Source organism: Leptospira yanagawae serovar Saopaulo str. Sao Paulo = ATCC 700523 (assembly GCF_000332475.2).
GTDB lineage: Bacteria > Spirochaetota > Leptospiria > Leptospirales > Leptospiraceae > Leptospira_A > Leptospira_A yanagawae.
In genome coordinates, this window is sequence record NZ_AOGX02000015.1 from 286,721 (window position 1) to 344,391 (window position 57,671).

Genomic DNA, 57,671 nt, shown 5'->3' on the forward strand with positions numbered 1-57,671 from the left:
TTAGAAACAAGTTCCAAAGCGTAATTATCTTGGCAAGCTCCTCCACTCAAATGAAAAATCTCACTTACCTTTACAGGTTCTTTCCAAACGCAACTGAGATGTGTTTCTACTTTCTCCTGAAGTTCTTTGATGTCCATATTGAGTTAAAAGTCCCACTTCTCTGAAACATAGTTCCTACCAATGACCATCTTGTGTACTTCAGAAGGTCCATCAGCAATCCTTGCGGCTCTTGCATCGCGATAAAACAATTCAAGTGGTAGGTCTCTGGAATACCCTTTCCCTCCACAAATTTGAATGGCCATATCAATGGTATTACATAATGACTCACTCACTTTCCACTTTGCCATGGATGTTTCTTGCCTTGCATCTTTTCCTGTTTTTAAGAGCCAAGCCGCTTTGAGTGTTAGTAAAAATGCCATCTCAATTTCTGTGGCACGTTCAGCAAACATCCATTGGATGCCTTGGTGGTCAGCAATCCTTGCACTAAACACTTCTCTTTCTTTCGCATAACTGCGAGCAATTGAAAGAGCACGCCTTGCCATCCCCGTCCAACGCATACAGTGTGTAAGGCGAGCAGGGCCCAATCTTTCTTGTGATAAACGAAAACCTTCCCCCACCCTTCCGAGAACCATATCCTCAGGAACTTCCACATTCTCAAAATTAAGTTCACAATGACCACCGGGCCCGTGAGAACCCATAAGTTCGATTTCCCGAACCATTGTATACCCATGGGAATCGGTAGGTACAAGGAACATCGTGGTTTTTCGAAAACTTCCATTCACCTTTGCCATAACGATCAAATACTTGGCCCCATTGGCACCTGTACAATACCACTTTCGCCCATTTAAGATGTATTTATCCCCATGTTTTTCTGCATTGGTTTGGAGTGATGTAGGGTCAGATCCGGCACCGGGAGATGGTTCTGTCATGGCAAATCCTGTGCGAAGTTCCCCTTTGATCAGTGGGTGTAATATTAATTCTTTTTGTTTTTCAGTTGCAGCTAACGAAAGTAAGTGCATGTTCCCTTCATCCGGTGCATCACAATTGAAAATATATGGTGCAATTGGAGAACGACCAAGTTCACTGAAAATGATACAAGTCCCAATTAAATCCAATCCCAAACCACCTTCTGATTTCGGAAGGTGAGGTGTCCAAAAACCAGCCGCTTTTACTTTAGCGCGCGCTTGTTGGTTAATGGCTTCTGGCATTCGACCTTTTTCATAGTCATAATGTTTTTCCAGAGGAATGATTTCTTCTGTGATAAAGGATTGGATATTTTTACGAAGTGATTCTACTTCTTGGGGAATTTCAAAGTCCATTGATTCCAAGAAGTAACACAATCAAGAACGGTCGTAAAATCTTTTTTTAGTGTGATTGAAAAATAGGTCTTTGTCTTTTTGAATTTCTTCTAATTTCAAAATGTAAATGTGGACCGGTCGCTCTACCTGTTTGTCCGACTTCCCCAATTTTTTCACCCTTTTTAACTTTTTGGCCTTGTTTTACAAAGTAGTTTAATAAATGTCCATACCTTGTTTCGTATCCCAAACTATGTTTGATGATGATTAAATTTCCATAACCACCCTGGTTTCCAACAAAACTCACTACACCGTCCATTGAAGAATAGACATCTGATCCTTGTTTGGCGGCCATATCAAGTCCACCGTGGAACGTCTCTTTTTTTGTGAAAGGATCCAATCTTTTTCCGAAATTGGATGATATTCTAGCAGTTGTTAGTGGAAACTGAAACCCAAATCCATAAAAAAATGACTTCTCAGATTTTCCCATCGAAATCCCAGGCATAAACCATTTCCCTCGTTCTGCATCAAATTGTAATTTGTTCGGATTGATTTGGTATTGGTTTGCCAATCGAAGTTTTGTTTTTTCATCAGCTTCTGTTTCTTCTGGATGGAACGTTCCACGCATATTGGGAATTTCCAAAACCATACCTGGTGACAAATCATGGGGGGAACTTAACTCATTCACAGAAGATAATGTTTCCAAATCCATTCCCGTACGAGCCATGATTTTGAAGAAATTGTCTTCCTTTTGGACTTTGTATTCGTAGTATTTAAGGGGAATTAGGTTTTCATTTTTGGTTCCCGACTTCGAGATTCTTAAATTTTCTTTGATTTCGGAACGAAGATTTTTGAGTAGAGGGTTGCTATAGTCTAAATTGGCAAGAGTGAGAGGGCCTGAAAACAATTCGGATGTGACTCCCAAACTGATCCAAATCACAGTCCATTTGAGAAAAACGACGATTTTAGACATAATCTTCTAAACTGATTATCGACCATTTCCTAAAAAAACGGTGACGATTCTTGCCGAAATTGAGGAACTGTAAGGCAGATGCAGAATCGATTTTTTGAGATCTTTCGGCTCACAGCCTATTCATTTGGTCTCGTTTACGTTTGTTCTTTTTTTTATTCCGTATTCTTTTTGGCCTTTGTGAACCATTCGGTTTTGAACCACAGGATTCCTGAAGAACAAGTCCAACCGTTATATGAGGAATATTCTGAAGGTAAGTTGGACTTTTCAGGTCTACTTGCAGAATACCAAAAAGTGATTGGTCCCATCAAAGACAAATTCCAAAAAGAAATCACTGAAAATCCGAATGTCCTCTTTAGTGAATTTTACGATCTCGTATTTTCAGACAAACCACATTACTTACTCGGTATTTCCATACCATGGTTTTTATGTTATGTGGGACTTGGGTATTTATTATACAAAAAAGTTTTACAAATCCCTGTTACAGATTTACAAGACGAACTTTCAATTCCAATTTTATTTCGTGGAATTGCCAATGGTCTCATTTGTTTTTTCGTTGTGATCATTTTTGGATCAATATTGGAAAAATTATCAGTACCTTTAGATTCTGGAGTGTTTGCGAAAAAATTATATCTTTCCCTGCACGGAAATGGTTATTTATTAGCCTGGGGAATTTATGTAGTCGGAATCATCACCGGAATTTTGGAAGAAATCTTTTTTAGAGGATTTTTGCTAAAATCGTTTATCGATAAAGGTTTAACCCAAGAAGGCCTTTTGATCGTCTCACTTTTGTTTGGTTGGCTACACTATGGAGATGGAACTTCAGTTGCCATTCCATTCATCATTTGTGGTGTAGGAATGTTTTTCGGTTATTTATATATCAAAACAGGAAATCTTTGGATTGCCATGGCTTGTCATGCAACATACAATTCATTAGGTTTAATCAATGCATATCTTCAATTACCAGTGGTCCAATCATGAAAATTTTTAAAAAGGGAATTCAAAGTCACCTTATTAACGCTATATTCTTCCTTGGTTTACTTATTTTTTCAACAAATTCATTATTTGCTGGAGAAACATTAGAAATCTTGGGAGGCCCAGAAGATGTTAATATTCGTTTGTTGGCAGTTTTAAACAAACTCGATCCGGATTTTTATGCTGACGAAAAAACACAAGGTTTTGTTTATCGGTATCGTAACAAATGGAACAATCCATATGATTTTAATATTTATGTAGGTAAAGTTGGCAAAACATCACCAGATTCAATCATTCGGATTGAATCGCCTCGCCGGGGGCAAGAAAAAATGTGGAAACAAATCATGGAACAGGAACTATTACAAAAACCTCCGCATGAGTCTGCTGTTCCCTTATCTGAAAAATACCATATCGTTTCTCAAGGTTTAAATTTAATCACACCAATGGCTTCCGTTGGATACAATTCTTGGAATTCACCACTTTTTACGAACCGTGATACATTTGTTAGTATGAGTATCTACCTTTTGTGTGACCTAATATTGGCGGGTGGCGCTTATTTATATGCTCAGGAAAATTTACCTAAAAAGAATATTTATGATAATATGTTGAATGTGAAAGGACCAGGAAGTGTTTGGGAATCACCAAATGCAGTGGGTATTTTTGCAGCGCTCGCAGTGACTCGCGCGGTACGAGTTTTTGATGCTTGGGAAGACACTGCCGCTCATAACAAAACGGCCCAATTTGGTTGGTCTTTTAAATTTTAGTATTTGAATTTGATTTAAGATTTAAAAAGATCTCGTGCTGCATCGGATGCACTTGATCTTTCAAAATCTTCTCTTTCAATTAAAGTGAGATCCAATCCTTCTTTATCGATCCTACTTAATATCTTTCCAATGTCCGCCACCTTACTCAATTTAGTTGCAAGGTATTTGAACGTAATACCGCAGTCTGGGCATTTTTTGTCTTTGAGATAATTGAGTCCAAGTTTTTTGCAGTTTCCACACGTTCCGTAAAGATCATCGATATACAATAGTTGTTTTTTTATCTCTTCAACATTGAGTTGTCGCCAAACTCTTACAAATTTAGTATTCTTTCCGGATGCATCTGAAGTCATAGGCAATAGGAAGTATTCAATATGAAACTTGTCAAGAAGCAATCCGATTTAGTTTTAATTCTACTCATATGTTTCTCTGGATTTTTGGCAGTTGCCATCGGAGCATTTGGTGCACATGGCTTAAAAAAAATCATCACCCCAGAACTTATGGTGATATTTGAAACCGGAAACAAATATCATTTTTATCATAATATTGTTTCACTGATTACTTTTTTCATTTTGTTATTTGCGGAAATTAATGATGGATCTCCAAAAAGCCAAACGTTTCTCAGAATTTCATGTTGGATGTTTTTAATAGGAATTTTGATCTTTTCTTTTAGTTTGTATGCACTTGCCGTCACTGGAATCAGGATACTCGGTGCCATCACTCCTTTTGGAGGAGTGAGTTTCCTTTTAGGTTGGTTGTTTTTAGGAATTGGTTTGTTTTATTTTTTAGTACCGAAAAAATAATGACCTTGTTTGCTGATTAAATTCCTTGAAATCAGGCCGTCAGCAATTAGGAGTAATCCCTCTGCTGCGGCTTTTTTTGATTCCTCTGTAGAATCTTTTTGTAAAGCCATCATCTCGTGTACATACTTTCGACGTTGCACATCCAAAACACCTAACATTGATCCTGCGATTTTTTCATCCATTTGTAAAAAAGCCAAAGCTAATGTTTGCGGTGGAGTTTCATTACACAAATAGTACAATGCTAAATTATCAAAATAGGAAAGTTGACTGAGTTTTTCTAATACTTGTTCTGATCCTGACATTGTGATTCCTTTTTAGTTTCAATTAATTGGAAACTGAAACTTCTTTTACTTTATCCTCTAAATAAGAAATGAGATATTTTGCGTTCGCCGGTTCCCCTGTGGCATCCTGAACCAAATTTTCGATGGTATCAATCTTTCCTTTTGAATGGATGTGTTTTCGTAACCAATTTAATAAATCTGAAAAATCTCCGTTCGCCGAAAATTTGTTATGCGAATCTGGATATTCTTCTGTAAATTTTCTGAAAAATTGAGCACTAAAAATATTACCCAATGTATAAGTAGGAAAATAACCAAATGCTCCCATTGACCAATGGATGTCTTGTAAAACACCTTCCGCATCATTTTCAACGGTCAATCCAAAACTTTCTTTCATTTTTCCATTCCAAATTTCTGGTAAATCATTTACTTTAATTTTGCCATTAATCAAATCCCTTTCGATTTCAAATCGTAATATGATATGAAGGTTGTAAGTTACTTGGTCCGCCTCAACACGAATTTTTGATTTTTCAGTGCTATTGATATACTTGAATAATTTTTGAAATGGAAGTTCAACTTCAGTCAGCTCAAAATCTTCCAGTAAAATAGGATACATAAATTCCCAAAATGGTAAAGACCTTCCGACTTGGTTTTCCCACAATCGACTTTGTGATTCATGAATTCCTAAACTTAAATATTCTGTTAATGGGGTTGGCCAATTTGGCATTTTTGACAATCCAGATTCATACAATGAATGTCCGGTTTCATGTAACACACCAAAGATGGAAGAAAGTGGATCTGTTTCCGAATACCTAGTTGTAATTCGTTTATCACCCTTCCCTAAACTTGTCGAAAACGGATGATTGCTTATGTCTAAACGGGATTCTTTTGTCGTAAGTCCCAAAATTGCTGGAAGTCGATTGCAAAATTTGGTTTGTTTTGCGATGGAAATTGGTTTTTTAAATGGAGTTTCAAAATTAGGTGCTTTGGCAACAATCGGGATCAGAGAGTTCTTTAGATCCAAAAATAAATTTTGAATTTGATTTGCCTTGGCTCCTTTTTCATAAGAATCTAAAAGTGCATCGTAAGGTTCTGTCGTATAACCAAGGTAATCTGCTTGTTTTTTAGATAATTGAACAAGTTCTTCCAATCGTTTCGAAAAGAGTTTAAAGTTTTTTTCTTTTTTTGCTTCTGCCCATTCTGCGTGTGCAAGATTTGTGAGTTTAGCAAATTCGGATACAAACTCAGAAGGTAATTTATCTGCTTTTTCCTTTTCCTCCATAAGGATTTCCAACTCACGATTCCAAACTTCCCTTTCTGGTACCGGAAGGTCATTCACCGCTTGTTTTGCGTTTTGAATTTGTTCCAAAAAAGATTTGTCCGTCATCCATTCATGTGTGAGTTCCGCAACAGCAGCAATCTGGCTGGATCTATATTCACGCCCTTCTTCTGGCATCATCACTTCCGAGTCCCAATGCAGAACTGAGGAAATGTCTTGGAAAAGTTTGATTTTTCGATACTGTTTTCGGTAATTTTCGAGCGCTTGCGGGAGGGCCATGGACTCATTTTCTTCCTGCCTCACATTCTGGAACCAAAAATCATTGACCCTTAACCCTCAGCCAAAACTATGTATATACGTCGCGGGTGTGGTGTAACGGTAGCACAGCAGCCTTCCAAGCTTCTGGCGAGGGTTCGAGTCCCTTCGCCCGCATGACATCCTTTTCAAAATCCAAACATACGATTAAAACCGATTGACTCGAACAGTGGCGCGAGCTGGAACATGAGTGACCCATAGGGAACGAGTGTTACAGTAAGAAAGCCTGGATGGCTTTCGCCTTAGCGACGCCGTGCCTCGGAGCGATGTGAGGACAGGATGTCCGAACAGCGGAGAGGTCTTTGTCCCTTCGCCCGCATGACATCCTTTTCAAAATCCAAAGTTTCAAAACCAAAAGTAAAAATACCGAAGGACCAGAGTTTCAGACCCAATGGTATCTTTCATTGATTGTTTCGCTTCCCTACTTTTTTCGTTTCCTTTTTTTTTCTTTCACAGAAGTTTCTTTGATTCTAAATTTTACAATCTTTCGGATCAAATCTAAGGGAATCGGTTGGTCAAAAGGAAATTGAATGGAACCTTTCCCAATTTTATAGTTTGCCAATTCTTTTTGAAATTTTGCATTTCCAGATGGCAATGCATAAAATCCAATATGTTGGCGAAACGCCGCAAAATGGACTAAATTTCCATTTTGGATAAATGTTGGGATTGCATATCGGATCGCCTCACTTGCATTTGGTGCTACCTCTCGAATGGTTTTTCTCACTTCGTTTAATATTGATTGAACTTCCTTGGGGAACGATTGGATATATTCATCAATTGTCGCTGGTGATTTTTTTTCCATACTTGGCAACAGTTACACCTTTGTTTCTTTCCATTTCCCTTTCGTAAATAACCACAATGTATAAATTCCGACTGAAGTTTCAGATACCATCATTGCCCAAAAAACGCCTCGATATCCAAAATCAAAAAATTTACCAAGGGTATATGCCAATGGGATTTGAATGATCCAAAAAAAGATGATATTGATTTTAGTAGGTGTAATCGTATCACCTGCTCCATTAAACGCTTGGCTTGCTGCCATCCACCAAGCATAAACAAAATAAGAATAGGATACTATACGTAACCACTCTGAGCCAATATTGATAACCGTTTGGTCATTTGTGAAAATACCAATGATGCTTTCACTACAGAAAAAATAAACGATGGAAACAAGGATTAGATAACCCATATTACAATAACCTGTAAACCATACAGATTGTTCTGCACGATCAGGTTTACCTGCTCCAAGATTTTGCCCCACTAGTGTTGCAACAGCATTTGACATACCCCAAGATGGCATCATCGTAAACATCATGGTACGAAGTGCAATCGTTGCACCAGCGACAGTTTGACTTCCAAATTCGGATAAAATTCTCATGATAAAAATCCAAGAAGTCATACCTACAATCATTTGGCCAATCCCACCAAGTGAGGTTTTAAGAATTCCGAAAATGGTATCCCATTCAATTTGTAAGTGGCGAAAGAATATCCTTATGTGTTTTCCACCTTGAAATAATAACCAGAACTGAAATAAGACACCAATCCCACGGCCGATCGTTGTGGCAATGGCAGCACCAGTGATTCCATACGCAGGTATTGGTCCCCATCCAAAAATAAAAATAGGATCTAAGATAATGTTTAAACCATTAGCAAGCCATAATACTTTCATTGAGATTGCCGCGTCACCAGCTCCGCGGAATACTGCATTAATCAAAAAAAGGAGTATGATAACGATATTTCCTCCCAACATCCATTGCATGTAACGGAAACCTTCGTTTAGTACCCAGTCATCAGCTCCCATAAGAGCCAATAATTCTTTAGAATAAAAAATACCTGCAATTGTGAACGGAAGTGATGCTATGATGGCAATCCAAACGGATTGCATTGCAGCAATACCTGCTTTATCTTTTTCTTTTTCGCCAATCCTTCTTGCAACGATTGCGGTAACTGAGAATGATAAACCCATAGCTACAGAATATAATAAAAACAAATATGTTTCTGTTAATCCAACTGTCGCAACGGCAGAGGCGCCCAAAGTTCCAACAAAATAGATATCCACCACTGCGAAAACAGATTCTAAAACCAGTTCCAAAATCATAGGGACAGATAATAAAAAGATAGCTCTTCTCAAATTTACTTCTGTATAATCTTCTTCCGAGCCCGATAATGCCTTTTTTAAATCATTCCATAAACTTGCACTTGTCATCATTCAATTCCTATAATTTGTGTATTATTTTGTTAAGTAAAAATTTAGTTTACTCAATGTTTGGTGTGCACCGTCAATTGCACCGAAATTAACTACAATATTACGTTTTTCTGCACTTGAGAAAATCATTTTCATTTTAATGATGGTATGGTTGTTTTTTGTCGGAGAAAACCAAATCTTAACTAAAAAGTCGTCGTTCGGTGAATCACTTCCGGAACCATGAAGGTATTCCAAATATTCTTTTTCTTTAATGGACTTGTATTTGATTACATTAGGATAAACCGTTCCATCTTTACTAACCATTTTGAAAACCCATTCACCACCAATCTTAAAATCCCTTGATTCCGTTGTCGTTGTAAAACCATTTGGACCCCACCAGGACTGAATATTCAGTGAATCTGTAAACGCATGGTAAACTAAATCAATTGGATGAGTAAGAACTTTCTCAATGATCAGTTCATTTGGAGTCGGCAATGCTTCTGATTCTAATTTTTCAAAACTTTGTGACCAACCTTCCTTCATACCTGATTTCGCGAAGCCATCACGAATTTGATTGTTCATAAATTCGGTGATGAGGATGACTTGCGTAAATTCTTTTTGTTCAACGAATAATACCCTGAGTTTGGAATTGAGAATGGAGCGATCTCCAGTAACACCAGCCATTTTTTGTACTTCTTTCACCCATTCTTCAGGATGTTCCTCAACCAAATCACTCATCACAAAACTTTCATAAGGTGTAATTTCTAAAAATTTTCCTAATACTGGATAATCAATTCCTTCGGGAGATCGCATAACAATTCTATAGGAACCACCTACTTTAAAGTCAAACTCAACAGTAGGGTTGGTAAAACCTTTTGGTCCCCACCATTTTTCAAGATGGAGCGGATTTGTCCAAACTTCCCATACAAGTTTTAGTGGAGCATTAAATTTACGTTCAATTCGTACGATATTTTCTTCTAAAGTTACGTTTACATCTTGATTCATCATTTTTTAAATTCCTGTTTTGATTTTTGAAGTTCTATTAGGTATTCATCCAAGCGATCGAGACGATCTTCCCATAATTTTCGGTATTGTTCTAACCATGAATTCGCTTCTTCTAGTGCTTCTACTTTGATGCGACAAGGCCTGTATTGTGCGGACTTACCCCTTTCGATCAAACCTGCTTTCTCTAATACTTTAATGTGTTTGGAAATTCCAGGCAAACTCATCTGGAAAGGTTCCGCCAATTCTAAGACAGTTGCTTCCCCAAGCACCAATTGCATCAGGATCTTCCTTCGAGTGGGATCAGCCAAAGCCTGGAATGTGGAATTGAGGTGATCTTCCTTTTCTTCTAATTTAACCATTTAGCTAATTAACCTTTTGGTTAAATAATGAATTGGATCGGAAATCGTCAAGGGAAATTGGTTCGGTTGGGGATTTTAAAAAAGGGTGGTTCGGGGTACAGAATGGATATTTGTATCCCCACCCGATTGAGGGAGGGGAACTAGACCCGCCACCCAATGTCTCCTCTCTATCACAACCCTCAATGGAAAGGAAACACAATCTCTAATCCTCGCGTTTTCTTTTAGAAATGTTCACGTTTGCGCTTTTGGGAGCCTAAAAGCATCAGTTCAAAGGATTTTGAAACATTGGCAGTATGAAGAAGAGTTCCTTTGCGCCAGGGATCTGGAGGGCTTGGTCACCTACCATTGTCCAATGGTGGGTGACGGGAGCGAACGCGCACCCCGGAAGAGCCCGGTCAATTGTTCCAATCCAAGTTTAGTTTCGATGGTATTGAGGCGCTCAGCTAATTTAGATAATGCGAAAGGTAAGTTACCATTCTGGGAATCCGTTTTAGACTCACAGATGGTAACGTTTGAATTGTTTGATTCAATAGAATTGTATCTATTTAAGAAGCAAGAGGATAATCGGTGTACCCTTTTTCTCCGGGAGTATACAATGTTGTTTCATCAAAACCAGAGAGGGGAAGACTCTTTTGGAAACGTGTGACTAAATCTGGATTGCCTAAAAAAGGTTTACCAAATGCCACCAAATCGGCGTTACCTGATTCAATATCTTTTTCAGCTCTAGTAGCATCATACCCACCACTTAATATCAATGTTCCCTTAAAATGGTTTCGAATTGCAGAAACTGTTTTTGGCTCTACTACTGGTGCTCCCATGGAAGAATGATCAACTAAGTGAATATAAACAATTCCAATTTCATTTAATTTATCTGCAAGAAGTGAATATTCATCGTGTGTTTCTGGAAAGGGAAATAGGTCATTAAATGCTCCGTAGGGAGACAAACGAATACCAGTTTTCTCTTTTCCAATGGCATCACTCACTGCTTTAGCCACTTCTAATACAAAACGAATTCGATTTTCAATGGATCCACCGTATTCATCTGTTCTTTGGTTGGAAGATGGATGTAAAAATTGTTCCAACAAATACCCGTTAGCTGCATGAAGTTCAACGCCATCAAATCCAGCTTCGATCGCGTTTTTAGATGCTAAAACAAATTCTGCGATCGTAGATTGGATTTCCTCTTTTGACATTTCTTCGGGTACTGGATGGTCCAACATACCTTTTTCATCGGTCCACATTTTTCCTTTTGCCAGAATGGCTGATGGACCAATCACTTTTGCTGATTTTGGTAAATTCAATACATGTCCAATGCGGCCTGTATGCATTAGTTGCACAAAAATTTTACTGCCTTTGTTGTGGACTTTTTCGGTGACCTGTTTCCAGGCAATGGTTTGTTCTTTGGAAAATATTCCTGGAATTCTCGCATAACCAAGACCATTCGGAGACGGAGAAGTTCCTTCTGTAATGATTAACCCTGCTTCCGATCTTTGTTCGTAATATTTGGCTACAATTTCGCCAGGTATATTGCCAATGGATCTTGAACGTGTCATGGGTGCCATGACCACACGGTTTTTTAATTCTAAGTTGCCTAATTTTGCGTTTTGGTACAATCGATTCATATAAAATCCTAGTAAGTTCCTCTAAAAAATAGACTTGGTTGTCTATCCATTTGATGTAAAATAATTTAATATCAAACCATTTTTTCTAAAAAAATCAGTTTTTTCTCATAAATCAAAACCGAGGATGGTGAGGTCGTCTTGCCGGTCTGACCCATTTTGGAAATTTTCTAAGGTATTGAGAAGGTTCTCCTCAACCTGGCCCAATGGCAAACTGTTTGTTGCCATTAAAAATTTGTGCAAATTTTCTTCTCCAAACTCTTCATTTTTACTATTGAAAGCTTCGTAAACACCATCAGTAAAAATAAACAAACGATCACCCGATTGAAACTTTGTGGACTTAAGGTCATAATGTGTTTGTTTTTTTAATCCAATCATCCTACCCGTTTTTGCAAGTAATTCTATTTTACCATCATGCAATAGAACTGCTGCGGGATGACCAGCGGATGCAAAATGAATTGTTTTTTCATTAAAGTTTATATCTAAAATCATTGCTGTTAATAAACTATTTAAAGATACAAAATTATCCATAAATTCTTCATTAAAGATTTCTAATACTTGGTTTGGTTGCAGTTCAAATTCTTTGATAGGATCGTAAAGTCCTTTGATTGCCATGGTGATCATTGCAGCGTGCACTCCGTGTCCAGTCGCATCTGCAATTAAGATTCGAAAATTTGCATTTTGTAAACGGATGATATCAAAAAAATCACCTCCTACTTCGGAAACAGGAAGGTAACGATATACTAATTTGAGTTCTCTGAGTAACTGAGGATCCACTTGAATTGAATTTTCTTGGATATTTTTCGCAACAAAAAGATCTCTTCGCATTGCACTGAGAGTTTGGTTTAATTTGAATGTTCTTTCTCTAACCTTTTCCTCTAAGTCTAAATTTGATCTTTCTAAATTAGATTTCACCTTGGATTCTGCGATTTCTTTTTCTCGGATGATTGTATTATAACGATCTGCTAATGCAAAGGCCAATAACATCATTTCGGCAGCGGAACCATACTGTGGACCTTCAATGGTAAATACATTGGTTGGGATATAACCGAGGGCTCTCAAAGTCGAAACGATGAGTGCCAAAAATAAAAATGCAAAGGCCAATAAGAAAAAATATGCAATTCGTTGTTTTTTTAAAGAACACATTACCCCAATGATTAAAATCCAAAGGGATGTGATCGAATGACTGAGTACCAACAAACGAACAAAAGTATCAAATGAAATGATATAAGCAATCGACAATACAATTTGAATGACGATCAAAATGATATTGATTGGATCCAATTTTGGCAAAATCTTTTTTGTTTGTAAAAGATTTCGCATAAAAATAAGAAACAGAATGAGAACAATTGAGATGAATAGATTGATCGCATATTGGTCTAACCAGGGAGAATTTTTCCAAATGTATTCAGAAGCTATTCCATTATAAGCGGCGATACTGATTGCAATACTAAAGACAACAAGGACATATAAAAGATAACTTTCATCCCTTAGGATAAAAAATAAAAACAAATTGAATACGATCATCGCAATGGTAATTCCAAAGTATATCGCTTGCATCACATGATCATCGATTTCATGTCGGTCATAAAATTTTTGACGCCATAATTGAATGGGAAGGTTGATTGCGTTCGGTGAGTTTACTTTTATATACAATTCCGTTTTCGACTGTTTTGCAAAAAGAATGGGAAATACAAAAAAACGAGATTGGTAAGGCCTTTTTTCGACAGGGACTGAATATCCGGAAGGGATTCGTTTTGTTCCGTCTTTAGAATTTACGAATAAATCTAAAGTTTTGATGCGAGGGTATGCAATCACCAAGTTGGAATGAACATCCTCGTCGGTAGGATTATTGATGAGAACCTTTAACCAAAATGTAGATTTTGAATAAGAAAAGTTAAATGCTTCTTCTGAAGACGGAAATGTTTGAAATTTGTTTTTAGATGTTTCAGAATGGATTTCATCCCAATCTAAATTTTGACTTGTATCCTCATACACTAACATTGATTTTGCTAAGAAAATCGGAGTTTCTCCCAGATTCGTTAGGTCGACAGTAGGAGTTTCGGGGAAAAGATTTGTCCAAAATCCAAAAATGAAAAAGAGAAACAAAAGTTTCTTTATTTGCATCTGTTATGATTCTCCGAAACCATTTTTAGTTTCTGAAAATAAATTCGATTTGTAGAGATGATTCCCTTTTGCAAAAATAAGGTCCCCATGAAAACTTACGCTGATACCTTCTGGCCCTTGCAGGATATTGCGAAATAAAATATCTCCCTTTGTTCTAAAAACCATAACTTCTACTTGGTTTTCTTCGCTGTAATCATCAAAACAAGATAAAATAACAATGTTGTGTTTGCCGTCAAAGGTGAATGCTTTCAAAACTTCCGATTGGATTGGATACTCTGCGACTAAGTTTCCTGCCAGATCTAAAATCACAATTGTTTGGTAATCGTTAGTGATTAAAATATTTTCTTCATTGATGACAACTGGAGTTTTATATGTGCCAAACGAATGAGGGCCAAGTGTATCGGTTGCAGTAAATTCTATCTCATTTACAATTTCTAAGTGATCGTCAAGCAGGTAGGTTTTCTCTCCATACAATGGCATCAAAATTCTATTGGAAAATTCGACCGGCGGTGATGCTAAAGTATATGTCAACTCTACTCCAGAATCTTTTTTGTCAAAAAAACGTTTTTGTTTTCCAGTTTGGATATCATCGACAATGGAATAATAGTAATAAAAACGTAATTTCGAATCAATGAAGATAGGATGGAAATCAGATTTGTATTGAAATACAACTTCTCCTTTTCCGTCCATAGCAAAAACACCTTTTACAGTGTGATACAGTAGCACATCGGATTCTGTTGCAAAAGTTTTCCCATTAAATGGCTCATGATTCGGTGATTTAATTTTTTTTAACAGCTGTTTTTGGTTTAAGTCATAAACATGAATTTCATTTGCATGTGGGAGGTAAAGTTTTCCATCTAAAATCGAAAATTGAAAATTATGTACTATTCGATTTTCAGATACGTCTCTTTCTTCTGTTGATAGAATCTCATAACAGCGAAAGGCAAGTGGAATGGACAAAAGTAAATTCCCTTGTAAATCAAATACAAGGAGTTCATTCGGTCGATTGAGTTTTGAAAAATATTCGGATCCCTTTTGGTAGCCTTGGTAATAACATAGGTATCCAGAATGGTAAAACAAATAGGGGATGTTGATCCCTTCTACGAATGGACATTGGACTGTATGTTTCCAAAGTATGGATTTTTTTTCGGAATGAATTCCGAACAGGGTGTACTCAGAATCTTTTTTTATTAAGGTTACTAGTTGGTCAATCGCAATCCATTCTGTTGCTAAAATCTCTTCTTCCACAGAAAAGCTAACCACTGTTTGACTTGAAGTAGAAAATCCCTTTTCTTTTTGTTCGGCATACTCCTTTGGAAATTGATTTTGGTACCAATTGCGAATCCACCGTTTGGCAGGTCCACTCAACCGCATTTCCCTTTTTTCAAATAGGGCTTTCAGCCCAAGTGGTTCTTTGGAAACAATTTTTTCCAAAACCTCAACTACAAATGAATATGGGAACTGAGATTCAAAATGAGAGATTAGACCTGAAATGTCGGGATTACGAATGAATGCTGAACGAGCTTCATCAAGGCATTCAGCAGTTTGTTCGTAATATTCAGGATAGGTGGAACGAGGATCTCCTGTTCCCCTCACTCGAATCCACCAAAAATGATGGCAATCTTTGCATTCATAAATCTCTTTGAAAGGGGTAAGTGCTTTTCCCACGATCTCTTCCTTGGAAAAATGAGGAGTTTGCGTTTCGTCCTGGACTGGTTCCAATTTGGAATACGATTTTTCACCTTTTTGACAAAAGAGACAAGCCATAGAAGAAGGAGTTTAGTTAGAACGGAAACCGAGAATTGGTCAAGTGAATTTCCAGTTTGGCAAATTCTCGCAATCGGATTACTAAGTTCTTGGCAATTTTTTACCAAGTGTTCAATTTTAGTCATATCCTATGTCACTCGGCCAAAAGTCATACGAGGCTCTTTTAGAAGAGATAAAAGAGTTAGAAAAAGAGAACCAGATTCTCAAAAGTACAATTTTAAGTGCCGATATCCAACAAACAAAAGTTAGTGATTTGTTACAATTCACTCAGTATTCGATAGATACAATTTCTGATTCTATACTTTGGATCGATGAAAATGGAAAGTATGTCTTTGTGAACAATGCAGCATGCAAAAATTATGGTTATTCCAAAGAAGAATTTTTATCCATGCAAATGTTACAGGTGGATCCGTTATTTACCAAAGAAATTTGGGATGCACATTGGCAAGAAATCCTTGAGAAAAAAACATTTACACTAGAAACGATCAACAAACGAAAAGATGGAACTCCTTTTCCTATCGAAGTCACTGTCAATTTAGTTGAATATGGTGGGAAAAAATATAACTGTGCGATCATTAGAGACATCACAGAACAAAAATTAAATGAGGCGAAACTCAAACAAACAGCAACTCGATTAGAAGAAGTAATTGCCACAAAAGATAAATTTTTTTCGATCATAGCGCATGATTTACGCGGCCCACTTGGAACCCATCGCGAATTTGCCAAACTTCTGAGCGAAAGAATATCTGATTTTTCTGAATCAGAGCGTGAAATCAACTTACAAGTATTATCTGAATCATCAGAAAATTTATATTCATTAATGGAAAATCTTTTGAATTGGGCGCGTAACCAAAGTGGATACATTCAATTCCAACCAATACGTAACCAAATGTTTGTATTGATACAATCTATTTTAGAATTACTCGAATTATCAATTCAGAAAAAACAAATACAGATCCAAAACCAAATTCCAGACACTCTCGAAATCGTAGCCGATCGGTTTATGATCGAAACCATTTTTCGAAACCTGTTAACCAATGCGATTAAATATAGTTTTATCAACCAAACCATCACCATTGGTTACGAAAAAATAAAAAAAGAAGGCGAAATTCCCACTTTCACTCATCGTTTTTTTGTAAAAGACGAAGGAGTGGGAATGACAAAGGACCAAATCCGATCACTCTTTCGTTTGGACAAAAAGGTTTCTACACTAGGTACAAACTCAGAAAAGGGAACAGGACTCGGTCTCATTGTCAGTAAAGATTTTATCGAAAAACATAATGGAAACCTTTGGGTGGAAAGTGAACCCAAAATTGGAAGTACATTCTTTTTAGAATTAGGACAAATCGCAATTGAATGAATTGTAATTCGTATATGAAGGAATTTTTTGATCTGTTTCCAAATCAGGTTTCTTTTTTGAATGGATCACGAAACTAGAGTTTGCATTTTTGACGAATGCGAAGCCATCTTCTTCTCCTTTTGATTTTAACCAGTGTCATTTCAGTTTCTTTGTTTGCCGAACCGGTCGTAGATGGAAACAATTCCGAACCACAAAACCCAAAAGAGAGAAAATCTTTTTTTGGATCAAGACTTGCTGTCATTGAACTTGCTGGTGAATTTGTACAAACACCTTCAGAAGGTGGACCACAATCCGTTCCTAGTATTTTAAATTCAGCGAGAGTTGCTTCGAGTTTTGCCAATAGCACTACTTCCAATACTCTAAACCCTCCTGGCATCATCACTGAAAGTGCAGAGTCTCGGCCTGCCTCTACCATCTCACCTCGGATCAAATATTCCCATCAGTTTACTGAAGATTTTTTTATAGGATTTGTTTATGCAAAAGGGGAACAATACAACGATACACGGACAAGTTTCAGTACAAATGGTCTCTATCTAAATGATAAAGTCCACTCGGGTATCAACGAAGTGGGATTTCGCATCGGTATGGGTCCTATCAATTACCTAACCGAATCAACGTCTTCGGAATTGAGTTTTAGTTATTCTGAACTTTCTTCCAAAGGTCCATTCCAATCCTTTCAAATTAAATTTCCATTTCTTAGAACTGGTGAACAAACTGTAACAGAAGGGTATGCGTTTTCAACCGGTACAGTAGAATTTAGAACCAAAAACTATGGAATGAATTATGGGTTTGCCACATCGATTACCGATTGGTTAAACTTTTATATGATTGGTGATCTCACCATATTTGCAGGCCAGTTAAAACTGCTAAGTTATGGTCTCGAAACTTCTTCAACAGGAAGTTTAAACGCAAGTAACCAGGTGGTGTTTTCTTCACCCGTTTCCAAAACAGACATCACGATTTTCCAATCAAAAGAAGGATTATCCCGTGGACTAGGTGGTGCTTCTGTTTCTTTGGAACTTGGATTCGTTTGGAAAGTGTTTGATACATTGGGGATCAAATACGGTGGATTTTACCAAATATCTTCCTTTAGTGTTTCGGAAGTGACAGGTTATAATTTTGGTCCAGGCAAAACTCCAGTGGAACTTAGTTCTGTTCCGGATATCAATTCTTCTCAAAGTTCCAAAGAATTTGGTTCTTTTGGAGTGAATGTATCTCTTGTGAAAAACTTTTGATCTAGTTTTCTTGTCTTATCTTTAGGGGGATCACCCTGGGTGATAGGACAAATATGAAACACAAATCCATCTTATATGCGCAAAAATTAGATTTCCAATGGCCGACTTCGGATCCATTCCTCTTCTGTGTCCACCACGAAGATTTTTATCCCAACGGAAATGGAAAATTTGGACCGAATGCCTCTTTGCAAGGAAGGCAAATTGGACAAGATTTTGTTGGGAAAGATGGATGGAGGATGTATCATGGAGAAACCATTCCAGGATTTCCTGGTCATCCACACCGTGGATTTGAAACAGTAACTGTTGTTCAGCGAGGATTAGTTGATCATGCGGATTCCCAAGGTGCTGCTGGTCGTTATGGTGACGGAGATGTACAATGGATGACAGCTGGTGCAGGAATCCAACATTCAGAGATGTTTCCACTCATTAATGAATCAAGTGAAAATACTTTAGAACTTTTTCAAATTTGGTTAAACTTACCCGCTAAACATAAGTTTGTTGATCCGCATTTCAAAATGTTTTGGAATGAAGACATACCAGTGAAACTAGTCAAAGACCAAAATGGAAAACAGATAAAAATCAAAACTGTCGCCGGTAATATGTTTGGAGACAAAGCGTTAGATCCTCCTCCCAATTCTTGGGCTGCAGATCCAAAAAACGAAGTCGGAATTTACATTATCGATTTAGAACCTGAAGCACAATTTGTGTTACCTAAAACAGAACCTGGTAACAATCGAAATTTGTACTACTTCAGAGGAGAAGGACTTGTTTTGGATGGAACACAAATTCCTGGAAAACATATGTACAATCTTAAAAGTGATGAATCTGTGGAAATTCGAAATGGATCTGAGGTTGGAAGGATTCTTATTTTAGAAGGAAAACCAATTGCTGAACCAGTGGTACAGTATGGGCCTTTTGTGATGAACAAACAAGAGGAAATCCAACAAGCGTTTGATGATTATCGCAAAACTCAGTTTGGTGGTTGGCCTTGGGATTCTTATGATCCTGTCCATGTTGGCAAAGGTAGATTTGCCAAACATGCCAACGGAAAAGAAGAATTCCCTTCAAAAACTAAGTAATCAGAACCAAACACATCGTAAGGCTTATGACGGATTCGGTAGGCTACCGGTCCGTCAAACAACCCGTACTTGCATCCTTCACCATTTGGATGTACTTCCACAGGTAACCACTTGTGACTCTGTAAGGTGGTTTTTTCCAATTGGCTCTGCGTTTTTCTAATTCTTCATCACTTACTTTGAGATCCAAGCGGTTGGTGCGTGCATCAATCGAAATCACATCTCCATCCTGTACAAGAGCAATTTCCCCACCTTCCATTGCTTCCGGTGTGATATGGCCAACGACGAAACCATGGCTTCCGCCAGAAAATCTTCCATCCGTGATGAGGGCGACATTGTTTCCGAGTCCCGCTCCAATGATGGCAGAGGTTGGTTTTAACATCTCTGGCATACCTGGTCCCCCTTTTGGCCCCACATAACGAATGACAACGACATGGCCTGGTTTGACTTTTCCATCACGAATCCCTTCGTTAGCTTCCACTTCCGAATCAAAACAAATGGCTTTGCCTTCAAACATCTCACCTTCGTGACCTGTGATTTTTGCTACAGCACCTTTTTTAGCTATGTTGCCATATAACACTTGTATATGACCTTCTTTTTTAATTGGGTTACTGACAGGTCGGAGTAAGTCTTGGTCTTTTGGAAGTGCTGGAAGAGATTCTAAATTTTCAGAAATAGTTTTTCCAGTGACTGTCATACAAGATCCATCCAGCATTCCTTCGCTTAACATGAATTTCATGATAGCAGGTGTACCGCCAATGGCAAAAAGATCTTCCATCAGATACTTTCCACTTGGTTTCATATCTGCAAGCAGTGGTGTTGTATCGGTTACCTTTTGGATTTGTTGAAGGTCTAAATCGATTCCCATTGTCCTTGCTATGGCAATCATATGAAGGGCAGCATTGGTTGATCCACCAAGGATTGTAATCACACGTAAAGCATTTAAGATGGATTTTGGTGTGATGATATCAGATGGTTTGATGTCTTTTTCTAAGAGATTGTACATATATTTTCCGATCTCTTGGCATTCTCTCTTTTTCTCTTCGCTACGAGCAGGGGAAGAAGAACTATAAGGCAAACTCATTCCCATCACTTCGATGGCCGTTGCCATTGTATTGGCAGTGTACATCCCACCGCAAGCACCAGGACCAGGGCAGGAATTTTTAATCACTTCTTTGAAATCTTCTTCCGAAATTTTGCCGTTTATTTTTTTTCCATAGGCTTCAAAGGCAGATACAATGTTTAATTTTTCCCCTTTAAAGTGGCCGCCATTGATGGTACCGCCATACACCATGATGGATGGACGATTGAGCCTTGCCATTGCCATGATGGCACCCGGCATATTTTTATCACAACCGGCAGTGAAAATAAGTCCGTCGTAAAAATGAGCACCTGAAATGGTTTCTATGGAATCAGCAATGATCTCTCTGGATGGCAATGAATACCTCATTCCATCATTTCCATTCGTAATCCCATCACTCACACCAATGGTATTGAATAATAATCCAACCATTTGTTTTGTATCGATGACACTTTTCTTTTGTAATGCAGAAAGAGTCGTTAAATGCATATTACAAGGATTCCCGTCAAATCCAGTACTTCCAATTCCAACAAAAGGTTTGTTAAGATCTTCATAAGGAACACCTGATCCAATGATCATGGCTTGGGAGGCTGGGAGAGATTCATCTTGGGTTAAAACGCGGCTGTATCGATTCAAACTCATAATTTACAATTTCCTTGAGAATAAAGTCAATTTGTATGAGCGGAAAAGAAAGGAAAGCGGATTTTCAAACTTAGGGAAGTGTGATTTCAAGTAAGACTTTGTTTTCTACATTTTCTTTCGCTAAATCTTTTTCCCATTCTAAAAATTCTAGTCGCAAACAGTTGTTAGCTTTATCTCGATTGGCCTGAGGTAAAAATCCATTTATAGATATAGTATGTGCCGCTTTGGCAATTTTTCCTCTAACGGATTCTAACCATTGGATTTCTGAAAAACTTGCCAGTCGAACGTTGGCACTTGGCACATAACCTGAACCCTCACAAGATTCCGTCACTTGGAAAAGATACCTCGATTTCAAACTCTCGCTATTGGCATTGGTTGTGGCACTTAACGAAAGAATTCCTGATTGCAAAATAGATTCTTGGCAATCAGGAGTTCTGCCGAGTAAACCATTTGTTTCATTCAAATTTAAATTCACTTCGGCTTGGGTCACAATGAGTTGGTTGTGGTTGCATACTCCGAGTGGCCTACGGCTACAAGTTTTTGTATTGGTATTCGAATCTGTTTTGATACAGTTTCCAAAATTTCTCTGCCAATATAATGTCGTGAGGATCCATGTTTGGTTTTCTTCTTGTTTTTTTTGTAAGTCTTTCCCTGATTCGAAACAAGAAATCAGAAGCAGTAGGAAAATGTAAAAAATCGATGACAGTTTCAAAATCGAACCTCCATTCCAATATTAATCAAAGGAATGATGGCCATCTTTCCATTTGGAGTTTGTGAAACAATAAAGGGGGAATTCACGGTATCATACGTGGGACTTGGGTTTTGGTTCCTTTGGAAATTCTTTGTATTATCGAATTCGAATCCCGCTTGGTTCCTTCGCCCATAAAAATTCACAAACTCGATATAGGTATTGATATAACCCCAAGAAAAATTTTCAATGCGATCAATTCGCAAATCAAATTGATGGAATGGTAAAAAACGATCACTGTTGTAATTGTTGGAATAGTTAGGAAAATACAAATTGAGTCCAAAGGTTGCCGCTTGGTTTGCTCGAGTAGCACCAGTTATGGGAGTATAAGGTGTTCCTGAAAAATAACGGAACCTTCCTCCAACCATCCATTCTGCATTAAATTTATAACCAAAAACAAGGTTTAAGATATGGGTTCGGTCAAGGTCATATAACTCTTCTTTATCATTGTTGTAAATGAGCTCCAAATTGTTATCATCATAATAGTTGAGGTAGTTGGTTCCAAGTTTGGATTGGGCTAGAAGTCGCCTTGTATTATTTTGTAATGTACGATTGCGCGATTCTTCACTTGTGAGACGTGATTGGTTATTGATGCGTTTCGTGATCGAATTGGTATAAGAAATCCAACCAAATAAACCTGATTGTTCTCTAGGATCCTTGGATTTCTTCAAAAAAATTTCGACTCCTTCCGAATACCCATAACCAGCGTTAGAATAATTTAAATTTTTAGGAGTGATAGGATTGGCAAATACCTTTGCTGTTTCATTCACAAAAATTCGTGTATCATTATTTAAAGCATAGGGATCTACAATATATGCATCTGGAACAATGATGTTTTGGAAGATATTGCGAAACCCTTCAATTTTGAACTGCCAATGGTTCGCAAATTCTTGGCTGATTCCAACTGAATTGTGTTCGGATCTTTCCATAAACAAATTGGGATTCCCTGATTTTTTTGACAATGCTTCCACAGAAACTGGAGCATTATAATGAATCCCATGCCCTAACAGTAAGGTCGTTTTTGTTGCATCAAAAACATAACCTGTGGTGATCCTCGGAGCTAAATTACTTTCGTTACTACCGGAATAGTGGTCTATCCGTGCTCCAGGTGTTAGGCGAAATCCTCCATATTTAAATTGGAACTCACTATATGCGGATTTTTCACGGTATCGAATTCGATCTCCGTCGATCACAGATCGAAATGCTGCATTTGAATTTAGTAAGTCATTAAAGATATTAAAAAATAATCGATTGTAAGATGATATATTTTCTCCTTTTAATGTTGTTTCTCGAAATCTCCCTTGCACACCTACTTCCAATTTTAAGTGTTCTTCCCACAATTCCCATTCCAATGCATTTTGAACATAGGTGATTGTGTCTGATGTTCGGTTTTGTAAACCAAAGATATTTTCAGCAGTGAGTGGGTTTGTGAATCTAAGTTCAAAAAATTCATCAAACCATGTTCGTGAGTAGGACAAAGTATTCCGAAAGGATTTTCCTTTCCATATGTAACGAAATGCATCGGTGCGAAACATTCGATCGAGGCCAGTTGGTGGCCTTGGGTCTTCACCTCCCCTTTCAAAATCTGCCTGCGCTTTGGTATAGGCTTGTCTATCTCGAGTTCCAAATGTCTGCACTGTGAGCCTATGGTCTGAGTTGATATCCCAAATCATTTTCCATTGGTAATCATGGTATTCGGCATACTTTGCATCTTCTGGAATCCCTTGTGGATAGGTTTGTAATAGAACTAGGTTTGGATAATTTTTACGACCAGAACTAATCATGGCAAGTCCTGGCAAAAGCTTTGATTGGTTGTAAATATCAGATAAAAACAAATTGATATTGATGATGGTTTTGTTTTCATCTACACGGTCTGTACCTTCAATCGCAATGATCCCTCCAGTCGCATAACCATATTTAGCTGGAAATGCTCCTGTATATACATCAAAGGATTTGATTAGGTTATTATTGAGGACAGATGATTGGTTTCCCAAATGAAATGGATACGGAAGAGGAAAACCATCAAAGTAATATTGGTTTTGTCTGGTTCCGCCTCCTCGTAAAGAAAGATCACCTCTTTCGCTATTCGAATAGGGATTTCCTGTGATCAAATTTGTTCCAATATTTGTAAAGACAGATGGTAAAATCCCAACAGGTGCTCCAATCACAACTCCAGGAACAGTTTGTAAGGCTTTCAAGGAATCACCTGAAACTCCTGGCAATCGTTTGATTTCTTCCTGGACAAGACCATAACGTGAAAGTGGAGTTTTGTCTCTTTCTCCACTCACAAAAATTCCCGCAAGATTTGTATCAGAAATTGTAACAAGGATTACTTGGCCTTTGTATCTCACCTCCCGAAAGAGGGATTCCGTTTTGTCGGCCGTGGAGACTTTGATTTCATAATACCCTGGTTCCGGAAACGTAAGTTTGGCGATCCCGTCTGCATTTGAAATTCCACTTGTCTTCCCTTTTTTGGAGATCACAACTGCATTGGCTATAGGTTTCCCTGTATTTGATTTTACAATTTGGAAAATGACTTCTAAATTCCCTTCTCCCCAAATTGGGTTTGTCCCCAAAAAGAAAGAGAAAATACAAATAGAAAAAAAAGTTAAGTAAAATCGAAATGAGACTTGTATCATTTTAAAGAAGGAATCAAAGTCTCAGCAATTTTGTACAATTCATCTAAAGATTTTTTGTCATCTAAAAGGCGGTAACTTTGTAATACTCCTTCATACACAATGAACAACTGTTTAGCGAGAGATTGGCAATCTACATTTGGTTTTGTATAACCATTTTGGATGGATTCTTTTAAAAAATCTGATAAACAATTGATCGTTTCATTTGCAATCCTTTCAATTTCAGATCGGATGTGTGTTTCCCCTGGATGGATTTGAGCACGAAAATTTGCCATTCCACATCCATACAATTGTGACATCCTTGCTTCCCTTGAGAGGATACGTACCCATGCTTTGATAAAATCCAATGGTTTAGGATTACGTTTCATTAAAGTTTTGAGAAGGTTTAAATTTTCATCGGAATAAAGTTTTAAAACTTCTTTTCCCAACTCTTCTTTGGAAGAAAAATGTTGGTACAAACTCGCCTTCACCGTTTTTGCTTCTTCTACAATTTGGTTTAATCCTGTCTCCGAATAACCTTGTTTTAAAAAAAGGTTACGGCTTACAGATAGGAGGCGAATTTTAGTCGGTTCCTTTTTCATTTCTGTCCCAGGTTGCGAAAAAAGAAAATCCAAGCAAGAATTACACCAACTGGTCTGTATCATTTTTTTACAAAATACTTTTGTTTCTTCTATCCAAATGGGAAAAAAGTTCTTGCAAATACATACCGACTGGTATGTATGTTTTCCAGGGGTGAACGATGAACCAAGAACTAATTTCCATCCATGAAGTAGCAAAATCCGTGACTGAGGCGATCGACACACGCCATAGCATTCGCGAATATGAAGAGACACCCATTCCGGAAGATGTATTGAATCGTATCTTTTCCAAGGCACTCAGAAGCCCGAGTTGGAAGAACTCGCAACCTTGGAAGGTCCACATTGTCAGTGGAGAAAAACGATTGGAACTTGCAGAATCTCTTACCAATGCCGCAAAAACTTCCAACCCGATTCCGGAAACCAATTGGCCGGAATCCTATCCGAGTGATGCCAAAAAACGAATGTTTGATTTGGGTATGAAAATTTATGGAGTGGCAGGGATCGACCGAAAAGACAAAGATGCGCGAGACCAGTTTATGCTACGTAATTTTAGTTTTTTTGGGGCTCCTACTGCAGTTTTCATCACGTCAAAATTTGATCTCAATTTTTTTGTGGGAATTGATCTTGGGTGTTTTTTACAATCGGTTTTACTTTTAGCAAGAGAAGAAGGACTCGGTACTTGTCCACAAGCAGCACTTGGTGCATTTCCAGACGTTGTACGAAGTGCACTCAACCTTCCTAAAGAAGAAAAAGTGATTATGGGACTGAGTATCGGTTATCCGAAAGCAAGTTCCGACCTAAATCGATACCACACTCCAAGGGAAGAAGCTACAGATTTAATTCGATTCTATTAAAAAATCATTTCTGATTTGGAAACTTTGGTATAAGATACTCCCACCGATCCAAAGGTTAGGTAACTATGTACGACAAAGAATTCTGGAACGAGCGTTATGCGAATGAAGAGTATGTGTATGGGAAAGATCCAAATGAGTTTTTACATTCACGCCTTCCCAATTTAAAAAAAGGAAGGATCCTATTCCCTTGCGAAGGAGAAGGTAGGAATGCTGTATTTGCAGCAGGGCTTGGATGGGATGTGTTTGCATTTGATCAGTCAGAGTCAGGTTGGCAAAAAGCCCTGCAATTGGCCAAGGAAAAAAATATAAGTATTCATTATGAAATTTCAGATGTTTTGGGTTACCCTTTTGCTCCAGAACAAATGGATATGGTGGCACTTATCTTTTGTCATTTCCATAAATCCATTCGAACTACTGTTCACCGCAATTGTGTTCGCACGTTAAAACCAGGTGGCCTTTTGTTACTGGAGGCCTTTTCTCCGGACCAGTTGCAGTACAGTTCCGGTGGCCCAAAAGATCCTGATATGTTATGCCATCTAAAAGACTTACGGATGGACTTCGCCGAAATGAATGTAGAGTATGAAGAAGCCTTGGAAATAGAGCTCAATGAGAGTCCATTTCACCGAGGTAAGGCAGCAATCGTTCGTTTGGTGTTACGAAAGATCTGAAGTATAGTAGGAAATGTAATTTAGGTGAAAGAATGGAATCTCTTTCTCGATAACATAACAGTGTGAATGCGTAAGACTGGGTTACAAGGAATTTAGGTATTTGAGGATTCCATCTTCCCCCCGCTCTTCTGCCAGATCCGTGATGCTCACACCACCAACTGTTTTTGCTTTGGTCTCGGCACCTGCCTTTACGAGAAGTTTGACAAGTTCTAAATTGCCACGATACACTGCACGGTACAAAGCAGTTTCTCCCATTGTGTTTCGAAGGTTAACGTTTGCTCCTTTTTGGAGTAGGAATTTTGTGAGTTCAATTTCTTCTTCATCCACAGCTTTGATGAGCGAGGAATTTCCTAGGGAGTCCTTCGCATTGACCGATACTCCTTGTGCCAAAAGGGATTTTACTGTTTCTAAATCCGCCTTGTCCACTGCTTGGAAGAGACGTAATTCCAAACTGGGAGGTGTTTTAACGACTGTTTCATCCTCTGCACACCCATATCCTAACCAAGTGGTCAGAAAAATGATGACAAAAGGAATTAATTTTTTGAAAAATCGGCTAGATAAGAAAGGCAACATCAGATTTAGTCTAATAGTTTAACTATGAAACGTCGATCCATTTTTCAAACCAGTTTCCAGTTCGTTCCCGTTTTGTTATTCGGGGTTTTGTCTATCTCTTGTATTTCCATCATCAATCCAGGGGAAGTAGGACTGATGTGGCGTCCCTATAGTACAGGCCTAAGCCAAAAACCTTTGGAATCTCGGGTACAAACCTACATGCCATGGAACAGTGTATACATTTACTCAATCCAATGGAGTAGTTTCCAAGAAAAAGTAGAAGTGTTAACTCGAGATGATTTGACCATTACCGTGACCGCTGACATCATCATCCGACCCATCCAAAATGAAATTTATGAACTTGAGATGGAGATCGGTAGGGACTATTATGAAAAGGTTGTAAAACCACAATTCCGAACCGCCATTCGAAATATCCTTTCAGCCTATAATATGGTATCGATTTCAAAAGAAACACCTAACGTATCTGCTCAAATCAAAAAATCACTAACCGAAAAACTTAGAGATAAACATATAGAAATAGATGATGTGATTGTGGATGATGTGGAATACAGTCCTTCGATCTTAAAAGCGATTGAAAGCAAACTCACCAAACAACAAGAACAAGAGCAGATGAAATTTGAGATCAACATTGCAAAACGTGATGCTGAAATCCAACAGATTTCCGCGGAAGGAAAAGCGAAAGCAGCGTTGATCGAAGCAGAAGCACAAGCAAAAGCACAAAAAATGATTTCCGATTCGCTTACACCAAAATACATCCAACTGAAAGCAATGGAAAATCCTAATAATAAATTGATATTTGTTCCCAATGGCAAGGATGGATTGCCTATCATTGTGAACACAGATAACAAATGATCGGAGATGATAAAAAACTGATTTTTGTTCGATGGTAAAATCATAGGGAACCACAAGCATTGGTTTTAATGGAACCAACTTGTGGGTCTTATGATCCAAGGGCTGCAATTTACTGATCTCACTAGGAAGAGCAACCAAATACCAAAATTGTTAGGTAACCACTTTTTTGGTCTGATTTAATATCCTTGAAACAAAACTTAAGTTAAATTTAAAAATGTTTTTGTGAATAGCAGTAGGTATACCAGTAGTACAAATAAGAATCCCACCAAACAACCGATCGAAATCATTGAATTTTTCAAATTTAGCATCATCATTTTCCTCATAGACCAATAACAAGAATTAACTGATAAATCCTATTCAGGTTTTCCTATCACATTTTTCTTCAAACCACTCGTCAATTGATTTTATTTGAATCTGCTCTTTGCCACATCCAATTAGAATTTACTAATATTGATTGTAGTTTAACAAAGATTTGCCTTAGATTTGTTAGGATCGATAGCTATTTGATGGATACAATCTGTTCGGTTAGGGATTTCGATGATGGTCTTAAGAGAAACGAGGGAGAGAATCAATCGATTGTTTTTGCATACAGAAGTCGAGAATTTTATAAAAGAAGGGAAGATCCCTTATGAGAGGAGGATTGGTAGGAGATAAGTGAGGCATTGGATTGGAAGTGAAGAGAGGAAATTTTGTATATAGACGTGAGAGAAATTCTAACCCCACTGAAATGGGGTTAGAAATAGAAATTGAGAGTTAGAATTTGTAACTAGCTGACATCGAAAAGGAAACTCCTTCTCTGTAAGAACGGAATAATCGTTCTTCATTTAAGAGTTCATCTTTGACGTAGATTCGGAATCTTTGGTCAGTGACGTTTTTCGCGGCAAACTTAAAGTCTAACTTTTCATCCATTCTATGTGAGAACACGATATCGGTTAGACCAACACCTCTTTCATATGCATCGGGTGTTCCGTTAGCTCCTACGATGAAAATCCTGTCTCCAAAATAGTTATAATACAATCCAATCGTTGTTGTTTTTAATTTATTGAGATACACATCAAATTTTAAATTGGCTACAAAGTCAGATTGACCTTGTAGAGGACGGCTAAGATTTGTAGGATCATAACTTATTGTTCGATCATTAATATCAAGAAGACCTGCACGACTGATCGTAAATTGTTCCCATGAAATTACATTTACGAGGGATTTAATGAAGAAGAAATTTGTTTCAAACCGAAATCGATCGAAAAATTCTCTTCTAAAATCAAATTCAACTCCGCGTATAGTAGCTCTACTTGCATTCGCATACGTAAAGAACGGCGAAATCTGACCAGCAACTGGTTGTCCAATCAACTCAATGGGATTTGACATTTCTTTTAAGAAAACTCCAGCACCTATGTAATTTGCTCCACCCATAAAGTATTCATAACGAAAATCATAGTTGTGAATATAAGTTCGTTTTAATTCCGGATTTCCCCGAATTCTATCGCCACCATAATAAGGTGTAAAAGCAAATGGCGACATTTCTCTAAAATCTGGTCTCGTTAGTGTCTGAGTATAACCGAATCTTAAATTCTGATCTTGTAAAAACTCATATACAAAGTTAACACTCGGAAGAACATCACGCGTTCGAATGACTCCAACACCATTATTATCTGCGGGGCAAATTTTACTGTTGATTAGTGCAATACGTTCATACCCGCTATCGAAATCACAGCCATATCCTGGTCTTCTTACGTCAAACTGTTCCTTTAATACAAACGTTTTTACTTTTTGAAATGAATCCTCATAGCGAGCTCCACCAACAAACCGTAATTTTGGTATCAATGGCATGTCAACTTGACCAAAATAACTATGAAGTTTTTGATAAGCATCATAAGCATTTGGTTCCACTTGGCGTTCGGAAAAAGTTTTATTGGTCAAACCTGCAGAATTAGTTCTAAGGTATTCAAATGGATTGTATACAATTTCACCAGGTACTAAATACAAATCACTACGAGTTTCACCAACATTTGATTTGGAACCAAATTCTCGGAATGTAAAACTTTTGAAACGGTCCAAAGCACTTCCACCAAACTTTGCTGTTGATTTCAATCCATTCCATTGGTCGAATGGAATTTCATAAGAAGCACTCGCACTCCTCACTGTATCATTTGAAGCTGAATAGAATCTGGTTCCATCTGGGTTGTTTCCCAAACGAGTAGGAAGTGTATTGATTGAAGAGCCTTGCGTTCTTCTCCAAACTTGTTGTGTTAAATTTGGTTCATCTCTGTTTGCTTCACCATAATTAACTTGCCAATCTACAACGTGTGGTCTCGATAGACTTCCTAAATTTAGAGAATGTTTTCCACCGAATGATGAATTAAAAAGTTGTCTACTTACAAAATCATTTGTTAGTGAAAAGAATTCAAAGTTATCTATGTTGTTTTGTCCTCTAGTATCGCGAACTGATTTTTCAGATGAGATAGAATAAAAATTCTTTAAAAATAGTTGCTGTCCCGCTTTTGGTTCATAAGAAAGATTTAAGTTATTTCCAAACAGTCTTTCCTCCAAATAGATATCGGAATCTTGGTTTTGGAGTGGATTAACAGTTGTTGTACCTTTAAAAGTCAAATCTACAGGGTTATATGGTATATAACGGACATCCTTTTGTCTTTTGAATCGATAGTCAACAGAATGAGTTGTTCCATAAATAATTCCAAGTCGCTGGCCTGACTCAGTTAGTTTAAAAGTTTTTCCGATCGTGAAGTTAAAATTTTTATCGTAGGGAGCTTTTGTTTGGTCAGGAGTCCATTGGGACGGAAATGTTAGCGCACTTAAATTTACAAACCTCCCATCAAATCCGCCAAATCGACTCCCTGGTTCAATTGGCAAATAATTTGGAATTCCATTCACTAAATCGGGCAATTTTTGATCTTCGGTTGGTCTTCCGAAAAAATCACCACCTTTAAACGTTAACCATTTATTTCGAGTGGTATTCGCATTATATCCAATGCCTAATCCAAACGTCATGATAAAATCATCTGGGTATTCTTTTGTTTCAATTTTAACAAGTCCACCTGAGAATTCTGCTGATTCTTCCGGTACAAATGTTTTTATGATTCGAATATTTTTGATTAGTGAGGCAGGAAATAAATCCAACGGAACCACTCGCTTATCTGGTTCTGTTGATGGAATGTAAGCATCATTTAAATACGTTGATGAATAGCGTTCCCCTAAACCTCGAACAAACACATACTTTCCACCAATTAAAGTAATTCCTGTGACTCGCCTTACAACTTCACCAGCAGATGAATCTGGTGATTTTTTAATCGACTCAGCTCCGATCGAATCCGAAACTGATGCCGCTTTTTTCTGGAGTTGCAATAATGCTGCATCCGATTCATTAACCGCACGATCCTTTACTTCAACTGTTTGCAAGACTTGCGAACCAAATGTAACATTCATTTGGCTTTGTTTGCCTGCGGAAACAACTATCGTTCTATTTTGGGGACCATAACCATACATTTGGTATTCTACTTGGTAAGTCCCTGGTGGTAGTTCTAAGTTGTATTTCCCATCAAAATCAGTCTTAGCAAACTTTTTTTCGGAGCGTACCACTATCGTGGCGCCAAAAACGGGTTCTCCGTTTTCTGAATCTATGATTGTTCCTCGAATGGATCCACTTGCTTGTGAAAAAACCAATGTGGGGAATGAGAGTAAAACAGTAATAATACCTAGTTTTATGGAATGTGAAAGTTTCATAACTTGCCTGTTATCGGCAAGCTTTTCAATGAAAGATCTAAGGTAAACGAAAAGGACTTTGAGTTACGTTACGTTCCCATGAATCATTTGTTACAAATGTGTTACAAATGATTCATGGTCCAAGCACTCCCACAATGAACTTTCCATCAACTTCATACACCATCTTAACATTTGTGATCTCAAACTTACCATTCTTTGTCGTTATCATTACTTTCGGCTTATGACCTAAGATTTGACCGAGTCTTCTTGGAGATTCCCAATCAATCGATTCAATTTTATATCCATTTAATACCATATTGTAAATAGATTCGATCGCAGAATCTTCCCTTGCAGACAAAAGTTTTTCGTACTCTTCTAATGGTGTATTGTCCAATACAGTGCCCAATCCATATGTGTTGGGGAAAATAATCTCTACTTGTTCATTCCAGCTGATATAAGTATTTTTTGCAGAATGGTATTTCTTGATTTCAGACAGAAAGTTTTCAATCGCTTCGTTTTTTGAATTATAACCACGTTCTAAATTGTATTTCTCTTTTTTTTTGGAAAGGATTTGTTTTTGGGAATCTAATAACTTTGCATTTAGTTCTTGGTTCTGAAATTTGGGATCTTCACGCCAATCTTTCTCTTTGCATGCATTCACTGTGAGAAAGGTGGCAATAGTTATATAGATTAAAATTTTTGATTTCATATTGTTAAAATAAGAAACCCCAGCATTTCTGCCAGGGTTTATTTTTTAATTAACTTAGATGTGATTATCGAGCTCTAAAGACTGCCCAATTTTCCCACCATTTTCCGTCTGCTGCACCACCGACTCCAGAAGCTGCATATGCTGCTTTCAAAGTATAGTCCGGTTTTGTTCCAGAAAACCCACATTCCGTACTGATATTACCATCAGATGTAATTGGAGATTCTGTTACGCCAGTTGAGCCGTTGTTCGTTAAGGATGGTGCGGCTCCATCAGATCCCGAAGTTGAAGCAGCTAAATCACCTCGAACTGTAGCAGCTATAGTAACTGTAGTTTGCGGATCAGCGACTGTCGATCGCGCCTGAGGACCAGAAGCAAATCCATAATAAATTCCGTTTTGGAGGGTAGCAATTACTCCTTCCCGTAATCTAGCCACTTGACCACCTGCAATTCCAGCTCCTATCATCGTAAATTTATTAAGCGTTGCAGTTGTACATCTTTTGACAGGTCCAGGTGCTGATGCGCAAGAAATATTCCCACTTTGTATTCCATCCCATTCTAAACCATGTGGATCGGTAGATGCAGATCCTCCGCATAATGTAGGATATTTATGTGAAATAAAACTAGAAATTGTGACACCACCCGCACTAACAGAATTTGCTCCAAACCCTTCATCAAGGTCTAAATCATCATCAAGACCACCGGTTGTCAGAATATAATTCCAGCTTCCTGTTCCACCCCATGCTTCAAATTGGTCATCTAGACCTCTGTGTGCTTGCACATGATTCAATACAGAATTTGATGAATACATACTAAGGTTGTTCAATTCGTCACCTGGAGCCACCTCGTTCCCACCAAATTCAATGATATTGTATGCCATATTCACATTAGTTGTGCTCGGCATAGTCCCTGTTCCATATGGTTGTGGAGAAGTTCCTTCCGTATTAGCAGTCGTTCTAGTAGCTCCACTAGTCCCTATTGTAACAATTCCACCCCAATCACCAGGGAATCGAGAACCTAAGTTGCTTGCCGATGACCAACAGATTGGATCTGCCGCTGTCCCAACTGATTCCAATGTTGAGCCTTGCAAGAAGAAGATGGAAGATCCCCTCTGCCCAAAAATTGCTGTACCTGGAGAAACGGTTATTGTTACACCTGAAGACACAAAAACAGTTCCTTGAAGGAGGATTCCACCTGACCAAGTTTCAGAGCTGGATAGTGTTCCCGATACAATTCGAGGTGAACCTGATAGTCTGCGACCATCACAAACATTTTCACCTACTGTTGGATTTTGAAGGTTGTATTCACCTTTGACATAAACGCGAATTGTCTTCAATTGAATTGTATAACCAGTGGAATTTACAACGAACTGATTTGTATTTTCACGGTCGCTTAAGTTAAGATTTACATCCACACTTGCTTCTGCACCTAATGAATCCGTAAATGTAGTAGGTGATAATGCTGCTACAGTTGCGCAACTGGTCGTAGATGTTGCTCCAGTTGAACCTACCGCATTCAACTTTAGTTTTCCATTCAAAGTAGGAACACGAAAGCTAAGAGTAAATTCTCCATCCACAGTATTTGTCGTTGCTGCTACATAGGAATCAGTTTGGCAAGATGTAAAATCAGATAAGTTCGTTTGCCCCTCAGACAGAAATGCAGGATCTCCATCTGTCAAAGTAACTTTTCCATCCTTAACTTGCAGTCCGCCACTATCTTTCAATGTGCCGACAACAACTACCGTGTATTCAGGTGGTTGGTTTAGTAAAAAAAATGCCCCTAAAAGCAAAGCCGTATTATCATCTTTCTTTCCTGGGCAATTCACGGTTGTGAATCCCATGAGCGCGATGGATAAAACCACCAAGCTTTTTTTGAATGAATTTTTCATTGTATCCTCTTTCGAAACAATTCGAATTTGTTTTGCTAGCGGGTCTTCCCGATAGGGATTCGTTAAAATTCTCCCTCTAGCTAGGAAAACTATGTTCTTTATTTGTTACAGTGGGATGACAAGCTAGTGAAGGTTTGGTAAAGGTTTCGTTAAGGGAGGATTAAACCTGCAACCGGTTTAGAATTTTCACCAGGTTACTTTTGATTCGGCGGATTTGGTCAGGTGTTAAATGCAATTCGCCTGACTCTGCTTTTTCAATGACTTTTTCGGCTTTTGTCACAAAGGTGACGGCTTCTTCATCGATTGCTTCTTTGCGTTGTTGTTTTTCACGATAGGCATCCAAAGCCTTCTGCACATCTAAGAGTTCTTTGGAGATCCCGCCAATCGCAATGTTGAGCTCAACTATGTTTTCGTTCATTTCATTAGCCCATTCCCAAAATCAGCAAACAATGGTTTCATTTTTGTCTGAAATTTATTTGTACAAAACATCAATGAATTTCTTTTTTGCTTCTAAATGTTCCTTGAATGTCGACGAGAAATAATGAGATCCATCTGGTTTCAAAAGAAAAAACAATTTATCTGATTTCATTGGTCGAAAGGATGCTTCTAATGCTGGTAAACCTGGATTTGAGATAGGGCCAGGGGGCCAACCTCCGTTTATGTATGTGTTATACGGTGATACAATTTTCAAATCAGATTCAAATAATCGCTTTTTTGGCTTATCGAATAAATATTGTATGGTGGCACAGGATTCTAAATTGATATTCTTTTCGATACGTGTCAAAAAAACACCTGCCATCATCGGTCTTTCTTCTTTTCTGACTGCTTCTCTTTCTACAATAGAAGCAAGAACGACTCGAAAGTGTAAATCAGCTGGTTTGATATCTTTTGCTTCCGAAATGGATTCTAGTTTTTTATAAAATCGTTTGATCATCATTTCGGTGATGCGTTCCAAAGGATAATTTAGAGGAACAGAGTATGTTTCTGGAAACAAATACCCTTCCAAGGTTTTAGCTGGTATGTTATATTTCGTGAGTAATGCGGGACTCTGTGCCACCTTTAGAAATTCTTCTCTAGATGGGGAAAGTTTTTTTGTAACTAAAAGATCTCCAATCTGACGATTGTTATACCCTTCTGGAACGGTGAATGTCACAAGTTTTACTTTTCCTGAAATGATCACATCCAAGATTTTTCTAGAACTCATTCCATCATTGATGTCGTAAACACCTTGTTTGATTTTATTTCCCGCTCTTGTAAATTTGATGAGGTAATTGAAATAAACACTAGATTTGATCATCCCAGCCGCAGCTAACTCGCGTACTACGCTCGAGGATGGTTCACCTGGATCAATGATGAGTTCGTATTTATTTTGGCCATCTCCTACTGCTCCACCTTTGATTTCATCAACGACAAAAAAACTGATGAGCGCCAATACGAATAACAGCGCGATTGCCAAACCTGAAAGTATCAGGTATTTTTTCACTTTTGAGTTCATTCCATCCCCATCCTTCTCAATCTATCGACAATTACCAAATCTTTTTTAGGGTCTGATCACAGGTTCTATTTCCAAATGGATCAAAAATGTCTCGTAAACACGTTTCTGGATCGATTCTGCCATTGCCAATAATGCATTCGTAGTTCCCTGTATATTGATTAGACCCAAACAATGGTTCGTAGAGACACCCACACCGCCAGGATAAAGGTCTCCTTTTTTGATTCCAGAATGCTCAATAAGCCAAGCGGCCGAAAGTTTTTTAAACCCACTTTTTTCATCGAAGATGGGTGGAGTTGGTAAATTCATCTTTTTCGTAAGAGAAAGAAACGAATCCGCTTCATTTTGTGAAATGATGGGGTTGGTAAAAAAAGAACCAGCGGAACGAGTGTTAGGATCACTTTCATCAATTACCATGGATTTTTTCTTTCTAAGTCCAATGATGAGTTCGCGAAGGGAATTGATTTCCACTATTCGCTCCTCATCTTGTGGCTGTACTTTTGATTGTGATTGATTGGTTCCAATCTTAATCGAATTCCAGAGTTTTTTCACTTCAGGGTATTCTAGGCATGGCTCCAATATTTTCGATAAACGAAAGGTAACTGATGTAACAATATATTGTTTAAATTTTCCTGATTTGAATTCACTATTTCGATAAATAAAATTGCATTCCTGATTTGATAACGTGATTAGATTATATTGCTCATCTAAACACTGTACATTTAGTATGGTATCTTTCACCTCTTGGCCATAAGCACCAATGTTTTGAATTGGTGAGGCGCCTACGGATCCTGGAATTCCTGACAGACATTCAACGCCAGTTAATCCTTGTTTTACTGTATATTCTACGAAGTGATCCCAAATGACACCTGCACCTACTTCATAAATGACTTCTTTATCATTTGCATTTAAACATCTGATCCCTGGAATTTGAATCAATAAAACAACTCCTTCAAATCCTGAGTCTCTAAAAATAGTATTGGAACCACCACCAAGAATGAGGAAGGGATGTGATTCTGTTCGGCAAAATTGAATCGCATTTTTTAAGTCTTCAATGGTTTTAATAATGATCAAAAATTTTGCCTGCCCTCCTAAACGAAAGGTAGTGAGCGGCGCCAATGGGACATTGTTTTGGACCAACATAATTCCAATAAAAAGTTTCCGCAAAAATCGTAAGTAAGAAAATCAGTCGTATGAGCCGATCCAAACTGAAAGTTTACGAATATTCTGGCTGCAGCACATGCCGAAATGCACTCAAATATTTAAAATCGAAAAAATTAGACTTCGAACAATTCCCAATTCGAGAGACACCCCCCTCAGTTGCTGAGCTAAAAAAGGCCAAACAATACTTAGGTGATATCAAAAAACTTTTTAATACGTCTGGCAAAGATTACCGAGACGGAAACTGGAAGGACAAATTCAGCAAACTCAGCGAAGATCAAATTTATAAGGAGCTATCGGCGAACGGTAATTTGGTGAAGCGACCCTTTGTGGTGGGCGATGGTTGGTTTTTGGTGGGTTTTAAAGAAGAGGAATGGGGGGAAAGGTTTTAGAGGGTACACAATGGATGGATGTATCCCCGCCCGATTGAGGGTGGGGAACTAGACCCGCCACCCAATACGTTCCACCTATCACAATCCATTCCAGATGGCATTCCGTTTTCGAAAATCATGAAATTTATTTTTTAAAAATTCATATTTGCTCGCGGATCACATCCACTTCCACTTTTAATTTGTGTTTACCGCCACCAAACAAAATTCCTTTCAAAGGTGATACATCAGAATAATCACGACCAATGGCAGTGATGATATACTCTTCCGTGATGAGTTTTCCATTCGTTGGATCAAAATCAAACCAACCAAGTGTAGGACAATAAACAGAAACCCAAGCATGTGTGGCATCACTACCTTGCAATTTTTGTGTACCAGGTGGAGGAAATGTTTCTAAGTAGCCACTCACATAACGAGAAGGAATTTTTAACGACCGTAAAGCAGCTATCATTAAATGAGAGAAATCTTGGCAAACACCTTTCCTCTCGTATAATACTTGTTCTAGTGGTGTATTAATGTTTGTGGCTTTTGGGTCATATTCAAAATTTTCATAAATATATTTTGTTAATTCCTGAGCACCAAGTAACACTGGTTTATTATCAGTGAATATGGCTTTTGCGAAATCAAAATATGTTTGTTTTGCGGGAATAAACGGAGAAGGTTGAATGTATTCAATTGCTTGCAAATCTGCATCCAGGGAAGATTCGTGAATTAAATTTTCAATATTTTGCCAGGGTGTCGATTTACTTAAATCAAAATCAAAACTTTGATGTGTTCTCACTGTCGATTCCACTACAACCTCTAAAAAACGGTGGGGGTCCTCAACTGAAAATAGAAACACTTGGTTACCAAAATAGTCTCTTCGAAACGAAGACACCACTGGTTTCGGATTCACCGTCACATGGGTACGATAACAATCTTGATGATTGGTTGTAAGCGGATACATATGTGCCATATTGTGACAATAAGCAACTACATCATCATAACTATATTTTGTTTTATGAATCACTCGAAAATCAGCCATTTGTATCACCAATACGAGTTTGTTCTTCTGTATAGTTGAAATAACGATTCGAAAGTGCATCCGATAACAATCTCAAATACCCATGTAATTCCTCTAACCAAACAGACACAGACGTTAATGGAGATTCGGATTCGAAGAAAATGGAAATATCTTTCATTTTAAAATGAGTGTATAATTGGAGTGCTGCTCGGTCTTCTGAATATACAATCTTTTTGTCTTTGCCTGGTAAATATTGTAAATCTGAATTGATTTGCTCTAATTGATAAGCCAAAGATCTAGGATTGGTAATATCAAATAACAAAATATCAAGTACTGATTCCTGGTCGATTTTACCAGAATATCTTCTATTATAGGTGATTCTAATGTCGCTGATTCTCAAAAAGGTTTCAAAAGAAGATTTGTCTTCAAAACTTTTCCATTGGATCATACCTTGTAACATGAGAATCATATTGATAGATCGTTCTATCCTTCTACCTAAGTTTAAGAAATACCAACCGGCTTCACGGCTCATATTTTCAAATGAAAGTCCTGTTAATGATGATAAATTAACAATGATTTTTTGTAGGTAATCAATGATTTGGTCATAAGAATCAATCCCATGATTCGATTGGTCTTCTAAGTGAAGTAAAATCTTTTTCATATCATCAGAAAGTCTATCGCGTACCGATTTAGAAGCTAAGACCAAACTTTTAAGATGGAATGCTAAACTTCCGATGATGTTTTTATCTACTGTAAGTCGTTGTAACTCAGGGAAAGGATTAGCAAAAAGTTCTCCTGAATCGTCTCCCAAAAATCCTGGAAAACTGTTGGTTACATGGGTCACTAGTTTCAATATGTTTTCCAGTGATTCTTTTTCGTACCCATCTTCCACTTGTAATATTTTAAAAATTGCCTCTCGTATAACTCGTGTTTGATTTTCAGATCGTTCCAAGTATCTTGCTAACCAAAACAGATTATCAGCAACTCGACTTGGCACACCAGAACTTTTGCGTGAAATCAAAATTTGATCTGATTTTGGAACAAGTAAAGATTCTTCTTTTTGAGTTTCAGTTGATAGTACCCATAAATCTTTACTCCATGCACCTCGTTGGCTTGTAATGAAAAATTCATCAAGTGAAGGTGACACTCTGACAAGCCCACCTGCCATCGTTTGGTAACCTGAACCAGAGGAAGAAACAAAAGTTCGCATAATTGCCCTTCCAGGTCGAAAACCACTTTCACCTAATACAGGTACGGTTGCCGATTCAATCATTTCCTGAGCAATAAATCGTTTCGGAGCTGAATAAAGTTTTTCTAAGAATACATCTTTTCGTTGGCCACTCAATTCAACGAAAGTTACAGGTGTTTCTTCATCGGTGCGAGAAACAGTCTTAAATACGTATTTTTCAGGATTTTGCATTACCAATTGATAATGTTCGTTGTTTCCTAACCAATATGTTGGAGCCATGGGTAAAATCAGATCTTCGCCTAAGTAGAATCTACACAACTCTGAATAAAATGGCAACAAGGCACGATTTTCTAAAAATCCAGTTCCAATTGGATTTGCAATTTTCACATTTCCAGATCGAACCGATTCCAATAACCCAGGTACTCCTAATAACGAATCTCCTCTAAGTTCAAGTGGGTCCATAAAATCATCATCAACTCTGCGTAAAATTAAATCGACTTGTTGTAAACCTTCCACAGTCTTCATGTAAACTTTGTTTTTACGTACGGTTAAGTCTTCCCCTTGCACCAAGGTATATCCTAAATAACCAGCAAGATATGCATGTTCAAAATATGTTTCATTTGATGGACCAGGAGTTAATAAGACAATAACTGGGTCTCTTCCACTAACACCCGATAACTGAGTCAAAGATTTTCTTAAAGACCGAAAATATACTGCAACACGATGTACCATCGCATCGCGATACATACTTGGAAAAATTCTAGAAAGAACGATTCTGTTTTCTAATGAATAACCAGATCCTGAAGGGGCCTGAACTCGATCGTTAAGTACATAAAAGTTTCCATCGGCTGCTCTAATCAAATCACATACAAAAAACAACAAGGCAGGATTTTTTGCTAAAAAGTGATTCGAATCATACATCCCATCGCATGCTCGCAAAAAAGATGTTTCATTGAATAATATTTCGGCAGGAATTTTTTTCTCGAAAACGAGTCGTCGTTTGGAATATACATCTCGAATGAGTGCATCTAATAGATCTGCTCTTTGATTTAAACCTCGTTCCAAAACTCGCCATTCTTCACTTTCCATTACCAATGGAAATAGATCCAATTCCCATGGCCTTTCTTTGGCTTCTCTTTGTTCCGACTGGTATAAGTTATACGTAACTCCATTTTCACGTAAAATACGATCCGTATCACGCCTACGATTGATTAATTCTGCAGGTCCCAGTTCTTGGAAGGATTTAACTAAAAATTTATATTTGTTACGTATCTGCCCATCTACATCATACAACTCATCATAAACACCAGGAATGGTTTTGTAATTGTCAATGAGATGATAAGGATCTTTTGTCATCATTACTTAGATGTAACCATTCTCAAATCCAATGTACAAGGAAAGGCTTTATTTTCCAATCGAATTGGAGGTAAACTTTTTCCTATTTTATGACCATGAGTCCAAAAACGAGAAATCCTTCTCGATTCTGCCTCATATCCATTGATTGGAATGGTTTGGTATGAAAGCCCACCTGGATGGGAAACATGGTAGGTGCATCCTCCAAGGGAACGATGATTCCAAGTATCATATACATCAAAAACTAACGATTGTTGTGCGGGTAACTGTGGGTGAAGGGTAAATACAGGATTCCAAGCCTTAAATCGAACCCCTGCTACAAACTCATTTTGAATTGAAGTGGCCTGTAGCGGAACTTCATATCCATTACAACTTAATTTGTAACGTTCCGGATGGAATCCTTTGATTTTAATTTGAACACGTTCTGTGGCAGAATCAACACCTCTAGAAGTTCCTTGCGATGTATTTTCTTCACCTAACACATTCCATGGTTCCAATGCCATTCTCAATTCAATTTCCATTCCATCTAAATAACATATCCCATACTGTGGAAAACGAAACTCAAAAAATGGATCAAAATCTTTGGATAAAAATGAAAAACCTTGGTTTTGTAAGTCTACAATCACTTCCTTAAAATCACGATAAACAAAATAGGGTAACATAAATCGATCATGTAACTCCGTACTCCAATTGATTGGATTTCCATAATAAGGTTCTTCCCAAAACTTACAAATGATCGCCATCATGAATGCTTGTTGAACTATGCTCATTTGGTAGTGAGGTGGCATCTCAAATGCTCGCATTTCTATCAAACCAAGTCGACCCGTTGGAGATCCTGGATCAAATAACTTATCAATCGAAATCTCTGTTCTATGAGTGTTACCTGTCACATCGATTAAGATATTCCTTAACAGACGATCTAATAACCAAGGAGGAGTGGTCCGACTTGAATCAATTTGTTGAAAGGCAATTTTTAATTCATGTAAGGAGTCACTTCTCGCTTCGTCAATCCTAGGGGACTGTGAAGTTGGACCAATGAACATTCCTGAAAATAAATAAGAAAGTCCTGGATGGTTTTGCCAGTAAGAAACTAAACTCCGAAGCAACGATGGTTTTCGTAAAAAAGGACTATCTCCTACCGATTCACCACCTAACGTTATATGGTTTCCACCACCAGTTCCAGAATGCCTTCCATCTATCAAAAATTTTTCAGCGGTAAGTTTGAGTTGGTATGCTTCCTCATAAAGGATTTTTGTTTTTTCAACTATTTCTTCAAACTGACTTGATGGATGAAAATTTACTTCAATCACTCCTGGATCAGGTGTGATTTTAAATCGATTTAATCTTGGATCACTTGGTGCTTCATATCCTTCAATCACAATCGGTAAATCAGTTTCCATTGCCGTTTGTTCAATGGCATAGATCAGATGTAACCATCCTTCTAAAGATTGAATGGGAGGTAAAAATACTCGTAAATTTCCATTCCGAGGTTCTACACAAAGTGCAGTACGAGTATGAATGCCTCCTAACGAATAACTTACGTTAGCCATTGATAATGGATATTGGCTTAATTCCTTTACTTTTGGAAGAGCAGGTTTTGGCGAGGAAGGATCTTCTGGGTTGGTGTAATACGATTTTCCACCTAATGATTGTAATGGAAGCCTTAATCCAATTGGAGAATCTCCTGGAATTAAAAACATCTTTCCTCTACGAAATTTCCATTCGTCAGAAATCCAATTCTTTTGGAATGGATCAAAATCTAAAGGAAGTACATATCCTACTTCCTTGTTTAGACCTTGGTCTAAAACTTTGATAATTCGTTTTCTTTCTAAAATATCATATGTATTTAAATCTTCTAATAAAGACTCGGTCTCTTCAGGTAAATTTGATTCCTGCCAAAGATAATACAAATTATCTTCATAGGCCGGTAATACAGTGTGCGAAGGGACCTTTAAATGTTGCACCAAACTGGAAATGAATTTTCGAGCGTCATCAGTGTTAGCGGATCCAGTATATCGATCATCCGCCAATAAATGAGGGTTACTCCAGATTGGTTCGATATCTTTACGCCAATAGGATATCATGGCCCAACGAGGGATTGGTTCACCAGGATACCATTTTCCTTGTCCGTATTGTAAAAGACCACCAGGTGCAAAATGTTTTCCCAATCGTTTGATGAGTTGTTCTGATTTTGAATATTTTTCAAATCCGAGGGCATCAAAATTCCATTCTGGTGCTTCTCTATTTTCAGTAGAAACAAAGGTTGGTTCCCCACCGATTGTTAATCGAATATCATTTTTTTTAATTCGTTTATTGATCGTATCACCTAACTTTAATATACGATTCCAATCTTCATCTAAATAAGGTAATGTAACGCGTGGAGATTCTAAAACTCTTTCCACATGCATAGAAAAGGAAAATTCCATTTTAGCTTTTTCCGCAAAACCGTAAATCGGTCCGGCAGATTCTGGTTCTGGCGTTGCAGCGAGTGGAATATGGCCTTCACCAGTGAATAATCCAGATGTTGGATCAAGACCTACCCATCCTGCTCCAGGCAAATACACTTCTGCCCAAGCATGAAGGTCTGTAAAATCTACTTCTGTTCCCGAAGGTCCATCTAATGATTTCACATCTGCTTTTAATTGGATCAAGTAACCCGATACAAATCTTGCAGCTAATCCTAAATGTCTTAAAATTTGAACGAGCAAATAAGCAGAGTCACGGCACGAACCCATTTGTTTAGACAAAGTGACTTCGGTGGATTGGACACCGGGTTCCATTCTGATCACATAACCGATGTCATGATAGACCTTTGCATTTAGAGCCACGAGGAATTCAACAACACGTTTCTTTTCAATTTTAATTGATTTTAAATAAGAAGTTAACAACTTACCTGGTTTTTTTGGTTTTAAGTAAGGTGTGAGTTCTTTTTTTAGTATTTTATCATATTGGAATGGAAAATTCTCAGCATATTCTTCTACAAAAAAATCAAATGGATTGATTACTTTTAAATCAGTGACCAAATCTACAGCCACTTGTAAAATATTTGTTTTTTCTGGGAAAACCAAACGGGCAAGGTAATTGCCAAAGGGATCCTGTTGCCAATTCAGAAATTTTTGTTCAGGCAGAATGTTTAAAGAATATGATACAATATGATTCTTTGTATGTGGAGCAGGACGTAAACGAATCACATGAGGAGAAAGTGAAATCGATTTATCATACTGATAGGTTGTGATGTGGGTTAAGGCAACGCGTATACTCATAATTAGTTGGTAAAAAATCGTTCGACAATCTTTGATCCGATTTGATTGAGTTCAATTTGAATATCATCCAGATACTCGTGTAATCCTTTGTCAAAAATGGATTTTATATTTTCAGATCGTAATCGGTTTAAATAAACCGTTGTTGCATCTTGCGCAGAATTACGAGGTAATCCTTCCTTTAATCCTGATATTTTTTCCAATGCTTCTTGCATTTCTTGGATACAGAAAATGATCGATCTTGGAAATGTATCATTGAGAATTAGAAACTCGGCAATATCTGTTGGATCAATTTTTTTGTACTTACGATTGTACATCTCATGTGCACTTGCAGATTTTAATAAGGATAACCATTGTAATAGATCTAAAGTGGAGCCTATATCATGAATTGAAGGAAGAAGGATAAAATACTTCATGTCTAAGATACGAGTTGTTTTATCTGCTCTTTCTAAAAACCTTCCGAGTAATGCAAAATTCCAAACTTCATCATGGGAAATCGTAGCATCAGAACAACCGTAAAAACTTTGGCAACTTTTCCTTACAGTACTTAAAAAATCAGACAGGTCCATGGACAAAGTATCTCCATGTTCGCCTAAAGATTCCATGTAGAGCTTACGATAGTTTTTTACATAAAGATAAAATTCATTTAAAACTTCCCACATGGAAGTTGAAATGTTTTCTCTGATGGTTCTTGCATTTTCACGCGCTTTCGACAAACATTGAAAAATGGAATTTGGATTCTCTTCATCAAATGTCATAAAACGAATCACATTTACTGGAGATGGTTCTGAATATTTTTTAGCAAATAATTCATAATCCCCAGTGGTATGCACTAACGGTAACCACTGGTTTGGAACTTCCTCATTCAAATCCAAAGACAACTGATGATTGACATCGATAAAACGGGAATAGTTCTCCGCTCTTTCAATGTACCGATTCATCCAAAAAACAGATTCGGCAACACGGCTTAACATGAATACACCTTATCCTAAAACCCAGGTGTCTTTTGAACCGCCTCCCTGGGATGAATTCACAACTAGAGAACCTTTTCTTAAAGCAACACGTGTCAAACCACCAGGCATAACATAAATATCTTTACCGTACAAAATGAACGGTCTTAAATCCACGTGCCTTGATTCGATTTTATCTGATATCAAAGTAGGAACAGTGGAAAGATTTAAAACTGGTTGGGCGATGTAGTTTCTAGGATCTGCTTTTATAAGTTCCTTAAAATCTTCTTGTTCTTGTTTTGAAGATTTTGGACCAATGATCATTCCATACCCACCGGCACCATTGGCCGCTTTGACAACCAAATTGTGGATATTATCTAAAACATATTTTAGATCTGATTCCTCTGAACAGAGATAGGTTGGAACATTCGGAATGATAGAATCTTCACCTAAGTAGTATTTAATGATCTTTGGCACATAAGAATAAATTACCTTGTCATCGGCGACGCCCGTACCAGGAGCATTCGCAAGAGCGACATTCCCCATCTTATATGCCTCAAATATCCCTTTGACTCCAAGTAAAGAATCTTCACGGAAACTTGAAGGATCCATAAATGTATCATCAATTCTGCGATATACCACATCAACTTTTCGAAGTCCTTTAGTGGTTTTCATGTAGACTTTGTGGTTTTCAACAATTAAGTCAGTGCCTTCTACTAGATATACTCCCATCTTTTGAGCGAGAAAACTATGTTCATAATAAGCGGAATTGTAAACCCCAGGAGTCCAAACAGCAATCACTGGATCACTTACGTCTGTTAGATTTTCTAACATCGACCTAAGATGGTATGGATAATCATATACTTGTCTAATATTCAACTTTTCAAAAAGTTCAGGAAAGGTTCGTTTCATCACCTCTCGATTTTCTAAAACATAAGAAACACCCGAAGGGCAACGTAAATTATCTTCTAGAACATGAAACGCTCCAGCACCATCTCGAACCAAATCAGTTCCAGTTATATGGATCCAAATATCCTTCGGTGGTTTCAAACCAATACATTGTTTTAAATACCCTGTACTTGACTGAATGATATCCAAAGGGATGATTTTATCCTTTAGAATTTTTTGTTCTCCATAAATATCGTTTAAAAATAAATTGAGGGCAAGGATCCTTTGTTTTAATCCTTTTTCGATATTAATCCATTCTTCACTTGGCACAATTCTCGGAATCACGTCGAATGGCATGATTCTTTCCTGTTCTCCGCCATCACCATACAATGTAAAGGTGATGCCAAGTGACATTAATGCACGTTCGGCGGAACTACTACGTTTTAGAAGTTCTAATCCGCCTAAACTCTCCATTTTTGTTTTCACAAAATCATAACTTTTACGTGGGAATCCTTCATTGGAAAACATCTCATCATAGATATTTTTTGCGCTATAGTCTGCGATAAACATGGGCTGGCCTCTGCTAACTTAATTAGCAATATTTGTACCAAATGGAAAATCTGTTGGGAAACCAGGACTTTCGTGCCTATCCGACATAAGTTGGTTATCAAACGATTTGATTGTGCTGACTTTTTAAACAATCACTGGATATGCCAAGATGGGTTGTATAAATAAACTGCAGTTTGTCTAAACTTCGTTGTTTGTGGGAGCCGAAGTCTGGGAATTTTTCTTCTTTTTCTCTACTTTTAATCGAAATCCATAGATTAGGGTGCGAAAAAATTGAGAAAATGGAAGGATTTGCAAAAAATAATTCCGGATGCCCAAAGAGAAACTTTCATTTCGCGAACGTTTCGGGTGGAGGATCGATTTGAGGATTATTTTTGCGAGTTTGGATGGATTCGATTTCCCGGGAACTTCCGATACAACTCGGGAGAATTGAAACTGTTTTCCCGTTTGAATTCGATACGAATCCCAAAAATACGCAAACGCACGTTTGGAAGATCCATACAATCCATAACCTGGTGTAGGATATTCAATTAGATCAGAACTAACAGTGATTATGTGAAGACCCACTGTGATTAAATTTGTTAATTTTTGAATGGCAAAGATGGGAGCAAGTGAGTTTGTTTGGAATAGGTATTTGAGATCTGACCAATTTTCCTTTTCATCCTCTGCATATAAAAACTCTTCTGCGTTAAGGATAAAAACATCAATTTTATCTAATGTTTCGATTGCAGATTCGATCAATCGTTCCATTTGGTCAGGTTTGGAAGGATCAATTTTATACTTTTGTAAATTTACATGATTTGGTATTTCTTCTGGTTTTGAATCACCAACAACGACAAGTGCACCTTCTCCAAGTAAAACTGATAACAGTTCTTTTCCTAATTCAGAAGAACCATTGGTTAAAACAATTTTTTTGGATGCAAGTTTCATTTTAGAATCGGCTAGATTTTGTTAGTTGAGAGAAGGATCCTTTGTGTGATCAACAAAGTATTTGTAAATCCCACCCTTACTTCGTAAAGCTTCTCGCCAAATGGCTTCTGAATCATCTTCTCTGAATACAACGGAATCATCTACTAAATCCGATACCACCCAAGACAATCTGTCAAATTCACTTTCCAATTGCCCAGACGACCAACCTGCATACCCTTGTAATACTCGGAATTGGATATTGTCTGAAGATAAAACCTCTATCATCGTATCAAAACTGCGTGCCATATAAATTCCAGGAACAACTTCTACACCAGGATCGGCCGTTTGTTTTCCATTATGCAAAATAGATACAAATAAATTGTCAACTGGTCCACCAGCATACACTGGTTTGTTGGCATGTACAGTGTCAGGAAGATTTTTGATGAGAGATTCCATCGTTTGGTCAGTTGGTTTATTTAAAACTAAACCAAAGGCTCCGTCATCATCATGGTCAACCATAAGGACAACGGATTTATGAAAAAAATCCTGAATCACACTAGAATTGGAAATGAGTAACTTTCCTCGCGTTGAATCAGGAATTTCTGTCATTATTTTTTGCCGTGAATTTCTTCTAAGATACGATAGGCCACTTCTAATGTTTTGATATCTGAGTCACCTTTCACCATTGGTTCCGATTCACCTTTGATACATTTAACAAAGTGTTCGTGTTCTTGTTTGAGTGGATTATCTTTGTGAACAAAGATTTTTTCCACAATTGATTCTTGTCTGTATTTGATTTCTCCACTTCCAAGTTGAGTCGTAGAACTTGCTTGTCTGTGAAGTTCAATCTCTTGGTTGGTAAAATCTAAAAATACATAGGAATCTTTTTGAGAGATGTTAAGAGTTCTAATCTTTGCCTGAGAAGATCGTGATGCATTGAGAGAAGCCACACAACCGTTTGCAAATTTTAAAACTACGGTCGCAACATCTTCATGGTTGGAAACAATTGATGAGCCAACTGCCTTCACTTCTGTGACTTCTGATTTCACAAGATTGAGAACGATGTCAATGTCATGGATCATCATATCAAGAACCACACCTACATCAGTGATACGGCTATTATAGGGAGCGATCCTTCTTGATTCGATGAGGATTGGGTGTTCGGCAATTTTACCTAGTTCCAAAACGGCACCATTGAAACGTTCCACATGGCCCACTTGCAAAATCAAATTGTTTTGTTTTGCTAAGTTTACGAGTTCCTTGGCTTCTTCTACTGTTTGGGAAATTGGTTTCTCAACCAAAACATGTTTTTTTTCTGTTAGCGCCTGTTTTGCGATTTTATGATGTAAGAAAGTTGGCGCTGCAATGATGATTGCATCCGTTACTTTCAATAATTCTTCAATCGTTCCAAATGCTTTTGTTTTGTGTTTTTCAGCAATTTGTGTGGCACGTTCCGCATTGGCATCGAATATACCGACGAGTTCTGCATCGGTTAATTGTTTGGCAACGTTTACGTGGTACTGGCCCATATGGCCCGTACCAATGACTCCGAGTCGGACTTTTTTATCCATAGATGCTCTCAATATTTTAAAGGATCAGCGGAAAAACAACTTCGATTTTCCCCCGCTACCGACCTTTTCGCCAGACTCACGGGCAAATTCTTCCATGAGTTCTCTCTGTTTTTTAGAAAGTTTCTTAGGAATTTCGACTTTGATGATGACGTGTTGGTCTCCCTTGCCATAGGAACCTAGGTATGGGATTCCATGGCCTTTTAAACGGAAGATTTGTCCACTTTCCGTCCCTTCTGGGATTTTCAGTTGGATGGTTTTTCCATCAATCGAAGGCACTTCAATCTCTCCGCCGAGGCAAGCCATGGACAAAGAAATCGATTTTTGAACGATTAAGTCATTCCCTTGTCGTTCAAAGGTTGGGTGTTTTTTGATATGGGTAACCACATACAAATCACCACTTGGACCACCGTTTGGACCAGACTCCCCTTCCCCGGAAACTTTGAGTCGGCTTCCCGATTCCACACCGGCAGGGATTTTGATATGAATGGTTCGTCTTTTCTCTGTTAGGCCTTCGCCTTTACAAGTTTTGCAAGGATTGGATATGACTTTTCCTTTTCCTTTACAACGAGGACAAGTGGTAGTGACACTAAAAAAACCTTGTGTCCTTCTCACTTGGCCTGTTCCCGAACAATCCGGACAAACTGTAGGTGAAGATCCTTTTGATGCACCAGATCCCGAACAATCGGCACATGTTTCTAGTCTTGGGATTTCTATTTTATACTCTTTTCCAAGAGCAGCATCTTCCAGACTCACTTCTAAATTATAACGGAGATCTGATCCCCGTTGAGGACCAGACCTTCTTCCACCACCGCGGCTACCGCCACCACCACCGCCTCCGAAAAATTCGCTGAAGATATCACCAAAGTCTCCAAAGATATCAGAGAAGTCAGTATAAGCACCTGCTCCATACCCTCCTCCTGCACCTGCATTCACACCAGCTTTTCCAAATTGGTCATATGCTTGGCGTTTTTGCGGATCGCGTAACACTTCGTAGGCTTCAGTAGCCTCTTTGAATTTTTCTTCCGCTTCTTTATCACCTTTATTTTTATCAGGGTGATATTTGATGGCTAACTTACGATAGGCGCTCTTGATCTCATCATCAGAGGCACCTTTCGAAACGCCTAATACTTCGTAGTAACCACGGTCACTCATTGTTTTACTTCTTTATCTCTTTTTATTTTTTGTCTTCGTCAACGACAGTGTAATCAGCATCGACTACCTTCTCGCCACTTGCATTAGAACCACTTGCGCCTTGGTTTGCACCGGCACCAGCTTCTGCACCAGGAGCTCCTTGTTCAGGACCTGCTTGGCTGTAGATTTTTTGTCCAATTTGCATTGCAACTTGTTGGATAGAGTCTCTGGATGCTTTCATACGTTCGAGGTCACCAGATTCCATTGCTTCACGACCGCGTTTGATTTCGTCTTGAGCTCTTTGTTTCTCTGATTCGTCGAGTTTGTCTGCTGATTCCCCAATGGTTTTTTCCAATTGGTAAACAATGGCTTCCAATTCGTTTTTGGTGTCAGCCGCTTCACGAAGTTTTTTATCTTCTTCAGCGTGAGCTTCTGCATCTTTTACCATCTTTTTGATTTCTTCTTCAGAGAGTCCTGAAGATGATTCAATACGAATCTTTTGTTCTTTACCAGTTCCCAAATCCTTTGCAGACACATGAACAATACCGTTCGCATCGATATCAAATGTGACTTCGATTTGAGGAACACCTCTTGGTGCTGACGGAATACCCACTAAGTCAAAACGACCGAGAGTTCTATTGGCACTTGCCATTTCTCGTTCCCCTTGTAATACGTGAACGGAAACAGTTGTTTGGTTATCAGCTGCCGTAGAGAACACTTGAGACTTTCTTGTAGGAATTGTTGTATTCCTTTCGATGAGTTTTGTCATCACACCACCGAGAGTTTCAATCCCAAGTGAAAGTGGAGTGACATCAAGTAATAATACATCAGTGACATCACCTGCAAGAACTCCCCCTTGGATTGCCGCACCAATCGCCACTACTTCATCAGGGTTTACTGATTTGTTTGGTTCTTTTGCAAAAATCTCTTTTACAAGTGCTTGTACCGCTGGGATACGAGTGGATCCACCCACGAGGATGACTTCGTCTATTTCACTCGCAGACAAACCTGCATCTTTTAATGCATTTTGGCAAGGAATACGAGTTCTTTCCACAAGAGATCTTGTGATTTCATCAAACTTTGCTTTGGTGAGTGTCATATCCAAATGTTTTGGACCAGACGCATCTGCTGTGATGAACGGAAGGTTGATTTGAGTAGAAGATGTTCCAGACAACTCGATTTTAGCTTTTTCAGCAGCTTCTTTCAATCGTTGTACTGTGTTTTTATCTCCAGAAATATCAATTCCCGTTTGTTTTTTGAATTCATCAATCATCCATTGCATGACCACGTTATCAAAGTCATCTCCACCAAGGTGAGTATCACCGTTTGTGGATTTTACTTCGAATACTCCGTCACCAAGCTCTAGGATCGAAACGTCAAACGTTCCACCACCTAAGTCATATACGGCGATCTTTGCATTTGTTTTTTTCTTATCAAAACCGTAAGCAAGTGCTGCAGCAGTTGGTTCATTGATGATACGTTCTACTTCAAGTCCAGCAATTCGACCTGCATCTTTTGTTGCTTGTCTTTGTTCGTCATTGAAGTAAGCAGGAACAGTTACCACTGCCTTTTTTACTTCATGGCCAAGAAAGTCTTCCGCTGTTTTCTTCATTTTTTGAAGTACACGAGCCGCAATTTCTTGTGGAGTGAATTCACCAGAAACGGTTTCAAATTTCACACCGTCATTTCCAGCACGGATCACTTTGTATGATACCATCTTTGCTTCATCACCAGCTTCGTTAAAACGACGACCGATAAATCGTTTCGCCGAACGAATTGTATTCACAGCATTTGTGATCGCTTGGTTTTTAGCAAACTGACCAACAATGGTTTCACCCTTTGCTGTAAAAGCAACGATCGAAGGAGTTGTTCTTGCCCCTTCAGAGTTTTGAATGACAACGGGATCACCACCTTCCATAACCGCTACACAAGAGTTAGTGGTTCCTAAATCGATACCTATGATTTTTTCCTTAGACATAGTCTTTCTCCTTCTTACTTATATTAACTTTGTGGTTTTCCCACTTTCACACGTGCAGGACGAATGGATTGTTTGTTTTCACCTTCTTCATGGTAATAACCAGCTTGGTAAGTTTCCACTACAGTCTCTTCCGTATACTCTGCACTTTCCTCAGAAGCGATTGCTTCCATTAACATTGGATCAAACGGCATTCCTTTTGGGTCCAATCTTTTGATTCCTTCTTTCTCCAATACGGAATAAAATTCCTTTTGTACCATTTTGATCCCTTCAACAAAGGCGACCACTTCCGGTGTTTGGTTCGGAACATTTGATACACGTTCCAAGTTGTCCAAAGCACTTGTGAGTCCTTCCGCAAACTTTTTGATGGATTCTTTCCTAGCGTTTAACAAGTCGTTAGCGGTTCTACGTTTGTAGTTTTGAAACTCCGCACGTTCTCTTAACCAAGAATCTTTTAAAGTTTCGATTTCCTTTTTCGCGTTATCGAGTTCTTTTTCAGCTCCCTCTACCGCTTGTTCAATGGCTTCATCAGAAATGGTTTGCCCCTCTTCGACTTGCACATTTTGATCTTCTAGGGATTGGTTCGTTTCTTCTGCCATTTCGCCTCCTGCTACCTGCTCAATTTCGTTATCATTTCTGAAACTAACTTTGAAGTGAATTCAATCAAAGGTAATGCTTTGTTGTAATTCATCCTCTGAGGACCAATGATTCCCATGGAACCGATCCTCTTTTCACCCATTCGGTAATTCGTAGTGATGATGGTAACACCACCTAACTTCTCATTGCCGTCTTTTCCGATAATCGTGTAAACACCATCCATCGGAACATACTCACTAAAAAATTCTTTGAGGAACTGTTTTTCATCAAATAGATGCAGGATGTTTTCTAATTGTTCCTCTTCATCCTTAAAGTTTTCGTATAAGTTTTTCAATCCATCGATATACAAGTTATCAACTGATTGACTATCCGACCCCATTGCCCTTGCGATGGATGGAGCAAATAAAGAAAAACCTTCTGGTCCTTCTTTTTTCAACATCATCTGAGGGATCAGATTACTTTGAATTTCATGAACATCAAATCCTTTGACGTTATCATTCAAATACCTTGAAATTTGGTACAAACTCTCTTGTGAGATGTGAAAATCGAAAAAAATATTTCGATTGAGCACAGTGCCTGACCGCATAACAAGAATCATAAGAACTTCACCTCCATTTACATGGATGAGTTCTATATGTTTGAGCGTATCCAAAGATCCTTCCGGACCAAGAACCACACTCGCTGATTGCGAAAGGGAAGCTAAAACCTTGGAGGTGGCAATGAGAACTTGATCCAACCGAAATTGCATCCTAAGATACTCTTCCTGGATCCTTTGTTTTTCACGCATCGTGAGCTCAAATAGAGTCACAAGGCTATCCACATACAACCGATACCCACGTTCCGTTGGCACACGGCCTCCAGAGGTATGTCGGGCTACAATGAAACCCATGTCCTCTAGTTCCGCAAGGCAAGAACGTATGGTGGCTGGTGAAAGGCCGATATCGTATTTTTCCGAAAGGGTTTTGGAGCCAACAGGTTTGTTGTCTGAAACAAACTCCTCAACCAATGCTTTCAAAATGGAACGATGTCTAGGGGAAAGGTCCATAGCCTCCAAGCACTTCCTTTAGCACTCTGATGATTAGAGTGCTAATCTATGCTTAAAGTTTACGGATTTCCGTTTTTTTCGTCAAGCAAGATGTCGCCCAGAGTTGCGAAATTTAGCAGACTTTCCAGGAAACTGCCAATTTTTTTCAAACGGGGTAGACTTGGATCCGGTTTCTGCCGTGGTTTTTCGCCTGGTAGAGAGCGATGTCCGCAAATTTGAGGACCTCTTCTGGTTTTTGGATGGGATGGACCTTTGTGTAGCCAATGCTCAAGGTGATGTTCAAATAATAATTATCAAAGATAAAAAACCGATGGGTTTCCACCGATTCCCGGAGCCGATCGAGGACAATGGTCGCACCTTCCGTAGTCGTATCAGGCAGGATACAACCAAACTCTTCCCCTCCCAGCCTGCCCACCGTGTCTTCTTCCCGTAGGCAATCCACAAAGATATTCGCCATTTTTTTTAGGACGAGATCCCCGATGTCATGGCCATAGGTATCGTTGATCACTTTGAAATGGTCAATGTCCATGACAGCAAGGACCGATTCTCGGTTACGGCGTTTCACTGTCGCAATGGTTTTTTGGAGTGTGTCAGCAAAGGAACGACGGTTTGGCAACATTGTTAGTTCGTCCATAAAGGCCAAACGTTTCAAACTATTGATGAGGACATTCTTTTGTTCTTCTAAGCGCCTACGTTCCCTAACATCGCGAATGATGGCAGCATAGTATTCTTTGTTTTCCTTTTTGATCGTAAATGCACGAATTTCCACAGGAATCGTACCTTTCGGTTTGGTGATGAGTTCCAATTCTTTTAAAAATCCAGCAATGTAATGAGCTTCATTGGAACTCACAAAAGCTTCGATAGAAGATTGTTCTCCTTTTTCATTCGGTGGGAACAAAAAAGAAAACGTTTTCCCATTTAACTCTTCTTCTGTGTAACCAGTTAACGTTTGTAAGGCTAAATTACTAAAGATAATCTTTTGATTGGTATCTAAAACAACAATCGAATCGATCGATTGGGAAACTATTTCCTTTGACAGAACATCTGTATTAAAATCATTCATTTCCCCAAATTTCCCCATTTCCTTTTTCACTTCGGAATGAATCCCGCCACATATGGATGTGACGAAAATTGATTTCAGGTTGGTTCACCCTGAACTCTTTTTTCGGCAAAACCTTCAATGGTTTTGAATTCAGACTCTGATACCAATAAGCAACAGAGATCAAATCTAAGGTCAAGGAATTTGCGTGACCATGTTCCAATAAGAATAGGAAATTTTTTTCAAAACGGATAGGGGATTCTACCCAAAAACGATACAAATGGGTTCTGCCCAACCAACCAATGGAATCGGAAACACGTGGGTATCCAAAATAGGGATGCATAAACACTTCTTTTGGTGACCAAGCTGTATTAAATACATCCTCTGTTCCTGTTCCTTTTAGTGTAGCGGTCGTTTGGTTGCCATCAATAAAGACCAAATCATCTCCTTCGCCATACCACAATGGAGTTGGAGAATCCACATACAAATTCAAACCAATAAATTGGCCTTTTCCTTCTGTTTCGAGAACGGAAAAATAATTTTCTTTTTTGAATTTCGTTTTTTCCATCTCACCGAGGAGTGACCATTCATTTTCCCTTTGGTTCGAAGTATTCGGTTTTGTGATACTTCGGTTCCATTCGGCATGGAAACGTAATGGAGATTCGAGAGGTGATTTCCATTCTTCATAATCAATATAAAAATAAAAATTGCTGATGTCTTCGTCTGATTCGTTTTCAATTTCTATTTTGGCACCAGATTCAAAGGGCATAGGAAAATAGGAATTCATTGACTTTCCTTTTTTTGGGGCTGCTACGAGTGGCAAAGAATTGAAAATGTATTCTTCACCCCAACCTTGGCCAAAAAATTCGCCTAACGGAACTACAACGGAAGCATGGGGATGGTTGTCCCATACCATACGAATCACAGCATTTTTACGAGCCATTGGGTCTTTACTTGCCAAGGTCATCCAAATGTGTTTGATCACCCCTCGGCCTTTGATTTCAGCTATGGTCACTGTTTTCTTTTTGGGAATTTTAATAAAATCATCATTTCCATCAGTTGGATCTGCACTTGAGATTCTTTTATTGGTATAGGTTTTTTCTTTCCAAATAGAAGATTCCCATCCATCAGCTGCTATCTGTATGGTGAAACAAATACAAATAGAGATAATAAAAATCCGCTTTGAAACTTTAAACAATGATTGGAACATTTTTATACCGTAACTCTAAGTCTAAGTCCTTCTTGCAAACCAAAGGAAAATTCCAGCTTGGACAAGTGATTGTAAAAAGATTTCAAATAAGACATAGAGATGGATGGAAAGAGTGATTTCAGCAATCATAAATACCATCCCTTCCAAACTTCCTACCGCCGGTGAAATTGCGGCAAGGCCACCAAGGACTGTTCGCATCCAAACAAGTAAAAACATTTGTTTGCCGAAACTTTGAATTTTGAACCAATCCCAAATGGTAAGGAGAAAACTCACCATGAGTAAGGCTTGCATTACCAACGCTGGCAAAAGCCAAGTCATAGCTCTTGACCAGGCTGCACCATCAACGGAAGTGACTAAAAACAGAGGGAAGACGGCAGAATCACCTTCATAATACCCTTTCATTACCAATTGGAAGTAAGGGATCGAAACAAAAAGATAAGCCAAAAGATGGCTGAAAATAAACTGAATTGTGATTTTAATCTTCGGATTCATGTTAAAGTTGTCCAATAAGGTTATCTTTACATGTTGAAATCAGAACTCAAGGCAAAACTGCAACGTACCTTTCCAAAAGCCAAAACTGTATCATCGGGAAGGTTGTTTACCCGACAGTTGAGTAACCTTGTGGACGATTCCTTACGACAAGTATTTCTGGAAGTGTCCAATGGAATCCCCACGAAAGACCACCTTTGCGTCATTGCAGTTGGGGGGTATGGAAGAAGGGAACTTGCCCCCTATTCTGATATCGATTTACTATACCTTCATGATGGAAAACTCTCTGACAAAGTATTAAGCGAAATCATTTCCAAAATCAATACCTTCCTCTATAACAATGATAAGGAAGTAGGACATAGTTGCCGCACCATCAAAGAATCATTTTTGTATTTAAACCAAATTGAAACCTACCATGCAGTTCTCGATGCACGATTTTTAGTTGGTTCTGAAGTTCTCTTTCAAAAATTCAAAACCGATTTTATTGGAAAAATTCCTGAAAAAACCATTAAGGAATACAATGAATGGAAACTTTCATACCTCAGAGAAAGGATCATCAACTCCTACAATCCTATTCTGTTATCTGAACCCAATATCAAAAACGATCCTTTGGGTTTACGTGATATCCAACAAATGTATTGGATTGAAAAAACAAATCCACTCGCTGACAGTGCTGACGGTGGGATTTTTGATTTTTATTTGATTGGTGACAGTTTAACCCTTCTGTCGGCTTATGATTTTTTACTCCTGACAAGGTCCGCCCTACACATCATCAGTGGCCGGAAAAATGACAGATTGGATTTGGGATTACAAGCAGAAGTAGCCGAATTCTTAGGATTTGGTCCAAAAAATGAAATCAAAACCTTAGAAAGATTTATGAGCCAATTTTACAAAGCACAAAAGGATGTGTATTTTTATATTGGAACCTATTTAGATGAAAAAACCAATCTCAACAAAAAACGGATTCATAAAGAACTTTCCAATCCAGATACACTTTATGATGACATCATCCATTTTTTTGCAGAGTCCCAAAAGAATGAAGAGGAACCATCTCGGATTGATTTAAACGAAATTCGTTTTGCTTCTCATTTTTTGGAT

General features: G+C 38.2%; 50 protein-coding genes and 1 tRNA gene (2 of these 51 running past the window's edge). 12 read left to right on the forward strand and 39 right to left on the reverse strand.

The window, feature by feature from the left end:
• The 3 genes in view from LEP1GSC202_RS05000 to LEP1GSC202_RS05010 are tightly spaced (at most 46 nt apart) and all read right to left on the reverse strand, a layout consistent with a single transcriptional unit that may run on beyond the window.
• Window positions 1-137 carry the start of a phosphotransferase family protein gene (locus LEP1GSC202_RS05000; protein WP_015676947.1) on the reverse strand. It extends 895 nt beyond the left edge of the window, so 137 of the gene's 1,032 nt are visible here — the first part of the coding sequence; the start codon lies at window positions 135-137; its stop codon lies off the left edge, out of view.
• 6 nt (window positions 138-143) lie between these two features.
• On the reverse strand, window positions 144-1,319 hold the full coding sequence (locus tag LEP1GSC202_RS05005; RefSeq protein ID WP_015677344.1) for an acyl-CoA dehydrogenase family protein: 1,176 nt from the start codon (window positions 1,317-1,319) through the stop codon (window positions 144-146).
• Window positions 1,320-1,365: 46 nt separating this feature from the next.
• The gene (locus LEP1GSC202_RS05010) at window positions 1,366-2,268 is read right to left on the reverse strand and encodes a LysM peptidoglycan-binding domain-containing M23 family metallopeptidase (protein WP_015677347.1); all 903 of its coding nucleotides are present in this window, start codon (window positions 2,266-2,268) and stop codon (window positions 1,366-1,368) included.
• Window positions 2,269-2,346: 78 nt separating this feature from the next.
• On the opposite strand from LEP1GSC202_RS05010, the gene LEP1GSC202_RS05015 reads away from it, so the two are divergent.
• Both LEP1GSC202_RS05015 and LEP1GSC202_RS05020 read left to right on the forward strand, forming a co-directional pair.
• On the forward strand, window positions 2,347-3,246 hold the full coding sequence (locus LEP1GSC202_RS05015) for a CPBP family intramembrane glutamic endopeptidase (RefSeq protein WP_015676604.1): 900 nt from the start codon (window positions 2,347-2,349) through the stop codon (window positions 3,244-3,246).
• A complete protein-coding gene (locus LEP1GSC202_RS05020; protein WP_015677136.1) occupies window positions 3,243-4,004 on the forward strand; it encodes a hypothetical protein in 762 nt (253 codons plus the stop codon). The genes LEP1GSC202_RS05015 and LEP1GSC202_RS05020 overlap by 4 nt, the downstream gene beginning before the upstream one ends.
• 14 nt (window positions 4,005-4,018) lie before the next feature.
• On the opposite strand, the gene LEP1GSC202_RS05025 is transcribed toward LEP1GSC202_RS05020, so the two are convergent.
• A complete protein-coding gene (locus LEP1GSC202_RS05025; RefSeq protein WP_039928187.1) occupies window positions 4,019-4,354 on the reverse strand; it encodes a hypothetical protein in 336 nt (111 codons plus the stop codon).
• Between the two features lie 21 nt (window positions 4,355-4,375).
• On the opposite strand from LEP1GSC202_RS05025, the gene LEP1GSC202_RS05030 reads away from it, so the two are divergent.
• Window positions 4,376-4,804 (forward strand): DUF423 domain-containing protein, encoded by a 429-nt coding sequence (locus LEP1GSC202_RS05030; RefSeq protein WP_015677170.1) that lies wholly within the window; start codon window positions 4,376-4,378, stop codon window positions 4,802-4,804.
• On the opposite strand, the gene LEP1GSC202_RS05035 is transcribed toward LEP1GSC202_RS05030, so the two are convergent.
• Complete coding sequence (locus LEP1GSC202_RS05035) at window positions 4,780-5,106, reverse strand: hypothetical protein (RefSeq protein WP_015676596.1); 327 nt, start codon at window positions 5,104-5,106, stop codon at window positions 4,780-4,782. The genes LEP1GSC202_RS05030 and LEP1GSC202_RS05035 overlap by 25 nt on opposite strands.
• 22 nt (window positions 5,107-5,128) lie before the next feature.
• Window positions 5,129-6,640 carry a carboxypeptidase M32 gene (locus tag LEP1GSC202_RS05040; protein ID WP_015677576.1) on the reverse strand — a complete coding sequence of 504 codons (1,512 nt, stop codon included), beginning with the start codon at window positions 6,638-6,640 and terminating at the stop codon, window positions 5,129-5,131.
• An 82-nt stretch (window positions 6,641-6,722) separates the two neighbouring features.
• On the opposite strand from LEP1GSC202_RS05040, the gene LEP1GSC202_RS05045 reads away from it, so the two are divergent.
• Window positions 6,723-6,793: transfer RNA gene (locus tag LEP1GSC202_RS05045), tRNA-Gly, on the forward strand.
• A gap of 304 nt (window positions 6,794-7,097) precedes the next feature.
• Here LEP1GSC202_RS05045 and LEP1GSC202_RS05050 read toward each other — a convergent pair.
• From LEP1GSC202_RS05050 to LEP1GSC202_RS05080, 7 genes are all read right to left on the reverse strand, one after another.
• Complete coding sequence (locus LEP1GSC202_RS05050; RefSeq protein WP_039928190.1) at window positions 7,098-7,478, reverse strand: iron chaperone; 381 nt, start codon at window positions 7,476-7,478, stop codon at window positions 7,098-7,100.
• Between the two features lie 12 nt (window positions 7,479-7,490).
• Entirely contained in the window at window positions 7,491-8,882 is a 1,392-nt protein-coding gene (locus LEP1GSC202_RS05055; RefSeq protein ID WP_015676986.1) for an MATE family efflux transporter, read from the reverse strand.
• A gap of 24 nt (window positions 8,883-8,906) precedes the next feature.
• On the reverse strand, window positions 8,907-9,869 hold the full coding sequence (locus LEP1GSC202_RS05060; protein ID WP_039928193.1) for an SRPBCC family protein: 963 nt from the start codon (window positions 9,867-9,869) through the stop codon (window positions 8,907-8,909).
• Window positions 9,866-10,225, reverse strand: coding sequence for an ArsR/SmtB family transcription factor (locus LEP1GSC202_RS05065; protein ID WP_015676521.1), 360 nt, complete (start codon window positions 10,223-10,225; stop codon window positions 9,866-9,868). Before LEP1GSC202_RS05065 ends, LEP1GSC202_RS05060 begins: the two co-directional genes overlap by 4 nt.
• Window positions 10,226-10,770: 545 nt before the next feature.
• Window positions 10,771-11,847, reverse strand: a complete 1,077-nt coding sequence (locus tag LEP1GSC202_RS05070) for an alkene reductase (RefSeq protein WP_015677612.1) — start codon at window positions 11,845-11,847, stop codon at window positions 10,771-10,773.
• Between the two features lie 105 nt (window positions 11,848-11,952).
• Window positions 11,953-13,971, reverse strand: coding sequence for a 7TM diverse intracellular signaling domain-containing protein (locus LEP1GSC202_RS05075; protein WP_015676371.1), 2,019 nt, complete (start codon window positions 13,969-13,971; stop codon window positions 11,953-11,955).
• Between the two features lie 3 nt (window positions 13,972-13,974).
• On the reverse strand, window positions 13,975-15,693 hold the full coding sequence (locus tag LEP1GSC202_RS05080) for a hypothetical protein (protein ID WP_039928578.1): 1,719 nt from the start codon (window positions 15,691-15,693) through the stop codon (window positions 13,975-13,977).
• A 175-nt stretch (window positions 15,694-15,868) separates the two neighbouring features.
• On the opposite strand from LEP1GSC202_RS05080, the gene LEP1GSC202_RS05085 reads away from it, so the two are divergent.
• The 3 genes from LEP1GSC202_RS05085 to LEP1GSC202_RS05095 all read left to right on the forward strand — a co-directional run bounded on the left by LEP1GSC202_RS05085 (window position 15,869) and on the right by LEP1GSC202_RS05095 (window position 19,412).
• Window positions 15,869-17,098, forward strand: coding sequence for a PAS domain-containing sensor histidine kinase (locus LEP1GSC202_RS05085; RefSeq protein ID WP_015676776.1), 1,230 nt, complete (start codon window positions 15,869-15,871; stop codon window positions 17,096-17,098).
• A 95-nt stretch (window positions 17,099-17,193) separates the two neighbouring features.
• The gene (locus tag LEP1GSC202_RS05090) at window positions 17,194-18,333 is read left to right on the forward strand and encodes a hypothetical protein (RefSeq protein ID WP_015676702.1); all 1,140 of its coding nucleotides are present in this window, start codon (window positions 17,194-17,196) and stop codon (window positions 18,331-18,333) included.
• Window positions 18,334-18,386: 53 nt separating this feature from the next.
• A complete protein-coding gene (locus LEP1GSC202_RS05095; protein WP_015677463.1) occupies window positions 18,387-19,412 on the forward strand; it encodes a pirin family protein in 1,026 nt (341 codons plus the stop codon).
• Between the two features lie 43 nt (window positions 19,413-19,455).
• Here LEP1GSC202_RS05095 and ilvD read toward each other — a convergent pair whose 3' ends face one another.
• The 4 genes from ilvD to LEP1GSC202_RS05115 form a co-directional block, all read right to left on the reverse strand.
• Complete coding sequence (gene ilvD / locus LEP1GSC202_RS05100) at window positions 19,456-21,132, reverse strand: dihydroxy-acid dehydratase (RefSeq protein WP_015676423.1); 1,677 nt, start codon at window positions 21,130-21,132, stop codon at window positions 19,456-19,458.
• A gap of 70 nt (window positions 21,133-21,202) precedes the next feature.
• Entirely contained in the window at window positions 21,203-21,844 is a 642-nt protein-coding gene (locus LEP1GSC202_RS05105; RefSeq protein WP_015677502.1) for a hypothetical protein, read from the reverse strand.
• Window positions 21,841-24,519 carry a TonB-dependent receptor gene (locus LEP1GSC202_RS05110; protein WP_015677043.1) on the reverse strand — a complete coding sequence of 893 codons (2,679 nt, stop codon included), beginning with the start codon at window positions 24,517-24,519 and terminating at the stop codon, window positions 21,841-21,843. Before LEP1GSC202_RS05110 ends, LEP1GSC202_RS05105 begins: the two co-directional genes overlap by 4 nt.
• On the reverse strand, window positions 24,516-25,097 hold the full coding sequence (locus LEP1GSC202_RS05115; protein WP_039928583.1) for a TetR/AcrR family transcriptional regulator: 582 nt from the start codon (window positions 25,095-25,097) through the stop codon (window positions 24,516-24,518). The genes LEP1GSC202_RS05110 and LEP1GSC202_RS05115 overlap by 4 nt, the downstream gene beginning before the upstream one ends.
• Before the next feature lie 158 nt (window positions 25,098-25,255).
• Between LEP1GSC202_RS05115 and LEP1GSC202_RS05120 the strand changes: the two genes are divergently transcribed.
• Together LEP1GSC202_RS05120 and LEP1GSC202_RS05125 are read left to right on the forward strand one after the other, a co-directional pair.
• Window positions 25,256-25,948: a nitroreductase gene (locus tag LEP1GSC202_RS05120; protein WP_015677581.1), complete on the forward strand. Its 693-nt coding sequence runs from the start codon at window positions 25,256-25,258 to the stop codon at window positions 25,946-25,948.
• Between the two features lie 65 nt (window positions 25,949-26,013).
• On the forward strand, window positions 26,014-26,616 hold the full coding sequence (locus LEP1GSC202_RS05125; protein WP_015677466.1) for a class I SAM-dependent methyltransferase: 603 nt from the start codon (window positions 26,014-26,016) through the stop codon (window positions 26,614-26,616).
• Between the two features lie 81 nt (window positions 26,617-26,697).
• Here the strand turns inward: LEP1GSC202_RS05125 and LEP1GSC202_RS05130 are convergent, their stop codons facing one another.
• Entirely contained in the window at window positions 26,698-27,189 is a 492-nt protein-coding gene (locus LEP1GSC202_RS05130; RefSeq protein ID WP_015676921.1) for an ankyrin repeat domain-containing protein, read from the reverse strand.
• Window positions 27,190-27,213: 24 nt separating this feature from the next.
• Between LEP1GSC202_RS05130 and LEP1GSC202_RS05135 the strand changes: the two genes are divergently transcribed.
• The gene (locus tag LEP1GSC202_RS05135) at window positions 27,214-28,041 is read left to right on the forward strand and encodes a prohibitin family protein (protein WP_015677325.1); all 828 of its coding nucleotides are present in this window, start codon (window positions 27,214-27,216) and stop codon (window positions 28,039-28,041) included.
• A gap of 753 nt (window positions 28,042-28,794) precedes the next feature.
• Here the strand turns inward: LEP1GSC202_RS05135 and LEP1GSC202_RS05145 are convergent.
• From LEP1GSC202_RS05145 to LEP1GSC202_RS05170, 6 genes are all read right to left on the reverse strand, one after another.
• Window positions 28,795-31,782, reverse strand: a complete 2,988-nt coding sequence (locus tag LEP1GSC202_RS05145) for a TonB-dependent receptor (RefSeq protein ID WP_015677318.1) — start codon at window positions 31,780-31,782, stop codon at window positions 28,795-28,797.
• Window positions 31,783-31,894: 112 nt separating this feature from the next.
• A complete protein-coding gene (locus LEP1GSC202_RS05150) occupies window positions 31,895-32,470 on the reverse strand; it encodes a hypothetical protein (protein ID WP_015676945.1) in 576 nt (191 codons plus the stop codon).
• A gap of 64 nt (window positions 32,471-32,534) precedes the next feature.
• Window positions 32,535-34,355 carry a hypothetical protein gene (locus LEP1GSC202_RS05155; protein ID WP_015677531.1) on the reverse strand — a complete coding sequence of 607 codons (1,821 nt, stop codon included), beginning with the start codon at window positions 34,353-34,355 and terminating at the stop codon, window positions 32,535-32,537.
• Between the two features lie 160 nt (window positions 34,356-34,515).
• On the reverse strand, window positions 34,516-34,773 hold the full coding sequence (locus LEP1GSC202_RS05160; RefSeq protein WP_015676679.1) for a hypothetical protein: 258 nt from the start codon (window positions 34,771-34,773) through the stop codon (window positions 34,516-34,518).
• Window positions 34,774-34,827: 54 nt separating this feature from the next.
• Window positions 34,828-35,850 (reverse strand): endolytic transglycosylase MltG, encoded by a 1,023-nt coding sequence (mltG, locus tag LEP1GSC202_RS05165; RefSeq protein WP_015676579.1) that lies wholly within the window; start codon window positions 35,848-35,850, stop codon window positions 34,828-34,830.
• Between the two features lie 45 nt (window positions 35,851-35,895).
• On the reverse strand, window positions 35,896-36,990 hold the full coding sequence (locus LEP1GSC202_RS05170) for a UDP-N-acetylmuramate dehydrogenase (protein ID WP_039928202.1): 1,095 nt from the start codon (window positions 36,988-36,990) through the stop codon (window positions 35,896-35,898).
• A 50-nt stretch (window positions 36,991-37,040) separates the two neighbouring features.
• Between LEP1GSC202_RS05170 and LEP1GSC202_RS05175 the strand changes: the two genes are divergently transcribed.
• Window positions 37,041-37,400 (forward strand): Spx/MgsR family RNA polymerase-binding regulatory protein, encoded by a 360-nt coding sequence (locus LEP1GSC202_RS05175; RefSeq protein ID WP_015676374.1) that lies wholly within the window; start codon window positions 37,041-37,043, stop codon window positions 37,398-37,400.
• Between the two features lie 139 nt (window positions 37,401-37,539).
• On the opposite strand, the gene LEP1GSC202_RS05180 is transcribed toward LEP1GSC202_RS05175, so the two are convergent.
• The 15 genes from LEP1GSC202_RS05180 to LEP1GSC202_RS05250 all read right to left on the reverse strand — a co-directional run bounded on the left by LEP1GSC202_RS05180 (window position 37,540) and on the right by LEP1GSC202_RS05250 (window position 56,576).
• Window positions 37,540-38,421 (reverse strand): transglutaminase family protein, encoded by an 882-nt coding sequence (locus LEP1GSC202_RS05180; RefSeq protein WP_015676977.1) that lies wholly within the window; start codon window positions 38,419-38,421, stop codon window positions 37,540-37,542.
• The gene (locus LEP1GSC202_RS05185) at window positions 38,414-40,948 is read right to left on the reverse strand and encodes a circularly permuted type 2 ATP-grasp protein (RefSeq protein ID WP_015677432.1); all 2,535 of its coding nucleotides are present in this window, start codon (window positions 40,946-40,948) and stop codon (window positions 38,414-38,416) included. Before LEP1GSC202_RS05185 ends, LEP1GSC202_RS05180 begins: the two co-directional genes overlap by 8 nt.
• Window positions 40,948-44,205 carry a transglutaminase family protein gene (locus LEP1GSC202_RS05190; RefSeq protein WP_039928204.1) on the reverse strand — a complete coding sequence of 1,086 codons (3,258 nt, stop codon included), beginning with the start codon at window positions 44,203-44,205 and terminating at the stop codon, window positions 40,948-40,950. The genes LEP1GSC202_RS05185 and LEP1GSC202_RS05190 overlap by 1 nt, the downstream gene beginning before the upstream one ends.
• Before the next feature lie 2 nt (window positions 44,206-44,207).
• Entirely contained in the window at window positions 44,208-45,176 is a 969-nt protein-coding gene (locus LEP1GSC202_RS05195) for an alpha-E domain-containing protein (protein ID WP_015676722.1), read from the reverse strand.
• A 9-nt stretch (window positions 45,177-45,185) separates the two neighbouring features.
• A complete protein-coding gene (locus LEP1GSC202_RS05200; RefSeq protein ID WP_015677297.1) occupies window positions 45,186-46,610 on the reverse strand; it encodes a circularly permuted type 2 ATP-grasp protein in 1,425 nt (474 codons plus the stop codon).
• 177 nt (window positions 46,611-46,787) lie between these two features.
• A complete protein-coding gene (locus LEP1GSC202_RS05205) occupies window positions 46,788-47,537 on the reverse strand; it encodes an SDR family NAD(P)-dependent oxidoreductase (protein ID WP_015677451.1) in 750 nt (249 codons plus the stop codon).
• Window positions 47,538-47,558: 21 nt separating this feature from the next.
• Complete coding sequence (locus tag LEP1GSC202_RS05210; protein ID WP_208597394.1) at window positions 47,559-48,116, reverse strand: YqgE/AlgH family protein; 558 nt, start codon at window positions 48,114-48,116, stop codon at window positions 47,559-47,561.
• A gap of 8 nt (window positions 48,117-48,124) precedes the next feature.
• Window positions 48,125-49,087 carry a Gfo/Idh/MocA family protein gene (locus LEP1GSC202_RS05215; RefSeq protein ID WP_015677590.1) on the reverse strand — a complete coding sequence of 321 codons (963 nt, stop codon included), beginning with the start codon at window positions 49,085-49,087 and terminating at the stop codon, window positions 48,125-48,127.
• A gap of 24 nt (window positions 49,088-49,111) precedes the next feature.
• A complete protein-coding gene (gene dnaJ, locus LEP1GSC202_RS05220) occupies window positions 49,112-50,239 on the reverse strand; it encodes a molecular chaperone DnaJ (RefSeq protein WP_015677133.1) in 1,128 nt (375 codons plus the stop codon).
• Between the two features lie 22 nt (window positions 50,240-50,261).
• Complete coding sequence (dnaK, locus tag LEP1GSC202_RS05225; RefSeq protein WP_015676575.1) at window positions 50,262-52,196, reverse strand: molecular chaperone DnaK; 1,935 nt, start codon at window positions 52,194-52,196, stop codon at window positions 50,262-50,264.
• Between the two features lie 23 nt (window positions 52,197-52,219).
• Entirely contained in the window at window positions 52,220-52,792 is a 573-nt protein-coding gene (gene grpE, locus LEP1GSC202_RS05230) for a nucleotide exchange factor GrpE (protein ID WP_015677279.1), read from the reverse strand.
• Between the two features lie 11 nt (window positions 52,793-52,803).
• The gene (gene hrcA, locus LEP1GSC202_RS05235) at window positions 52,804-53,835 is read right to left on the reverse strand and encodes a heat-inducible transcriptional repressor HrcA (protein WP_015676525.1); all 1,032 of its coding nucleotides are present in this window, start codon (window positions 53,833-53,835) and stop codon (window positions 52,804-52,806) included.
• Between the two features lie 145 nt (window positions 53,836-53,980).
• Complete coding sequence (locus LEP1GSC202_RS05240; RefSeq protein WP_015677224.1) at window positions 53,981-54,898, reverse strand: sensor domain-containing diguanylate cyclase; 918 nt, start codon at window positions 54,896-54,898, stop codon at window positions 53,981-53,983.
• Complete coding sequence (locus LEP1GSC202_RS05245; protein ID WP_015677626.1) at window positions 54,891-56,084, reverse strand: glycoside hydrolase family 172 protein; 1,194 nt, start codon at window positions 56,082-56,084, stop codon at window positions 54,891-54,893. The genes LEP1GSC202_RS05240 and LEP1GSC202_RS05245 overlap by 8 nt, the downstream gene beginning before the upstream one ends.
• Window positions 56,085-56,105: 21 nt before the next feature.
• A complete protein-coding gene (locus tag LEP1GSC202_RS05250) occupies window positions 56,106-56,576 on the reverse strand; it encodes a hypothetical protein (protein ID WP_015677062.1) in 471 nt (156 codons plus the stop codon).
• A 30-nt stretch (window positions 56,577-56,606) separates the two neighbouring features.
• Here LEP1GSC202_RS05250 and LEP1GSC202_RS05255 point away from each other — a divergent pair, with 30 nt between their 5' ends.
• Window positions 56,607-57,671 carry the start of a [protein-PII] uridylyltransferase family protein gene (locus LEP1GSC202_RS05255; protein ID WP_015676840.1) on the forward strand. It continues 1,488 nt past the right edge of the window, so only the first 1,065 of its 2,553 coding nucleotides appear in the window; its start codon is at window positions 56,607-56,609; its stop codon lies beyond the right edge, outside the window.

Excerpts from the sequence above, each read along its gene's own strand:
- LEP1GSC202_RS05135 (WP_015677325.1), top strand. The coding sequence starts at position 27,214 with ATGAAACGTCGATCCATTTTTCAAACCAGTTTCCAGTTCGTTCCCGTT.
- LEP1GSC202_RS05155 (WP_015677531.1), bottom strand. The coding sequence starts at position 34,355 with ATGAAAAATTCATTCAAAAAAAGCTTGGTGGTTTTATCCATCGCGCTC.
- LEP1GSC202_RS05015 (WP_015676604.1), top strand. The coding sequence starts at position 2,347 with ATGCAGAATCGATTTTTTGAGATCTTTCGGCTCACAGCCTATTCATTT.
- LEP1GSC202_RS05145 (WP_015677318.1), bottom strand. The coding sequence starts at position 31,782 with ATGAAACTTTCACATTCCATAAAACTAGGTATTATTACTGTTTTACTC.
- LEP1GSC202_RS05060 (WP_039928193.1), bottom strand. The coding sequence starts at position 9,869 with ATGATGAATCAAGATGTAAACGTAACTTTAGAAGAAAATATCGTACGA.
- LEP1GSC202_RS05030 (WP_015677170.1), top strand. The coding sequence starts at position 4,376 with ATGAAACTTGTCAAGAAGCAATCCGATTTAGTTTTAATTCTACTCATA.
- LEP1GSC202_RS05115 (WP_039928583.1), bottom strand. The coding sequence starts at position 25,097 with ATGAAAAAGGAACCGACTAAAATTCGCCTCCTATCTGTAAGCCGTAAC.
- dnaK (WP_015676575.1), bottom strand. The coding sequence starts at position 52,196 with ATGTCTAAGGAAAAAATCATAGGTATCGATTTAGGAACCACTAACTCT.
- LEP1GSC202_RS05065 (WP_015676521.1), bottom strand. The coding sequence starts at position 10,225 with ATGGTTAAATTAGAAGAAAAGGAAGATCACCTCAATTCCACATTCCAG.
- LEP1GSC202_RS05075 (WP_015676371.1), bottom strand. The coding sequence starts at position 13,971 with ATGCAAATAAAGAAACTTTTGTTTCTCTTTTTCATTTTTGGATTTTGG.
- LEP1GSC202_RS05095 (WP_015677463.1), top strand. The coding sequence starts at position 18,387 with ATGAAACACAAATCCATCTTATATGCGCAAAAATTAGATTTCCAATGG.
- LEP1GSC202_RS05190 (WP_039928204.1), bottom strand. The coding sequence starts at position 44,205 with ATGAGTATACGCGTTGCCTTAACCCACATCACAACCTATCAGTATGAT.
- hrcA (WP_015676525.1), bottom strand. The coding sequence starts at position 53,835 with ATGGACCTTTCCCCTAGACATCGTTCCATTTTGAAAGCATTGGTTGAG.
- LEP1GSC202_RS05120 (WP_015677581.1), top strand. The coding sequence starts at position 25,256 with ATGAACCAAGAACTAATTTCCATCCATGAAGTAGCAAAATCCGTGACT.
- LEP1GSC202_RS05175 (WP_015676374.1), top strand. The coding sequence starts at position 37,041 with ATGAGCCGATCCAAACTGAAAGTTTACGAATATTCTGGCTGCAGCACA.
- LEP1GSC202_RS05020 (WP_015677136.1), top strand. The coding sequence starts at position 3,243 with ATGAAAATTTTTAAAAAGGGAATTCAAAGTCACCTTATTAACGCTATA.
- LEP1GSC202_RS05085 (WP_015676776.1), top strand. The coding sequence starts at position 15,869 with ATGTCACTCGGCCAAAAGTCATACGAGGCTCTTTTAGAAGAGATAAAA.
- LEP1GSC202_RS05070 (WP_015677612.1), bottom strand. The coding sequence starts at position 11,847 with ATGAATCGATTGTACCAAAACGCAAAATTAGGCAACTTAGAATTAAAA.
- LEP1GSC202_RS05245 (WP_015677626.1), bottom strand. The coding sequence starts at position 56,084 with ATGTTCCAATCATTGTTTAAAGTTTCAAAGCGGATTTTTATTATCTCT.
- LEP1GSC202_RS05005 (WP_015677344.1), bottom strand. The coding sequence starts at position 1,319 with ATGGACTTTGAAATTCCCCAAGAAGTAGAATCACTTCGTAAAAATATC.
- LEP1GSC202_RS05195 (WP_015676722.1), bottom strand. The coding sequence starts at position 45,176 with ATGTTAAGCCGTGTTGCCGAATCTGTTTTTTGGATGAATCGGTACATT.
- LEP1GSC202_RS05035 (WP_015676596.1), bottom strand. The coding sequence starts at position 5,106 with ATGTCAGGATCAGAACAAGTATTAGAAAAACTCAGTCAACTTTCCTAT.
- ilvD (WP_015676423.1), bottom strand. The coding sequence starts at position 21,132 with ATGAGTTTGAATCGATACAGCCGCGTTTTAACCCAAGATGAATCTCTC.
- LEP1GSC202_RS05110 (WP_015677043.1), bottom strand. The coding sequence starts at position 24,519 with ATGATACAAGTCTCATTTCGATTTTACTTAACTTTTTTTTCTATTTGT.
- LEP1GSC202_RS05050 (WP_039928190.1), bottom strand. The coding sequence starts at position 7,478 with ATGGAAAAAAAATCACCAGCGACAATTGATGAATATATCCAATCGTTC.
- LEP1GSC202_RS05215 (WP_015677590.1), bottom strand. The coding sequence starts at position 49,087 with ATGGATAAAAAAGTCCGACTCGGAGTCATTGGTACGGGCCATATGGGC.
- LEP1GSC202_RS05205 (WP_015677451.1), bottom strand. The coding sequence starts at position 47,537 with ATGAAACTTGCATCCAAAAAAATTGTTTTAACCAATGGTTCTTCTGAA.
- LEP1GSC202_RS05025 (WP_039928187.1), bottom strand. The coding sequence starts at position 4,354 with ATGACTTCAGATGCATCCGGAAAGAATACTAAATTTGTAAGAGTTTGG.
- LEP1GSC202_RS05240 (WP_015677224.1), bottom strand. The coding sequence starts at position 54,898 with ATGAATGATTTTAATACAGATGTTCTGTCAAAGGAAATAGTTTCCCAA.
- dnaJ (WP_015677133.1), bottom strand. The coding sequence starts at position 50,239 with ATGAGTGACCGTGGTTACTACGAAGTATTAGGCGTTTCGAAAGGTGCC.
- LEP1GSC202_RS05170 (WP_039928202.1), bottom strand. The coding sequence starts at position 36,990 with ATGTTGGTCCAAAACAATGTCCCATTGGCGCCGCTCACTACCTTTCGT.
- LEP1GSC202_RS05040 (WP_015677576.1), bottom strand. The coding sequence starts at position 6,640 with ATGGCCCTCCCGCAAGCGCTCGAAAATTACCGAAAACAGTATCGAAAA.
- LEP1GSC202_RS05200 (WP_015677297.1), bottom strand. The coding sequence starts at position 46,610 with ATGTTTATCGCAGACTATAGCGCAAAAAATATCTATGATGAGATGTTT.
- mltG (WP_015676579.1), bottom strand. The coding sequence starts at position 35,850 with ATGAACTCAAAAGTGAAAAAATACCTGATACTTTCAGGTTTGGCAATC.
- LEP1GSC202_RS05055 (WP_015676986.1), bottom strand. The coding sequence starts at position 8,882 with ATGACAAGTGCAAGTTTATGGAATGATTTAAAAAAGGCATTATCGGGC.
- LEP1GSC202_RS05150 (WP_015676945.1), bottom strand. The coding sequence starts at position 32,470 with ATGAAATCAAAAATTTTAATCTATATAACTATTGCCACCTTTCTCACA.
- LEP1GSC202_RS05180 (WP_015676977.1), bottom strand. The coding sequence starts at position 38,421 with ATGGCTGATTTTCGAGTGATTCATAAAACAAAATATAGTTATGATGAT.
- LEP1GSC202_RS05125 (WP_015677466.1), top strand. The coding sequence starts at position 26,014 with ATGTACGACAAAGAATTCTGGAACGAGCGTTATGCGAATGAAGAGTAT.
- LEP1GSC202_RS05160 (WP_015676679.1), bottom strand. The coding sequence starts at position 34,773 with ATGAACGAAAACATAGTTGAGCTCAACATTGCGATTGGCGGGATCTCC.
- LEP1GSC202_RS05130 (WP_015676921.1), bottom strand. The coding sequence starts at position 27,189 with ATGTTGCCTTTCTTATCTAGCCGATTTTTCAAAAAATTAATTCCTTTT.
- LEP1GSC202_RS05010 (WP_015677347.1), bottom strand. The coding sequence starts at position 2,268 with ATGTCTAAAATCGTCGTTTTTCTCAAATGGACTGTGATTTGGATCAGT.
- LEP1GSC202_RS05185 (WP_015677432.1), bottom strand. The coding sequence starts at position 40,948 with ATGATGACAAAAGATCCTTATCATCTCATTGACAATTACAAAACCATT.
- grpE (WP_015677279.1), bottom strand. The coding sequence starts at position 52,792 with ATGGCAGAAGAAACGAACCAATCCCTAGAAGATCAAAATGTGCAAGTC.
- LEP1GSC202_RS05250 (WP_015677062.1), bottom strand. The coding sequence starts at position 56,576 with ATGAATCCGAAGATTAAAATCACAATTCAGTTTATTTTCAGCCATCTT.
- LEP1GSC202_RS05090 (WP_015676702.1), top strand. The coding sequence starts at position 17,194 with ATGCGAAGCCATCTTCTTCTCCTTTTGATTTTAACCAGTGTCATTTCA.